Raw genomic sequence first — 56,432 nt, 5'->3', positions numbered from 1 at the left:
AGCACCACCCCGCCCTCATCCGCCACCCAGTTCCCGGGAATGTCCGGAAGTCGACCCTCCGGATAGTCCTCGATCCAGTGCGTCGCGGTCAGCGCGAGCGGCCCGTAGGGAGCCGAGACGCTCTCCACACGCTGCTCGTGCCACTGCTTCCAGGCGTCGGACGCGTCGGTCGTCATGCCATCGGTTCCTTTCTCCTGTGAACGGCTCCTGTGAACGGCTCGTCATGGCCGGCTCTCCCCGGCCGGAGGAGCCAGACCGAGATGGGAGCGGAGGGTGCCGCCCCGGTATCGCGTGCGGAACGCCCCGCGTTCCTGGAGCAGCGGCACCACCCGGTCCACGAACTCCTCCAACCCGTCGGCCGGCAGCTGCGGGACCAGCACGAAGCCGTCGGCGGCCCCCTCGCCGGCGTACCGGTGCAGATCGGCGGCGACCGTGTCGGGCGTGCCGACGAAGGACTGCCGGCCGCTCACCTCGATCACCGTCTCCCGGACGGACAGCCCCTTCTCCCGGGCCAGCGCCCGCCATCGCTCGGCGACCGCGCGGGTGCGGGGGTCCCGGGTGCTCGGGTCGGTCTCGGGCAGCGGGCCGTCGGGGTCGTATCCGGACAGGTCCGTGCCCCAGACCCGCTCCAGCGCGTACAGCGCGTACCGCGGGGTGATCCGCTGCCGTCGGATACCGGCGGCCCGCTCCTGCGCCTCGGCCGCGGTGTCCCCGAGGACGACGGTGACCGGACACATGACCTTCAGGTCCCGTGGCCCGCGGCCGTGGGCCGCGAGCCGCCGTTTGACGTCGGCGTAGCGCGCGCGGGCCGGCTCCGGCGGGCCGTGCCGGACGAGGAGCACGTCGGCCGTGGCCGCGGCCAGCTCCCGGGCCCCCTCGGACTCCCCCGTCTGGATCACCACGGGCCGCCCCTGGGGCGAGCGGGGCAGCCCGAACTCGCCGGCGATGTCGAAGTGCCGGCCGCGGTACGCGAACGGCCGGGGCGCCCCGCCGGGGCTCCAGGAGTCCCACAACCGACGGGCCACGCCGACGAGTTCGGCGGCCCTGCCGTACGGGTCGGGATGCCCCCCGGAGCGCGGGTCCGCGCCGGCGCGGGGGTCCGCCGAGGCCGCCACCCGCCAGCCCGCCCGGCCCGCGCTGAGGTGGTCCAGGGTGGCCAGGCTGCGGGCGAGTTCGTACGGCTCGCCGTGGGCGGCGTCCACGGTGGCGGCGAGCCCGAGGTGCGCGGTGACCCCGGCGAGCGCGTTCAGCACGGCGACCGGCTCCGGTCCGCCGACCGGGTCCAGCTCGTGCAGCCGCCCGCGGTGCTCCGGCAGCCGGGGCTCCTCGTCGAGCAGGAGGAAGTCGAACAGGCCGCGCTCGGCGGTGCGGGCGAGCCGCTCGAACCCGGCGAACGCGAGCCGCGCACCGGCCGGCGCACCGGCCCATACGGCCGTGCCGGGCCCGTCGGCGGCGCCGGCCCCCGGGGGCGCGGCCGCCAGGTGCAGCCGCGTCACGGTCATGACGTTCCCCCGGTCACGGCCGTCACCCCGCGGGCGGTGTACCGGTTGGCGGGCCGGGCCAGGCCGAGGTGCTCGCGCAGGGTGCTGCCCGGGTAGAAGGTGCGGAACCGTCCGCGGTGCTGGAGCAGCGCCACCGTGCCGTTGACCAGCCGCTCCAGATCGCGGCGCGGTTCGACGGGGACGAGGTGGAAGCCGTCGGTGACGCCGTCGGCGTGCCAGGCGGCCATCAGTTCCGCGAGGTCGACCGGGCCGCCCCGGTACAGCGGGCCCTGCACGGTGGGCCGCGGGCCGCCGCCGCCGTGTCCCGGCTCGGCCGCGTGCTCGCCGTCGCCGAGGTCGACCAGCAGGCTCACCAGGACCCGCAGCGTGTCCGGGTCCCGGCCGAACGCCCTCGCCTCCTCGCGCAGCCGGTCCCGTACGCCGGCGGCCTGGGCGGGCGCGGCGGCGCGCACCAGGGCGACGTCCGCGTACCGGGCGGCGACGGTACGGGCGGGGCCGTCGGTGACGTCGACCATGCGCACCGGGTGGCCCTGCGGCGGCCGGGGCACGGTCGACGGGCCCCGGACCGAGACGGCGGTGCCGGTGAAGTCGACGCGGTGCAGCCGGTCCCGGTCCAGGAACCGTCCGGTGGCCTCCTCCCGGATCTCGGCGCCGTCCTCCCAGCTGTCCCACAGCCTCGCCGCCACGTCGGCGACCTCGCTCGCCTCCTGCCAGAGGGACTCGGCCGGGGCCGCGTGGCGGCGGCCGAACAGCCGGGCCTCGCCCTCGGTGGTGGACACGTCGATCCGCCAGCCGGCCCGGCCCCGGCTGATCCAGTCCAGGGTGGCCACGGCGGCCTGCACCCGGAAGGGCTCGGTGTGGGTGGTGGTGACGGTCGGCACCAGCCCGATCCGCCGGGTCGCGGGCGCCACCCGGCACAGCACGCCGAGCGCCTCGGGCCCGGGCCGGGCGAAGGAGTCGTCCAGCGTCACGAAGTCCAGCCCGCCCCGCTCGGCGAGCCGGGCCAGCTCCACGTAGGCCCCGCCGTCGACCACCCCCGGCAGATCTAGGGCGGCCGCGAGGTGCAGCAGGCTACTCATCCGCGCCCCCCGAACCCACCGCGCCCCGTCCCACGGCCGCCACCCTCACAGCACCTTCGCCAGGAACGCACGGGTCCGGTCCTCGCGGGGGGCGCCCAGCACCTCCTGTGGCGGCCCCTGCTCCACGATCCGCCCGTCGGCCATGAACACCACCGTGTCGGCGACCTCGCGGGCGAACCCGATCTCGTGCGTGACGACGATCATCGTCGTGCCCTGCGCCGCCAGGTCCCGGATGACGTCCAGCACCTCCCCCACCAGCTCGGGATCGAGCGCCGACGTCGGCTCGTCGAACAGCAGCAGCTTCGGCTCCAGCGCCAGTGCCCGCGCGATGGCGACCCGCTGCTGCTGCCCGCCGGACAGCTGCCGCGGATAGGCGCCGGCCTTGTCCCCGAGCCCGACCCGCGCCAGCAGCCGGTGCGCGCTCTCCACCGCCGCCCTCCGGGGCCGCTTCAGCGCGGACACCGGCGCCTCGACGACGTTGTCCAGGACGGTGAGGTGCGGGAAGAGGTGGAAGTTCTGGAAGACGAAGCCGATCCGGGTGCGCTGTCCGAGCACCTCCCGCTCGGGCAGCTCGTGCAGCCTGTTCCCGGCCCGCCGGTAGCCGATCAGCGCGCCGTCCACGCTGATCTCGCCCCGGTCCACCTTCTCCAGGTGGTTGATGGTGCGCAGCAGCGTGGACTTGCCGGAGCCGGAGGGCCCGAGCACGACGGTGACCTCGCCGGCGCGCACCTGGAGGTCGATGCCCCTGAGCACGTCCAGCGAGCCGAAGCTCTTGTGCACCGACCTGATGTCGACCATGACGCTCATCGCGCGAGTTCCTTTTCCAGTGAGCCGCTCAGCAAGGCCAGCACCGCCCGGGCGGTCGCGTCGTTCTGCCGGAAGGCGGGGCCGCCGGTGCGGGGGCGGGTGAAGGCGCCGGGGGTACGGGCGTCGGTGTAGGGGCCGAGGGCGAAGCGCCGGGGATGCGGGCGCCCGGCGCGGTCGAGGATCCGGCCGTCGCCGGGGTCGACCCGGAGCAGTCCCTCGGGGGTCTCGGCGGCGCCGTCGGCGTGCAGTTCGCGCAGCAGGCTGTCGCGGGCGCGCCCGATGGTGGGCTCGGGCAGCCGGGCCTCGACCAGGGCCCGGGCCTCGACGGAGAAGCCCGGCACGGTGGGGCTGGCGGCCCGGAACAGGCCGTCCTCGGCGGTGACGGTCATCCCGGCCCCGACGAACCGGAGCAGTCCGGCCCGGGACAGCGCGAGCATCTGCCGCAGCCGGGGCCCGGGCGGACCGGACGCCAGGTAGCTGAAGAAGCCGTGCCACCAGGATCCGATGTCGCCGAGCCGCACCAGCTGCCCGTACACGGAGAGCAGTCCGAGGAAGACGGCCAGGTCGGCGCTGTGTGCCGGGTCGTGCCGGCGTGCGAGGTCCGCCTCGATGTACTCCCGGAGCCCTTCCTGGAAGTCGTCGTGCGAGGCGTACCGCACGCCCTCCAGCGGGTGGTCGAGCGCGCCGAGGTCGAGCCGGTCGGCCGGATCCGGTACGGCGGCCGCGACCAGTGCCCGCGTCTCGGCGGGGTCGCCGGCCGCCGCGTACTTCTCCTCGAAGTCGGTCCAGGCCATCGCCGTACGCCCGGGGTGGGCGGTGAACAGCCGGTGGTAGTGGGCGAAGCCCAGCTCCTTCTCGACCAGCGGCCACACATCGCGCCGGAAGTCGAAGCCCTGGGGCCGGGCCAGCAGCTCCGTCACCTCGGCGGGGCCGAGGAAGCGGGGCAGCGGGGGCCGGTCGCCGGTCCAGTCGTAGCCGATCTTCGAGTGGTACGGCACCCCGCGCCGGGAGCCGACGTACAGCACCGGCTCCCGTCCCGAGGGGAGGTAGGTGTCGCCCTCGTACCGCCCGCCGCGCCCCTCGGTGAGCAGCACCATCAGGTCGACGAAGGCCAGCCCGAAGCCGCGGACGAGGACGGGTGCGCCGGGTTCGAGCGCGGAGAGGTCGCTGTCGGCGGTGAAGTCGGGCGGCAGGTGCACCAGGCCGTGCTCGCGGGCGTACGCGGACAACCCGGTCTGCTCGGTGTCGAGTTCGGCGTCCTGGTGGCCGACGGCGAGGATCACCAGGTCGGCCGTGAGCGGGTGCGGGCGGCCCTCCAGCCAGACCTGCTGGCGGCCCTCGCGCGGCCCGCCGACCCGCAGGGCGCGGTGCGGGTGGTGGTGGACGGTGACGTTCGGGGGCAGGTCGGCGAGGGCCCGGTCGTACACCCAGCGCAGATAGCGGCCCTGGAGCTGCCGGTCGGGGAAGGTACGGCCGTCCAGCCCGGCCCACTCGTGCAGGGTGGGGCCCTCGCGCACCGGGCCATCCATGGTCACCGTGTCGTCGGTGAACATGGTGACGTCCTCGGCCTGCGAGTTCATCCACAGCAGCGGGGACTGCGCCTGCCGCCAGATGCGTCCGCCGCCCGGCGGGTGGGGGTCGACCAGGTGGATGTCGAGGCCCGGACCGGTGTACAGGGCCGGCGCGTTGGCGGCGAGGCGTTCCAGGATGCCGGTCCCCCGCGGCCCGGCTCCGACGATCACCAGCTGCTGCCTCATCGGGCGTTCTCCGTGCCGCGGGCGTAGCGCTTCTCGACGTAGTACTGGCCGATGCCCAGCAGCGAGGTGACCACGGCGTACCAGAGGGTGGCGACCATCAGCAGCGGGATCACCTGGTAGGTGCGGTGGTAGATCAACTGGGCGGAGAACAGCAGGTCGTTGACGGCGATGACGCTGACGATCGAGGTGCCCTTGAGGGTGCCGATCAGCATGTTGCCGGCGGGCGGCACGATGGCGCGCATCGCCTGCGGCAGCACGATCCGCCGCCAGCGCCGCCAGGGGCTCAGGCCGAGCGCCTGGGCGGCCTCGATCTGGCCGCGGTCGACGGAGAGGATGCCGCCGCGGACGACCTCGGCGGCGTAGGCGGCCTCGTGCAGGGTGAGGCCGACGATCGCGACGGCGACCGGGCTGAGCAGGTCGACGGTCCGCACCCCGAACAGCCGCGGGTACAGCGCCCCGATGTTGAACCAGAGCAGCAGCTGCACCAGGATCGGGATGGACCGGAACAGCCAGACGTACCCCCAGCTGACCGCCCGCAGCACGGGGTTGGCGGACAGCCGGAACGCGGCGAGCAGGGTGCCGAGGGCGAAGCCGAGGACCATCACCACCGCGGTCAGCCACAGGGTGAGCCACAGTCCGCGCAGGACGGAGTCGGAGGTGAAGTAGTCGGCGACGACGTCCCACTGGAACGCCCGGTTGCGTAGGACGGAGTTGACGGCGAACCCGAGCAGTACGAGGACGACGGCAGCTGCCGCCCACTGGCCGTACCGGCGCTGCGGGACGATCCGGGGGGCGTCGGCCGGCTCGGGTGTGTCCGGGGCGGTGGCGACTTTGGCGAGGGTGTCGGATGACATGCGAAGGCTCCGTGACGCGATGGTCGAACACGGGTGGTGCCTTCACACGGACGCGCCCGGCGGCGCGTTACGGCCGAGCCCCTCAGCAGGACCGTGCACCGAGAGTACGGGGGCGTTTCGGTCCGCTGTCAAGGCTGTCCAGAGTGTGAGCCGTACATCTCAACTCGGTTGACGGGAAACCGGATGCCTGTTCCACTTGGCCCATGCATCCACAGCAGTGGCTGGTCACCCGCTCCCACATCGACTTCGGTCGCGTGTGGTCCTGTTCCTGTTGAGCTGACCCCCTGCACGGCCCTGCCCCACGGGCAGGCGCATTCGCGCTCTCCCTCTTTTTCCTCGCCTTCACACGCGCACCCCTCCCCTCGCGCTCGCGCTCTGCACGCCTTCTGCCGCCAGGAGATCGCCATCCCATGCGTACGCACCTTTTGATACCTTTTGTCACGATTACCTCGGCCGCTCTGCTCCTCACCGCCTGCGGCTCCGGCGACACGGGCACCACCTCGGTGGCGGCCAAGCCCCTGGAAGTGCCCACCACCGACGTCGTCTCGGCCGTGCGCAAGGACGACTCCGCGGCGAAGCTGCTGCCCGCCGGCACGAGGAGCCTCACCGTCGCGGTCAGCGTCGGCGGCACCCCACCCGGCACCACCTACGTCGACGACGGCAAGACCCTGACCGGCCAGGACGTCGACTTCACCCGGGCCGTCGCCCGGGTCCTCGGCATCGAACTGAAGGTGGAGCAGGCGAGCTTCGAGGCGATCCTGCCCGCCCTGGACAGCGGCAAGTACGACTTCGGCGCGAGCAACTTCGGCGTCACCGACGAGCGCCGCAAGACCATCGACTTCGTCACCTACATCAACGACGGCCAGGGCTTCGCCACCCGCAAGGACAGCAAGCTGTCGAAGATCACGGAACTGGCGCAGCTGTGCGGCCTGAAGGTCGCGACCAGCGCGGGCACGACGTTCGAGGCCACGCTGGAGGAGAACAAGCACGTGTGCGCCGACGCGGGCAAGAAGGCGTACCAGGTGCAGACGTACGCCGAGTCGAGCGCCATCTGGTCCTCGGTCCAGCAGGGCCGCAGCGACGTCGTGATGTCCACGATCAACGGGCTGCGTTACGACGTCGCGCACCAGGAGGGTCTGAAGTTCCTCAACGAATTCCACCGCCTGGACGTCGGTTTCGCCTTCAAGAAGGGCTCGGAACTGACGCCGGCGTTCCAGGCGGCGGTGAACAAACTGCTGTCCGACGGCACCTACGACCGGATTCTCAAGAAGTGGGGCACGACCGGTTCGGCCATCAAGACGTCGCGGATCAGTCCGCCGGAACTCAAGGACTGAATCAACCGTCGCAGGGGCAGCAGCAATCGCAGCCGTCGCAGCCCCCGGGGCAGGAACAGTCGCACCACTCACAGCAGCCGTTGCGCCTCTTCCGGGACCACGGTCCCTCGTATTCCTCGGCGCAGCACATCCTGCACGTGCAGAACAGCGCGAAGAACATCCCGCAGCCCGCCCAGAAACCACGTCTGCCCTTGGCGGGCTCGGGCCCGGAACCGCCCCCGGACCCGCCGCCGAAACCGCCGCCCCCACCGGCGGGTCCGCCACCGGCGTACGGATGGCCGCCCCCCGGATAGGGGGCGGCGGGGCCGTACGCGTGCCCTCCGGCGTACGGCCCCTGCGGCGCCCCGTGCTGATGGGAGGCGCACAGCGGTGCCGTGCCGAAGGCGCGGTCGACCGAGCGGCGCAGCTCGTGGACGAGGAGGAGGTGGACGAGTCCGCCGTCGCGGAACTCGGCCTCCCGCAGGGCGAGCCGGATGCCGTGCAGGGCGTCGTCGGCGAGCCGGCGGGCCTCGGTGAGGGGCGTGCCGGTGGCGGTGAGGGGGTTCCAGGCACCCGACAGGGCGTCGGCGTGCCGGTCCTCCACGGCGTCCAGGAGGTGGGCGAGCCGGCCGAAGAGCCGGCCGGCCTCCGCCAGGGGCTCGGCGTTGCCCGGCCGCCCGGCCAGCACCGCGGTGTGCGCGAAGGCCGCGGCGGTCGCGGTCTCGGTCGGCTCGGTGACCGTCAGGATCGGCGTGCCGGGACCGGCCACGGTCTCCAGGCCGAGCTGCCGGTCGACGGCGTCGACCAGGACACCGGTGTCGAAGCCGACCGCCGCCCCGCTGTGCTCCCCGGCCCGGCCCCAGCTCGCGGCGACCCGGCGCGCGGCGGCGGCGACCGGCCTGCGGGCCAGCAGTCCGTCCCGGTCGGCGACGTGGTCGCGCACCTTCGCGGCGGCGAGCACCAGCGAGACGGCCGCGGCGAGCCGCGCGCCCTCACCCTGGGCGACGGACGCGGTGCGCATGCCACGCAGCGCACACGGGCCGGCCGTCCGGCGGCCACCGTCCACCGAGCCGGTCTGAGCCTCTGTCAGAACCGATATGAGGAGTCCGTCATAGTTCGTCACGACACGTGCGAACTGACCGTGGTCCCGGCGCAGGGCCAGACACAGCCCGCACAGGTGTGCCGTCCAGTCGGCTCTCAGCTGCTCACCGAGCCGGTGGGCACACGGCCTGACGATTCCGAACACAACATCCCCCGTACTGTGATACGACGTTGGCGTTCACCCGTACGCACCGCGCGTCACCCGTCCGCCGCAGACAATCATATTTCACTCTCAGTCAGCAGCCGTATGAGTCTCGCCCCTTGGGGCACAAGGACTCTCGACGGATCTGCTGTGCACCAGTACCGTCACAAACCCCCCGCGCGGCGTCTATCCACTTGGCGAGGCGTCCGCATCATGGATGACCATAGGGATGCGGAAAGCAAGAAAGACCGCTGTGAGAGGAGGCGTCCATGGGATCGGTACGCAAGGCGAGTGCGTGGCTCGGCCTCGTCGACGACAACGATGACGAGCGCTACTACGACGACGACTACTCCGAGGGCACCGAGTCCGGGGACGCCTGGGTCACCGACCCGCGGGTGAAGGTGGCCACGGACACCGCCGAGGAGAAGGGACGCCGGATCGGCACGGTCACCCCGGACAGCTTCCGGGACGCCCGCGCCATCGGCGAGCTGTTCCGGGAGGGTGTCCCGGTCATCATGAACCTCACCAACATGGAGCCCGGCGACGCCAAGCGGGTCGTGGACTTCGCGGCGGGGCTCATCTTCGGTCTGCGCGGCTCGATCGACCGGGTCTCGAACCGGGTGTTCCTGCTCACCCCGGCCGACACGGAGATCATCAGCGGTGAGGCGTCCGCCCACCGCTCGGACGGCTTCTTCAACCAGAGCTGAGGCAGGGCCGCGCACCGGCCCCGCCCCGCACCGGGCCTCACCGGAAGGCGTCGAGCCCGGTGAGCGCCTTGCCCAGCACGAGCTGGTGCATCTCGACGGTGCCCTCGTAGGTGAGCACCGATTCCAGGTTGGTCGCGTGCCGCATCACCGGGTACTCCAGGGAGATCCCGTTGGCACCGAGGATCGTCCGCGCCGTACGGCAGATCTCGATCGCCTCGCGGACGTTGTTGAGCTTGCCGAAGCTGACCTGCTCGGGACGCAGGCGGCCGGCGTCCATCCGCCGCCCCAGGTGGTGGGCGAGCAGAATCCCCTTGTGCAGCTCCACCGCCATGTCGGCGAGCTTGGCCTGGGTGAGCTGGAAGCCGCCGATGGGCCGCCCGAACTGCTCCCGTGACTTCGCGTAGTCGAGGGCCGCCTCGAAGCTGCTGCGCGCCGCGCCCATCGCACCCCAGACGATGCCGTAGCGGGCGTGCGAGAGACAGCTGAGCGGTCCGCGCAGCCCGGTGACCTCCGGCAGCACGGCCGTGGCGGGCAGGCGTACGTCGTCCAGGACGAGTTCGCTGGTGACGGAGGCGCGCAGGGACCACTTGTGTTTGATCTCCGGCGCGGAGAAGCCGGGGGTGTCGGTGGGGACGACGAAGCCGCGGATGCCCTCCTCGGTCTGCGCCCAGACGACGGCCACCCCGGCGACCGAACCGTTGGTGATCCACATCTTGCGGCCGTTGAGCACCCAGTCGTCGCCGTCGCGCTTGGCGTGGGTGCGCATGGCGGCGGGGTCGGAGCCGTGGTCGGGCTCGGTCAGCCCGAAGCAGCCGATGACCTCGCCGGCGGCCATGCGCGGCAGCCACTGGAGCTTCTGCTCCTCGCTGCCGAACCGGTGGATGGCGTACATCGCCAGGGAGCCCTGCACCGAGACCAGCGAGCGGATGCCGGAGTCGGCCGCCTCCAGCTCCAGGCAGGCCAGGCCGTACTGCACGGCGCTCGCGCCGGCGCAGCCGTACCCGGTGAGCGACATGCCGAGCGCGCCGATCGCCCCCAGTTCACGCGCGAGGTCCCGGATGCCGGGCAGCTCGCCCTTCTCGTACCAGTCGGCGATGTGGGGCAGCACACGATCGGCGGCCCAGCTGCGGACGGTGTCCCGGACCGCCAGGTCCTCCGGCTCCAGCAGGTCGTCGATCCCCAGCGGGTCGGCGGCATCGAACGGGGGCAGCTTCGCGGACGCGGACATGGAACACCCTCCGGGACACGGGACGTCGATAAAACTAGCAGCGCTAGTTACGGCTTCCCGGCCGACGTTACGGTGCCGGGTCCCGCACGTCCAGAGGAGGTCAGGCGGAGACCCGCGGCTTCCCGGCCGCCGCCTCCGCCTCCCGCGGCGCCGGCAGCCCCACCTCGGCCCCGGCCGGCTCCTCCCCGCACTGCATGATCCGCGGCAGCCGCAGCGCCATCACCGCGCCCAGCAGCAACAGCCCCGCACTCACCAGCAGGGTCACGTGCAGTCCGTGCACGAAGGAGTCCCGCGCCGCCCGGCGCAGTGCGTCCCCGGCGGTTCCGCCGAGCCGGCCGGCGACCTCGTAGGCCTCGCCGAGCGAGTGGCCCGCCGCGTCCGACGCGCCCCGCGGCACGCCCGGCACCGAGCGCAGTCCCGGCGTGTAGGCCGCGTTCATCACGCTGCCCAGCAGCGCGATGCCGATACCGGCGCCGAGCTGGTACGACGTCTCGCCGATCGCCGCCGCGCCGCCGGCCTGCTCGGCCGGGGCCTCGCTCAGCATCGACTCGTAGGCGCCGAACAGCGTGGTCTCCAGACCGAAGCCCAGCAGCACGAAGCCGGACAGCAGCAGCGTCGGGTTGTCGGTGCCGCCCATGGCCGTGAGCGTCAGCACCGCGGCGGCCGTCAGGCAGAAGCCGAAGCACACCATCCGGCGCGGCCCGAACCGGCGCAGCATACGGGCGCCCGCCAGGCCCGCCGCCATGGCCGCGAGGGTCAGGGGCAGCAGCCGCAGGCCGGTCTCCAGCGGGGACAGGCCGAGCACCAGTTGCAGGTACTGGGCGGCGATCAGCTCCAGGCCGACCAGCGCCAGCATGGCGAGCACGATGCAGCCCACCGAGGTGCTGAACGCGGGCCGCCGGAACGTGCGCAGGTCCACCAGCGGATGCGGGTGCCGGCGCTGGCGCCGGACGAAGAGGAAGAGGAGGGCCGCGCCGACCAGCAGCGGCAGCACGGTGAAGGGGCTCATCCCCGTCTCGCCGCCGCCGAGCCGCTTCACCCCGAGGACCACGCCGAACAGCCCGGCCGCCGCCATCAGCGCGCCGGTCACGTCCCAGGGGCCTTCGCCGTCGCCCCGGGACTCGGGCAGCAGGGCCCGGCCCACCGGCAGGCTGACCAGCATCAGCGGGATGTTGACCAGGAAGACCGCGCCCCACCAGAAGTGCTCCAGCAGGAATCCGCCGAGCAGCGGTCCGACCGCCGCGCCGACCGCGGCGACCGCGCTCCAGATGCCGATGGCGAGGGCGCGCTCGCGCCGGTCCGGGAAGACCTGGCGGAGGATCGACAGGGTCGCGGGCATGATCATGGCGCCGCCGACGCCGAGCAGCGCGCGGGCCAGGATGAGCGTCTCGGCGGTCTGCGCGAACGCGGCCACGGCGGAGGCGACGCCGAAGAGGCCGTAGCCGAGCAGCAGGACGCGTCTGCGGCCGACCCGGTCGCCGAGGGTGCCGAAGAGAATCAGCAGCGAGGCGCAGACCAGCGGATAGACGTCGACGATCCAGAGCAGTTCCACGGCGCCCGGCTTGAGGTCCTCGGTGACGGCGGGGACCGCCACGTGCAGCACGGTCGCGTCGAGGGCGACGAGCAGCAGGCTGGCGCAGAGGACGACGAGGACGATCCACCGGTTGGCACCGGCCCCGGCCGCCCGACGGTGCTGCCGGACGGCAGCCGTGGTCGTCCCGGACATGTACGTACCTCCCAGATGATCCCTCGCGTGGGGCGGACCGACGGGGTGGGGACTCCCTGTCGTACGGCCGGAGAGGAGCGGTGTCTCCGGCCCGCGCGAACCCACGCGGGTGACTCGCCAGCGTACGCGAGTTCACCCCGGGGACACGTGGCGGACCTCTCACACGTTCGACGGAACCCGTGTGGCGTACGCCACGTCACCCCCTCTTGACCCCCACCCGGCGGCCGGTCCGGCGTGGCGGGCGGTCGATAATCGAGCCCGTGACCGATCTTGCGACGCGCGTGGACACCCCCCGCGCCCCTCTTCTGCGCCGAGCGGCGCCGGCCCTGCTGGGCTATGCGGCGGTCCGCGCCCTGGGGCTGCTGGTGCTGGCGGTGTGGAGCGCCGCGCGCGGCAGGAGCGCGTACACCCTGCTGACCGCCCGCTGGGACTCCCTCTGGTACACGCGGGTCGCCGAGCTGGGCTACGGCTACGAGGTGCGGCTGCCGAACGGGGACGTCCACTCCAATCTCGCGTTCTTCCCGCTGCTGCCGTGGCTGGAGCGGCTGGGGCACGCGCTCACGCCGCTGTCGTACGCGGACGCCGGGTTCGTGGTGAGCCTGCTGGCCTCGGCGGCCGCCGCGGCCGGGATCTTCGCGGTCGCGGACCGGGTGTACGGGCCGCGGGTCGGGCTGTGCGCGGTGCTGCTGTGGGCGGTGCTGCCGGTCGGGATCGTGCAGTCGATGGCGTACAGCGAGTCGCTGTTCACCGCGCTGGCGGCCTGGTCGCTGTACGCGGTGCTGACCGGGCGGTGGGTGAGCGCGGGCGCGCTGGCGGCGCTGGCGGGGCTGACCCGGCCGGTGGGGCTCGCGGTGGTCGCCGCGGTGTGGACGGCGGGCGTGGTCTCGTTCGTGCGAGAGCGCGGCACGCTGCACACGCCGGGCGCACACCACCGTGAACGCACCCCTGTCCGGCGCCGTGCGCTCGGCATGCTGCTCGCTCCGCTCGGTGCCGCCGGGTACGTCCTCTGGGTCGGCCACCGCACCGGCCGGGGCCCGCTCGGCTATCTGGACGTCCAGGCCGGGTGGCGCAACGGGTTCGACGGCGGCTACGCCTTCGCCCGCTTCGTGGCCGACAAGTTCACGTCATTTCCGTCCGCCCTCGCCGGCCTCGGCCTGATCGCCGGGGTGGCCCTGCTGATCTGGCTGTACGTCACCGGGGTCCGCGGGCGCCAGCCGGTCGCCCTGCTGGTGTACACGGGGGTCGTGCTCGCTCTCGCCCTGTGCGCGTCAAGCTACTTCGGCTCCAAGCCGCGGCTGCTGATGCCCGCCTTCCCGGTGCTGCTGCCGCTCGCCGGTGCCCTGGCCCGGCTGCGCGCCTCCCGATCGGCGCTGGTCATCGCCGGGTTGGCGGTCGTGGCGGCGGTCTACGGGGCGTTCTGGCTGAACGGCTCCGGCCCACCGTGATCCACTCGGCCGGCCGATGACACCCCGGAAAATTCCGCGCCAGGACCGGGTTAACGCATTCATAAGCGCTATATAAACAACACCCGGCATGATCAAAGGAATTGGCCCGATCGGTCTCCTCGGATTGCGGAATCCCGGGAATTCGGGCCGCCCTTGAGACGTTTCCCACATCACATCGTCATCACAAAGCCGCTGTTTCGACCGGGAACACCGCTCACTCGCTGTAACGTCGATTGGGTGCGTACCGAACGAAACCTCACCCGGCGTCTGGACCGGGTGTTCGCCAGACTGGACCGTGAGCCGGAACGACCGGCCCACATCGATGTGCCGAGGATGAGCCGGCACCGGGTCGTCCTGTTCTCGGCGACCCTGGCTTTCTACCTGGCGATCGTGTGGGCCGTGGTGACCACCTCCTGGCTGGTCCGGCTGGACTGGCAGGTCATGTTCTTCCGGCCGTACCAGCAGTGGCCGGAGATCCACGCGTTCCTCGACTACTACGTGGTGCTGGGCCAGCGCGGCCCCACCGCCGTGATGGTCGCGGCCTGGCTCGGCTGGCGCTCCTGGCGGCAGCACACCCTCCGCCCGCTGCTCACCCTGGCCGCCTCGCTGCTGCTGCTGAACATCACGGTCGGCGCCGCCAAGATCGGCATGGGCCGGCTCGGTCCGCACTACGCCACCGTGATCGGCTCGAACGAGATGGGCCTGGGCGGCGATATATTCCCCAGCGGCCACACCGCCAACGCGGTGGTGACCTGGGGAATCCTGGCGTACCTGGCCTCCAGCCCGAGAGCGCGCCGCTGGCTGTCGGCCCTCTCCGCGGTCACCTCGCTCGGCGTCGGCCTCACCACCGTCTACCTCGGTACGCACTGGCTGAGCGACGTGCTGCTGGGCTGGGCCGCGGGCCTGCTGATCCTGCTCGCGCTGCCCTGGTTCGAGCCGCTGGTCACCAGGGCGGAGATGTGGCTCTTCGACCTGCGCGACCGCTGGCGCACACGCCGTGGTCTGCCCGCGCCCGAACCGGCCGTCCCGGTCCGGCCGGTGCTGCTCAAGACCCGCGGCGCGCCGGCCGGGCAGCCGGTGCCGGCCCGCGAGCCGGTCTCCCCGACCCGGGCCTCCCGGGGCCTGGCGCACCTGGCGCCGGGACCGCACACGACCCGTTCGGAGCGGACCCCGGTCACCCCGGCGGGCAGCCGCCGCCCGCCGCACGCCGACCGCCTCGCGCACACCGACCGCCTCCCGCGCGGCACGTCCCAGTCGGCCCGCCCCCTGACCGGCGGCTGACGAAGGAAACGGCAGCGGGTCCCGGTACGCACCACCACCCCGCGCCACGGCGAAGGCCCCGCTCCAGTAAGAGGAGCGGGGCCTTCGCCGTACGCGCGTCCGGGCCGCGCGGGGGGGGTCAGCCTTTCCAGGCGCGGGCCACCCGGCCGTCCCGCACCTCGAAGTTCAGCCGTCCGGCCCGGTACTCCATGGTGATGATCGCGTCCGGCGGCAGGGACCGCACCGTCGACCAGCCGCGCTGCCGAGCGAGCCGCTGGGCGTGCGCGGCGTCGAGGCCGACGTACCCGTCCGGACTGTCCTGGGGCTCCGCTGGCGGAGTGGGAATCGGTGCCATGCGGCCACGCTAGTCCCGCACGTCCGGGTAAGAGAAGGGTCAGTCCCCCGTCACACTTCTGTCACAGCCTGCGGGCCCGCGCTTTGCTCGAACTCCGTCACACGTACGGGGGTTTCCGTTCGTCTTACCGGGGTAATCGAACAGAATTCTCGCGTGTCGGAGAGGCGTTCCGAATTCGCCGGGGTAAAGCGCCGCGATCGGTGTTGGGGGCGGACCCGGACGCGATTCGCCGGGCAATCCGTCGCGTCGGCGCACCGGCTGACGGCACATAGGAATTTCACCGATTCAGCACATAATCGCCGGCTACCCCTGCCCGGGCTCACGGCGCCCGGAACGCGGACAGCCGCCGTCCCCGCCGGGACGGCGACTGTCGGACGCGCCGGGTCCGGCGCTCAGATCGCGAGGCGCTGGCCGGGCACGATCAGATCGGGGTCGTCGCCGATGACGGCCTTGTTGGCGGCGTAGATCCGCTGCCAGGTGGTTCCGTGCCGGGCGGCGATGATGCTCAGGGTGTCGCCCTCGCGGACGGTGTAGTCACCGTGCGAGGCCGCGCGCCCGGGGGTGGCCGCCGGGCGTTCCGGCGCCTTCGCCGGGGCGGACCGCACGGGGGCTGACCGCGTCGTCGCGCCGCCGCGGGAGGCCGCCGTTCCGGAGGAGCCGCCGTGGGCGGCCGCCGGGGCGCCGCCGGAGGCCCCGGCCCGGGCCGAGCAGACCGGCCAGGCACCCCAGCCCTGGGCGCCCTGGACCTTGGTGGCGACGGCGATCTGCGCGCTCCTGGAGGCCTGGTCGGCCGTCGGGGCGTAGGCGGTGCCGCCGTACGCGCGCCAGGTCGAGGCGGAGAACTGGAGTCCGCCGTAGTAGCCGTTGCCGGTGTTGATGTGCCAGTTGCCGCCGCTCTCGCACTGGGCGATGCGGTCCCACACCCCGTTGTCCGCTGCGGTGGCGTCACCGGTCGCGGCCAGCAGCCCCAGCGGGGCCAGCAGCGCGGCTCCGGCGAGCGCGGCCGCCGTACGGCCCCTGCGGGCGCCGTCGGGACGCGCACTCTCGGGACGGGCGGTGTTGCGGGTGGTATCGGCACAATCGGACATGTAGTTCCCTCTCCACGAACCCGGGCTCCCCCGAGGCGGGGCGCGCGTCGCCGCGTAGGGCCGCGGTTCGGCGCGTCCGCCCCGTCCGTCGTGACCGGTGTCGGCGATGCGACTCTGCCTGATGCCGGCCGGCGGACGTTCCCGAGCGGTGCTCGTTGCACACGGCGGAGGAATGTAAGGAGGTCGAGCGGCCCGGATCAACCAACTCCCCGTCGGTCCAGGCCAGTTGGGTGTTACCGCAGGTATCGGCGATTTCCGGTCACCCACTACATCCGCTGATTTCCCGATTTGTCGACCACCACCCCAGGCAAACCGTGACCCACATCACCCGTACAAGTTCCTTGACCATGCGCGAAGTTGACGGAACAGGTTCGGTTCATTACGCAAAGTAACGCTGTGCGGTGGAAGGTTCGAACCGGTCCCCCTCGGGGCGTGACCCCCACCACAGGACGCCCGTTGTCTTCTTCATGAGCCCTGAGCCCCGGGGCTCATCGGCCGGGAGCCACCCGGCCGACCCCAGCACCGCATCCCGAGGGAGCCACCCGTGCCGCGCATGCTCGACGTCAGCGACGCCGTACGCGCCGAGATCGGCGACGAAGAAGCCGACCGGCTGCTCGCCGGAGAGAACGCCCCGGGCAGTTACGACTGCACGTCCTGTCGCACCCCGGGCGACTCCGAGCAGGAGCGCACCAGCACCGTCCTGTTCGTCGGCGACGAGACCGCCGTCCTCGCCTTCGCCCACGCCAGCTGCCTGCCCTCGCAGGTCGTCCAGGTGACGGAGGAACAGCTGCAGGGCGCCGTCCGGTCCATCGGCGCCGGCGCCGGCGACCTGGCCGGCGGCGAGCCGCACAGGGCCGTGCCCGAGCAGGCCGTGCTCGGTGTGACCAGCGGACTCGTCCTGATCGACAACGAGTTGCACCCGGCGCTGGTCGTCGAGCCGACCTCGCCGATCGCCCGCCCGGGCACCACCACGGCCGGCGACGACTTCCTCCCGCTCCTCATCGAGCAGGGCTTCATGCCGGTGACCGAGCTGGCGTCCGTCCCCCCGGTGCTGCACGGCTGGTCCGTCCTGCTGGCCATGGGCCAGCTGCACGCGGTGCTGCAGCCCTCGGCGAACGGGGGGCAGCCGGTGGCCTGGTGGCAGGCGCACCAGCCGCTGCAGGTGACCGACAGCTGGCGGGCCGCCGCCAACAAGCACCAGCAGGTGCTGATGTTCGCGGCGCCGGTGGGGTCGATCGGCCGTCAGCCCCGGGAGGACCTGCTGCGGGACGCGCTGGACAAGGCCGCCGCGAACGGGAAGTTGGTCGCCGTGGCGCTGCCGCTCGCCGGTACGTGACAGGCGCACCCCGGGCGGCGGCTGCGGTTCGTGACCCTCAGGGGTTGCCGGACCGCATCCCTTTGACGTTCCCGTCGTTTGGACATACGTGCACGCATACGACACTCCTCCCCGCCGGTCCTTCTCGTCCGTGCCGTCCGCCCGGGCGGCGCACGAGCCCGCCGGTGGACCGTCGGCCACGCCGATCTACGACTCGCTCTACGCGGAGTGGGTCAAGACCTTCCGCACGCTGCCGGGCGACCGCAGCGGCGAGGAGGAGCTGAGGTTCAGCGCCTTCGGGGACCTCACGGACGCCTCGGGCACGTACGGCGGCCACCGGCCGGGGTCGTTCAGCAGCTCGTACAGCGCCTACAGCGCGGGGGCCTACAGCGCCCGGCAGCAGTCGCAGTGGCAGCGGGTCGGCACGCTCGGCCGGCAGCACGAGACCGGCATGCAGTACGTCCCGGCCGCGGCCCTGCCGCCCGGACAGCGCCGGGGCGCGTGACAGGCACCCGGACGTGAAGGGCGGCCCCCGGACACCGGGGGCCGCCCTTCACGGCGTACCGCCGTTACTTCTTCTTCGCGCCGCGCTTCTCGCGCACCCGCACCGAGATGTGGATCGGGGTGCCCTCGAAGCCGAACTCCTCGCGCAGCCGGCGCTCGATGAACCGCCGGTAGCCCGCCTCGATGAAGCCGGAGGCGAAGAGCACGAACCGCGGGGGCTTGGTGCCGGCCTGGGTGCCGAACAGGATGCGCGGCTGCTTGCCGCCCCGGACGGGGTGCGGGTGGGCCGAGACCAGCTCGCCGAGGAAGGCGTTCAGGCGGCCCGTGGGGACGCGGGTCTCCCAGCCGGCCAGCGCGGTCTCGATCGCCGGGACCAGCTTCTCCATGTGCCGGCCGGTGCGCGCCGAGACGTTGACCCGGGGTGCCCAGGCGACCTGGCCCAGCTCGGTCTCGATCTCCCGCTCCAGGTAGTAGCGGCGCTCCTCGTCGAGGGTGTCCCACTTGTTGAAGGCGAGGACCAGCGCGCGGCCCGCCTCGACCGCCATGGTGACGATCCGCTGGTCCTGCACGGAGATGTTCTCGGAGGCGTCGATCAGGACGACGGCGACCTCGGCCTTCTCCACGGCGGCGGCCGTGCGCAGGGAGGCGTAGTAGTCGGCGCCCTGCTGGAGGTGGACGCGCTTGCGGATGCCCGCGGTGTCCACGAACTTCCACGTCTTGCCGCCGAGTTCGATCATCTCGTCGACCGGGTCGCGGGTGGTGCCCGCCAGCTCGTTGACGACGACGCGCTCCTCGCCGGCCACCTTGTTCAGCAGCGAGGACTTGCCGACGTTCGGGCGGCCGATCAGGGCGATGCGGCGGGGGCCGCCGATCGCGGTGCCGAAGGACTGCTCGGGGGCGTCCGGCAGGACCTCCAGGACGGCGTCGAGCATGTCGCCGGTGCCGCGGCCGTGCAGGGCCGAGACCGGGTGGGGCTCGCCGAGGCCGAGGTTCCACAGGTAGGCCGCGTCGGCCTCGCCGCTCGGGCCGTCGACCTTGTTGGCGCAGAGCACGACCGGCTTGCCGGCCTTGCGCAGCAGCCGGACGACCGCCTCGTCGGTGTCGGTGGCGCCGACCTTGGCGTCGACGACGAAGACGACCGCGTCGGCCGCCTCGATCGCGTACTCGGCCTGCGCGGCCACGGAGGCGTCGATGCCGAGGACGTCCTGCTCCCAGCCGCCGGTGTCGACGACCTTGAAGCGGCGGCCGGCCCACTCGGCCTCGTAGGTGACGCGGTCGCGGGTGACGCCCGGACGGTCCTCCACGACCGCCTCACGGCGGCCGATCATCCGGTTCACCAGGGTCGACTTGCCGACATTGGGGCGGCCGACGACGGCGAGCACGGGCAGCGGACCGTGGCCCGCCGCCTCGATGGCGCCCTCGACGTCCTCGATGTCGAAGCCCTCTTCCGCGGCGAGCTCCATGAACTCCGCGTACTCGGCGTCGCCGAGAGCCCCGTGGTCGTACTCGTGCTCAGCCGAGTCGCCGGGCTGGATGTCGTCGTTCATGAAGTCCGTACCTCGTCGTTCATTCGTGGTGATCGGTGGAAAAGCCCCGCATGGGCTGATCCACTACTCAAGTGTCGCTCTCGCGCCCGGTCAGGCGCCTGGCGTTTTCCAGGTGGCTGGTGAGCTGCTTGCGGATGCGCTCGGTCGCCTCGTCCAGCGCCTTGCGCGTCCGCCGCCCGGAACCGTCGCCCGCCTCGAACGGGTCGCCGAAGACGACGTCGATCCGGGAGCGCAGCGGGGGCAGCGCCTTGGTCAACCGTCCGGGCCGCTCGGAGCTTCCCAGGACGGCCACGGGCACGATCGGTGCCCCGCTGCGCACCGCGAAGTAGGCGAGCCCGGCGCGCAGCGAGGCGAAGTCGCCCTCGCCCCGGGTGCCCTCCGGGAAGATGCCCAGTACTCCCCCGGCTTCCAGCACGCCGAGGGCCCGGCCGATCGCGGTGCGGTCGGCGGCCGTGCGGTCCACCTTCAGCTGGCCGATGCCGGTCAGAAAGGCGTCCAGCGGGCCGACGAAGGCTTCCTTCTTGATCAGGAAGTGGGTGGGCCGGGGCGCCACCCCCATCACCATCGGTCCGTCGATGTTGTGGGAGTGGTTCACGGCGAGGATCACCGGGCCGGTGGCCGGCACCTTCCAGGCGCCGAGCACGCGCGGCTTCCACAGGCCGTACATCAGGCCGACGCCGATGCGCCGCCCGACCTCGGCACCGCGCTCCGAGGGCACGGACGGCTCGGTCACTTCCCGGCTCGCTTCTCCTCGACCAGGGTGACGACGCACTCGATGACCTGGGCGAGAGTCAGCTCGGTGGTGTCCACCTCGACCGCGTCGTCGGCCTTGGCGAGCGGCGAGGTCTTGCGGCTGGAGTCGGCCGCGTCCCGCTTGATCAGGGCCTCGCGGGTGGCGTGGAGGTCGGCGCCCTTCAGCTCGCCGCTGCGGCGGGCCGCACGGGCCTCCGGGGAAGCGGTGAGGAAGATCTTCAGGTCGGCGTCCGGGAGGACGGTCGTACCGATGTCCCGGCCCTCGACCACGATGCCCCGCTCCGCGGCGGCGGCCAGCGACCGCTGCAGCTCGGTGATCCGGGCGCGCACCTCGGGCACCGCGCTGACCGCGCTGACCTTGGAGGTGACCTCCTGGGTGCGGATCGGACCGGCGACGTCGACGCCGTCGACCGAGATGGTCGGGGCGGCCGGGTCGGTGCCGGAGACGATCTCCGGCTTGCCGGCGACGGCGGCGATGGCGGTCGGGTCCTCCAGGTCGATGCCGTTGGTCACCATCCACCAGGTGATCGCCCGGTACTGGGCACCGGTGTCCAGGTAGCTGAGGCCGAGCTGCGCGGCCACGGCCTTCGACGTGCTCGACTTGCCCGTGCCGGAGGGACCGTCGATCGCGACGATCACGGGCTTGGCGGTCGGGGCGGCGCCGTTTTCCACGGGGGGACACCTTCCTGGTGCGGTGCGGTCGGGAGGCGGGGAGCGAGAGCGCCCCGCACAAGGTTACTGGGTGCGGGTCACTCGTCCGGACGCGTGCGGCCCCGCTACTGCCGCAGCGCCCAGCCGCGCTCCCGCAGCGCGGCGGTCAGCGGCCCCGCCGCCTTCGGCTCCACGCTCAGCTGGACCAGGCCGGCCTGCTGCCCCGTGGCGTGCTCGATCCGGACGTCCTCGATGTTGACCCCGGCCCGGCCCGCGTCCGCGAAGATCCGGGCGAGCTGGCCGGGCTGGTCGTCGATGAGGACGACGACGGTCTCGTACGCGCGCGGGGCGCTGCCGTGCTTGCCGGGTACCCGCACCTGGCCCGCGTTCCCGCGGCGCAGCACGTCCTCGATGCCGGCGGTGCCCTCGCTGCGCTTCTCCTCGTCGGAGGACTGCAGGGCGCGCAGCGCCCGGACCGTCTCGTCCAGGTCGGCGGCGACGTCGGAGAGCAGGTCGGCGACCGGCCCCGGGTTCGCGGACAGGATGTCGATCCACATGCGCGGGTCGGAGGCGGCGATCCGGGTCACGTCCCGGATGCCCTGCCCGCACAGCCGTACGGCCGCCTCCTCGGCGTGCTCCAGGCGTGCGGCGACCATGCTGGACACCAGGTGGGGCATGTGGGAGACGAGGGCGACGGCGCGGTCGTGGGCGTCGGCGTCCATGACGACCGGGACGGCCCGGCAGTGCGAGACCAGTTCGAGGGCGAGGTTCAGCACCTCGGTGTCGGTGTCCCGGGTCGGGGTGAGCACCCAGGGGCGCCCCTCGAAGAGGTCGCCGGTGGCGGCCAGCGGCCCGGACTTCTCCCGGCCGGACATGGGGTGGCTGCCGATGTACGCGGTGAGGTCCAGGCCGAGCGCCTCCAGCTCGCGGCGGGGGCCGCCCTTGACGCTGGCGACGTCCAGGTAGCCGCGGGCCACGCCCCGGCGCATGGCGTCGGCGACCACCCGGGCCACGTGCGCGGGCGGGGCGGCCACAACCGCCAGGTCGACCGGGCCGTCGGGGGCCTCGTCGGTGCCGGCACCCAGCGCGGCGGCGGTGCGGGCCTGCTCGGGGTCGTGGTCGGCGAGGTGGACGGTGACCCCGCGCTGGACGAGGGCCAGGGCGGCGGAGGTGCCGATCAGGCCGGTTCCGATGACGAGTGCGGTTCTCACTGGGCGATGTCCTTGCGCAGGGCGGCCGCGGCGCCGAGGTAGACGTGGTGGATGTCGGTGCGCGGCGTGTCCGACTCGATGTGCGCGAGGATCCGTACGACCCGGGGCATGGCGCCCTCGATGTCCAGCTCCTGGGCGCAGATCAGGGGGACGTCGAGGATGCCGAGCTTGCGGGCGGCGGCGGCCGGGAAGTCGCTGTGCAGGTCGGGGGTGGCCGTGAACCAGATGCTGATCAGGTCGTCGGCGGTCAGCCCGTTGCGCTCCAGGACGGCGGTGAGCAGGGCCCCGACCCGCTCCTCCATGTGGCCGGCCTCGTCCCGCTCCAGTTGGACGGCCCCCCGGACCGCTCGTACCGCCACGGCGCTGCTCCTCGCTGACTCGCGTGTCTGGTTCTTGGTCCGTCCAGCCTAGTCAGCCCGCGCGGGGCCAGCGTGCGCCGGTCGCCCGCTGAGACGATGCGAACGTTCCGGTATCCACCGATATGCACGTCTGTTACGGAGGTCTGACATGCCCCAGCCAGCGACACGGCGGACAGTTCTCGCCACGGGCGCCGGTGCGCTCGCCCTGGGATGCGTGGGATGCGGCGGCGAGGACGGAGGCGGCACCACGGCGTCGGCCTCGTCGGCGCCGGCATCGGCATCGGTGTCCCCGGCCGGAGAGGAGGCGGCGCGCAGCGACGGGAAGGCGCTGGCGCGGACGAGCGACATCCCGGAGGGCGGCGGCAAGGTGTTCAAGAAGGAGAAGGTGGTGGTCACCCAGCCGAAGAAGGGCGATTTCAAGGCCTTCTCGGCGATCTGTACGCACCAGGGCTGCGCGGTGAACGCGGTGACGGACGGCACCATCGACTGCCCCTGCCACGGCAGCAGGTTCCGGATCGGCGACGGCTCGGTGGCCCAGGGTCCGGCGAACAGGCCGCTGCCCGCCCGCTCGATCACGGTGGAGGGAAATTCGATCCGCCTGACCTGAGGGGGCCGCGTACGCTCCAGGGATGCAGCCGCAGGACCTGGTACGCGACCACACGATCTACGCCTGCGTCATGGGCTCCCGCGCCTTCGGCCTGGCGACGGACGCCAGCGACACCGACCGGCGCGGGGTGTTCCTCGCGCCGACCGCGCTGTTCTGGCGGTTCGACAAGCCGCCGACGCACGTGGACGGGCCGGGCGAGGAGCAGTTCTCCTGGGAACTGGAACGGTTCTGCGAGCTGGCGCTGCGCGGCAACCCGAACATCCTGGAGTGCCTGCACTCCCCGCTGGTGGAGCACCTGGACGACACCGGCCGCGAGCTGCTGTCCCTGCGCGACGCCTTCCTGTCCCGGCGGACCTACGACACCTTCACCCGGTACGCCCTCGGCCAGCGCAAGAAGCTGGACGCCGACATCCGCACTACGGGCGCCCCGCGCTGGAAGCACGCGATGCACCTGCTGCGCCTGCTGATGAGCGCCCGGGACCTGCTGCGCACCGGCGAGCTGCGGATCGACGTCGGCGAGTGGCGCGGGCCCCTGCTGGCGGTGAAGCGCGGCGAGGTGCCGTGGGCGCGGGTCGAGGCCTGGATGGGCCGGCTGGCGGCCGAGTGCGAGGAGGCCCTGCGGGGCAGCCCGCTGCCGCCGGAGCCGGACCAGGCACGCGTGGCCGGCTTCCTGTACCGGGTGCGCCGGGCCTCGGCCGGCGCCTCAGCCGGCCAGGCGGAGCCGGACCACCAGGTCGTGCAGGGCGTCGTGGGCGCCGGACGCTTCGGGCAGGGCTGAACCCGCCTGCGCCTCGTCCAGCACGGCGTGCAGCCGCTCCACGTCGGCCTCGGCGCGCGCGTGGTCGATGTCGGCCCTGCCGTGCTCCCTCTCCCGCTTGGCGGCTATCAGCTCGGGCAGGTAGCCGGGCCCGCCGATCCGCTCCAGGAGCGTGGGCAGGTGGGCCTGGACCTCGCCGCTGCGCATGAGGTGGATGCCGGTGAGCAGCACGCGGAAGGTGTAGAGCAGCGGCTTGAGTTCGCCGGTCTTCTCGAACAGCCGCCACTGGGTCACCGCGAACCCGCGGTAGTGGTGGGCGTGGTGGCTGGTGAGGACACCGGGGGCCAGGGCGGCCAGCTCCCGGTGCGCCTCGGAGGTGTGCACGACCAGGGGCGAGAGCAACTGCTCCAGCACGTAGCCGTTGCGGCGGAGCATCAGCCGGACGAACTTGCGCAGGTCGTGGGTGACGAGGTCCAGCTCGACGCCGTAGCGGACCCAGGCCCGCGAGCGGGTCTCCTCCGGCTCGTGCAGTCCGACGAGCTCGGCGGCGGGGAGCAGATGGACGCCCCGCAGGTCCACGTCGGAGTCCTGCGAGGGGAAGCCGTACAGGTGGGCTCCGGAGACGGTGGCGAACAGCAGCGGGTTGGGCTGTTCCGCGACCACCGGGGTCAGGTCGATGTCGAGGTCGTCGATCATGGACCTAAGCGTCCCAGAGCGTCCCGAGGGCCAACAGGTCGCCTCGGTACTCGATCCGCCCGGCCCAGTCGGCGGGCCAGACGTCCGGGCCCAGCCAGGCGCCCGCGAAGGCGCCCGTGAGGCAGGCGATGGAGTCGGAGTCGCCGGCGGTGCAGGCGGCCCGGCGCAGCGCGGTCACCGGCTCGTCGGGGAAGAGCAGGAAGCACAGCAGCCCGGTGGCGAGGGCCTCCTCGGCGATCCAGCCCTCGCCGGTGGCCAGGCACGGGTCGTTCTCCGGGGAGACGGTCCGCACGGCCTCCTGGAGGCGGCCGAGGATCTCCAGGCACTCGTCCCAGCCGCGCGCGATGAAGTGCTCGGGGCCGGGGTCCTGGGAGCGGGTCCACAGGTCGCCGAGCCAGGTGTGGTCGTAGCGGGTGCGGTGGTCCAGGGCGTACGAGCGCAGCTGTCCGACGAGCCCGGCCGGGTCGGTGCCCCGGGCGAGCAGGTGGACGGCGTGGGCGGTCAGGTCGGAGGCGGCCAGCGCGGTGGGGTGGCCGTGGGTGAGCGCGGCCTGCAACTGGGCGGCGCCGGAGCGCTGTTCGTCGCTCAGTCCCGGGGCGAGGCCGACGGGTGCGACCCGCATGTTGGCGCCGCAGCCCTTGGAGCCGATCCGGCTGGCGTCCTGCCAGGCCCGGCCCTCGTCGGCCAGCAGGCCGCAGGCGGTCAGGCAGGTGTTGCCCGGGGCGCGGTTGTTCTCCGGCGAGCGGTACCAGTCCACGAACTCCTCGCGCAGGGGCGGCTCCAGCCGCTCCGGGGTGAGGGGCCCGCGCTCCATGGCCGTGCGCAGGGCCCGCCCGAGGGCGAGGGTCATCTGGGTGTCATCGGTCACGAAGGCCTTCCCGGGCAGCTCCATCTGCCGCCAGGGTCCGCACTTGGCGAGGATCGAGGGCACGTCGTTGAACTCGGTCGGGAAGCCCAGGGCGTCCCCGAGGGCGAGGCCGAGGAGTGCTCCGGTCGCCGGCTGCTTGGGCATATGCGCCATCCCCCTTTATCGTCACTGTGACCATAAAGGGGGATGGCGATCACCGCAAGGGCCTTTTTAGAGATCGACTTCCTTCATCAGCATGCCGACCTCGGTGTTCGACAGCCGGCGCAGCCAGCCGGACTTCTGGTCGCCGAGGGTGATCGGGCCGAAGGCGGTGCGCACCAGCTTCTCCACCGGGAAGCCCGCCTCCGCCAGCATGCGGCGGACGATGTGCTTGCGGCCCTCGTGCAGGGTCACCTCGACCAGGTAGTTCTTGCCGGTCTGCTCGACCACCCGGAAGTGGTCCGCGCGCGCGTAGCCGTCCTCCAGCTGGATGCCGTCCTTCAGGCGCTTGCCGAGGTCGCGCGGGATCGGGCCCACGATGGCCGCGAGGTACGTCTTCTTCACGCCGTACTTGGGGTGGGTCAGCCGGTGCGCCAGCTCGCCGTGGTTGGTGAGCAGGATGACACCCTCGGTCTCGGTGTCCAGCCGCCCGACGTGGAAGAGCCGGGTCTCGCGGTTGGTGACGTAGTCACCGAGGCACTGCCGGCCCTCCGGGTCCTCCATGGTGGACACCACGCCCGCGGGCTTGTTCAGCGAGAAGAACTGGTACGACTGGGTCGCGACCGTCAGGCCGTCGACCTTGACCTCGTCCTTCTCCGGGTCGACGCGCTTGCCCTGCTCGGTGACGATCTCGCCGTTCACCTCGACCCTGGCCTGGTCGATCAGCTCCTCGCAGGCCCGCCGGGAGCCGTAGCCCGCGCGCGCGAGCACCTTCTGCAGCCGCTCGCCCTCCTGCTCGGCGCCGGGGAAGGTCTTGGGCAGCTTGACGTCCTTCTTGCCCGCGTACCGCTCGCGGTTGCGCTCCTCGACCCGCGTCTCGTACTCGCGGGAGCGCGCGGGGGCCGTACGGCCGCCCTGCTGGGGCTGCCTCGGGCCGCCCTTGGCGCCGCCCCGCGCGGCACCGCCGCGCCCGGACTTGGGGCCGTCCTTGGTGGCTCCGGGGCCCACGTCGTAGCGGCGCTCCTCGGGGCGGGGCTTGCGGGGCCGTCCCTGTCCCTGCTTCTGGTCCCTGTCGTTGCCGGCACCGCGGTAGTTACCGCGCCCGCCGCTCTTGCCGCTGCCGCTGCTTCGCATCAAGGTTTCCGTCTTAGTCGTCTGCGTCCTGACCGCCGGGCGCGTCGGGCGCGTCCGGGTCGAACGACGGGACTCCCTCCTGGGTCTCGGCCTCGATCGCCTCCGCCTCGGGGAGGAAGGGCGCGAGCTCCGGAAGCTCGTCCAGGCCGCGCAGGCCCATCCGCTCCAGGAAGTAGTTCGTCGTCCTGTACAGGATCGCACCTGTTTCGGGTTCCGCGCCCGCCTCCTCGACCAGACCGCGCTGCAGCAGGGTGCGCATCACGCCGTCGCAGTTCACTCCGCGCACGGCGGAGACGCGGCTGCGGCTGACCGGCTGGCGGTAGGCGACGACCGCGAGGGTCTCCAGTGCCGCCTGGGTGAGCCGGGCGGTCTGGCCGTCCAGGACCAGCCGCTCGACGGCCGGCGCGTAGCCGGCGCGGGTGTAGAAGCGCCAGCCGCCGGCCACGAAACGCAGCTCGAAGCCCCGGCCCTGCACGGTGTACTCGTCGGCCAGCTCGCGCAGGGCGTCCGCGATCTGCCGCCGGGGCCGCTCCAGGATCCTCGCCAGGTGCTCCTCGGTCGCGGGCTCGTCCACGACCATGAGCATCGCCTCCAGGGCGGGCTTGAGGTCGAGGTCGGCGGTCTCGCTCATGCCCTCTTCTCCTTCTTCTCCTCCGCGGGCGCCTCCGGCGGCCGGTCGAACTCGTCCGTGACCAGCGGTGTCCCGTCCCCGTCCCCGCCGGTCCAGCGCACCAGCAGATCGCCGAGGGCGGTCTCCTGGTCCAGGGCGACGGCCTTCTCGCGGTACAGCTCCAGCAGCGCCAGGAACCTGGCCACGACGGTGAGGGTGTCGTCGGTGTCCTCGACCAGCACCCGGAAGCTGGCCTCGCCCAGCTCCCGCAGCCGGGCGACCACGATCCCGGCCTGCTCCTGCACGCTGACCAGCGGGGCGTGGATGTGGTCGACGTAGACCTGCGGCTTGGGCCTGGGCTGCATCGCCTTGACCGCGAGCCTGGCGAAGCCCTCGGGGCCGATGCTGATGACGACCTCGGGCAGCAGCTCGGCGTGCTCGGGTTCGAGGCCGACGGTGCGGGGGTAGCGCCGGGCCTCCTCGTCGAGCCGCTCGTTGAAGATGTCGGCGATCTGCTTGTAGGCGCGGTACTGGAGCAGCCGCGCGAACAGCAGGTCCCGGGCCTCCAGGAGGGCCAGGTCGGCCTCGTCCTCCACCTCGGCGGCGGGCAGCAGCCGGGCGGCCTTGAGGTCGAGCAGGGTGGCCGCGACGACGAGGAACTCGGTGGTCTGGTCCAGGTCCCAGTCGGGTCCCATGGCCCGGATGTGCGCCATGAACTCGTCGGTGACCTTCGACAGGGCGACCTCGGTGACGTCCAGCTTGTGCCGGGAGATCAGCTGCAGGAGCAGGTCGAAGGGGCCCTCGAAGTTCGACAGGCGGACCTTGAAGACACCGTCGGAGGGCTCCTGCGGATCCTGGGGCTGGGGCTCTTGGGGCTCTTGGAGCTGCTGGGGCTCCCGGGGCGCTTCGACCCCCGGCTCGCCCCGCGGAGCGCCGGGCTCGGTCGGTTCGGACTCGGGAGCCTCGGCGGGTTCCGGTTCGGAAACCTCGGCGGGTACCGGCTGGGGAGCCTCGGCGGGTACGGCGGCCGGCTCGGCCGGTGCGGCGCCCGGGCCTCGCCCCAGCGCACGCCGACGGCCGGCAGGTGCGCCGGGGGCAGGGGCTCCGTTCCAGGTCATAGCCCCCGCAGGCTACCGCTACCGCCCGCGCAGCCGGCGTACGAGGATGCTCGCGTCCCCGCGGGACTCCAGGTCGGCCAGGACCACGGCCACCGCCTCGCGGACGATCCGCCCGCGGTCCACCGCGAGCCCGTGCTCGCCGCGGAGCACGAGACGCGCGTGCTCCAGGTCCATCAGTTCCTCGGCCGAGACGTACACGGTGATCTTCTCGTCGTGCCGCTCGCGCCCGCTGGGCCGCCGGGTCGCCGACCGCCCGCGCTTGCGCGGCTGCGCGGCGGCAGAACCTTCCTGCGCCGCCTGCCGGCGCGCCGGGCGGGTGCGGGACTCGCCGGCGTCGGCCGGCTCGGCCTCCGCGGCCACGTGCTCCGCGCCCTCTCCGTCACCGCTCTGGACGGGCACCGACTGCGGTGCGTCCTCGGCGGCGGCCATGTCGTCGCTCTCCCCCGCGGGAGCCGGCACCCGGGCCTCACCGTTGGTCCCGCGCCGGGGCGTGGACGGCTGCAGCGCCATCCCCCCTGTCGTGCGGAACAGTTCGTCGGCCCCGGGCAGACTCACTCGGCGTGACACCGGGCGAGCACCTCCCTGGCGAGCTGGCGGTAGGCGGCGGCACCGACGGAGTTGGAGGCGTAGGTGGTGATCGGCTCACCGGCGACCGTGGTCTCCGGGAAGCGGACCGTGCGTCCGATGACCGTGTGGTAGACGTGGTCGTCGAACGCCTCGACGACCCGCGCGAGCACCTCACGGCTGTGCACGGTGCGCGAGTCGTACATCGTGGCGAGGATGCCGTCGAGCTCCAGCTCGGGGTTGAGGCGCTCCTGGACCTTCTCGATGGTCTCGGTCAGCAGCGCCACACCGCGCAGGGCGAAGAACTCGCACTCCAGCGGCACGATCACCTTGTGAGCGGCCGTCAGGGCGTTGACGGTGAGCAGGCCGAGCGAGGGCTGACAGTCGATCACGATGTAGTCGTAGTCGGGCAGCAGGGGCTTCAGCGCCCGCTGGAGCGTCGACTCGCGCGCGACCTCGGAGACCAGTTGGACCTCGGCGGCCGACAGGTCGATGTTGGAGGGCAGCAGGTCCATGTTCGGGACCGCCGTCTTCAGCAGGACCTCGTCCGCGGACATGCCCCGCTCCATGAGCAGGTTGTAGACGGTGAGGTCGAGCTCCATGGGGTTGACGCCGAGACCGACCGACAGCGCGCCCTGCGGGTCGAAGTCCACGAGCAGCACACGCCGGCCGTACTCCGCGAGCGCGGCACCCAGGTTGATGGTCGACGTCGTCTTGCCGACGCCGCCCTTCTGGTTGCACATCGCGATGATCTTCGCGGGGCCGTGGTCGGTCAGCGGGCCCGGGATCGGGAAGTACGGCAGCGGGCGGCCGGTCGGTCCGATGCGCTCACGGCGCTGGCGGGCCGCGTCGGGCGCGAGCGTGGCCGCGTACTCGGGATCGGGCTCGTACTCGGCGTCGGGGTCGTAGAAGTGCCCCTCGGGCAGTTCGTCGTAGTCGGCGAAGTGGTTGTGGGGCGCGCCACTTCCGTCGCCGGCCATGGCGTTCACGTGATGGCCATCCATGCTCTGGTGTGCTGTCCGGGCCACGTGCGGACCGGAACTCTGGTGGGCTGCGAAGGTGCGCACAGCGACGGAGCCGACAGCCTCGGATCCCGCGGGGCCCTGGCCCCGTGCAGGCATTCCTGGTTGACCACCCCCGGGAGAAAATGTCGACTCATTCACAAGTCGTCTTACCTCCTTGGTGACCAGGAAACTTCTAGACAAGGTCAGCGTGGCACCATGCCGACGGTTGGCGACTCTATGGCGTGTCGGCGGTCCGCAGCAACACAATCCGCCGGACCCGGCAGGATGTGTCGGCAATGAAACATCTCGCTGTCAAGGGCGTACGGCCGTCGCACAGCAGGTTTCACCGGTGTGCGAATCGGTCGAAGGGTTACGTTCGAGGCGAGTTGACCGAGAGCCGCAAAGTGACCATACACACATCCGGCCGGACCTTGTCGGGCAAGGTCCGGCCGGGTGCTCGCAGTTGACGAGTCGTGTTGACGAATCGCCTTTTGGGTCAGCCGAGCAGCGAGTCCAGCTCGACGTGCTCCAGGCCGTGGGCCTCGGCGACCTCCTTGTAAACGACCTTGCCGTCATGGGTGTTGAGACCCTTGGCGAGCGCGGCGTCCCGGCGCAGCGCCTCCGCCCAGCCGTTGTTGGCGAGCGAGACGATGTACGGCAGCGTGGCGTTGGTGAGGGCGTTGGTGGAGGTGTTCGGCACCGCGCCCGGCATGTTGGCGACGCAGTAGAAGACCGAGTTGTGCACGCGGAAGGTCGGCTCGGCGTGCGTGGTCGGGCGGGAGTCCTCGAAGCAGCCGCCCTGGTCGATCGCGATGTCGACAAGGACACTTCCCGGCTTCATCCGGGAGACCATCTCGTTGGTGACCAGCTTCGGGGCCTTGGCGCCCGGGATGAGGACCGCGCCGATGACGAGGTCGGCGTCGAGGACGGCCTTCTCCAGCTCGAAGGAGTTGGACATGATCGCCTTGACCTTCGTACCGAAGATCCGGTCGGCCTCGCGCAGCTTGTTGATGTCACGGTCGAGCAGGGTCACCTCGAAGCCCATGCCGACGGCGATCTGGGTGGCGTTCCAGCCGGACACACCGCCGCCGATGACGACGGCCTTGGCCGGGGTCACGCCCGGGACGCCGCCCGGCAGCACGCCACGGCCGCCGGCCGCGCGCATCAGGTGGTAGGCGCCGACCTGCGGGGCCAGCCGGCCGGCGACCTCGGACATCGGGGCGAGCAGCGGCAGGGCGCGGCTCGGCAGCTCGACGGTCTCGTAGGCGATGGCCGTGGTGCCGGACTCCAGCAGCGCGTCCGTGCACTCCTTGGACGCGGCCAGGTGCAGGTAGGTGAAGAGCGTCTGGTCCTTGCGCAGACGGTGGTACTCCTCCGCGATCGGCTCCTTGACCTTCAGCAGCAGATCGGCGGTGGCCCAGACCTCGTCCGCGGTGTCCAGGATGGCGGCACCGGCGGAGACGTACTCCTCGTCCGTGATCGAGGAGCCGAGGCCGGCGCCCCGCTCGATGACGACCTGGTGGCCGTTGCGCACCAGCTCGTGCACGCCGGCGGGGGTGATGGCCACCCGGAACTCGTTGTTCTTGACCTCGCGGGGGATGCCGACCTTCACGTCGATCACGGTCCTTGGCTCAGAGGGTATGGGGGTGCAATACAGACGTACCCAGACATGCGGGGGCATACCGGGAGACACCGCAGGAGAACGTGCGGCAGAGCCAGTCTAATGAAGGTGTTCCGGCTGTCTAGCCTTTCATTGCATCAATCTTCGCTGGATGCGGTACGGATTTCGCAGGCGTTAGCGGCTTGTTCCGGCCGTGCGTCGTCCTCCGAGGGCTTCTCACCCAGCATGCGCTCCGCGGCGGCGCGGTGCAGACGGGCCGCCGCCGGGTCGCCGAGCCGGTCCAACGTGTCGGCGAGCCGCAGCTGCACCGCGGCCTGCAACCGGACGTCCTCGGCGCGCCGCGCCCACTCCACCGCCTCCTGGCAGGTGCGCAGCGACTCCTCGGGCCGCCCCGCGTACTCCTGCACCCGGGCGATCTCGCTCAACGCCCGCGCGCTGGCGGCGACATCACCGCTCCTGCGGTAGCCGGCGAGGGCCGCCCGCCAGTTCCTGAGCGCCTCGCCGTAGCGCCCGGCGTAGGTGTGGGCGGTGCCGATACGGCCGTACAGCCGGGCGGCCTCCGGGCGCTCCCCCCGGGCCAGCCGGTCGGCCAGCGCCCGCCCGAACCAGTCGGCGGCCCGGTCGTGGTCCCCCAGCTCCTGGTAGGCGCCGCCTACGGATTCCATCGCGCGGCCGGTCGCGTACGGGTCGTTCGCCTCGCGTCCGGCGTCCAGCGCGGCCCGGTAGCGGGCCAGCGCCTCCCGGGTGCGGCCGGTCTGCGCGTCCAGATCGCCCAGGTTCAGCAGGGCCGCGGCCTTCTCCCGGGGCAGCCCGCGCCGCTCGGCGACGTCCAGGACCAGGCCGTGCACGCCGTACAGGTCGGGCGCGGCGGCCTGCGTGCCGACATGTGCCGCCAGCGCCCTGACCAGCTGGGACATCAGCCGGCGGGCGAGGGTGTCCAGCTCGCCGTCGGCCACCGCGAGGCGTGCGGAGGCCAGCAGGGCGGGCCGCCGGATGCGCAGCCACTCGGCGGCGGCCCGCGGGTTCGGGAAGCGCAGCGCGGGCGGCAGGCCGCTCAGCTTCTCCCGGGCCTGCGGGCTGTCCGTCTCGGTGATCGCCCGGCAGGCCTGGAGCAGCCGGACCGTCCGCTCCAGCATCCGGGCCCGGGCCAGCTGGAGCTCGGCGGGCCGCTCCTGGCTCTCGGCAAGGGCGCGCAGCAGCGGGTGCAGACAGCCGGGGACCTCGTACTGGGGCAGCGGGGAGGCCACCGCGCGCAGCAGGCCGAGGGCGACCAGGTCGTCCAGGGTGGTGCGGGCCGCGTCGACCGAGCAGCCGGCCAGCGCCGAGGCGGTGTGCGGGTCGGCCAGGCCGGCCGGGGCGAGGCACAGCAGCCGCAGGGTCCGGGCGGCCGGCCCGGGCAGCTGCTCGTACACGAGCCGGAAGACGCGGGAGAGCGGGGTGGCGTCCGTGCCGCCGTCGGTCTCCGTGTGCAGCCGTTTGGCCAGGTCGGAGACGGCGGCCTGGGGACGGGCGGCGAGCCAGCCGCCGGCCAGCACCAGTGCGGCCGGGTGGCCCTGGCAGGCCTCCACCAGGCTCTCCGCGCAGCGCGGGTCCACGGTGATGCGGACCGAACCGGTGAACCCGGTGAGCAGTTCCAGCGCGGACTTGGTGTCGAGACCGCCGAGCGTGCAGGGGCGGACGTCCGCGATACCGGTGAGCGGGCCCTGGGAGACGGCCACCACCAGGCAGTCCGGGGCGTCCGGAAGCAGTGCGTCGACCTGTTCGGCGCCGGCCGCGTCGTCCAGCAGGACCAGCATCCGCCGGCCGGCGAGGGCCGCGCGCAGGGCCGCCGTCAGGTCCTCCTCGGCGGCTCCGGCGGGGGCGGGCAGGCCCAGCGCGGCCAGCAGGTCGCGGGCGGCCTGTTCGACGGGGACCGGCGTGCCGCCGGGCTCGCTCAGCCGGGCCCGCAGCACCCCGTCGGGGTAACGGTCGGCGACCAGCCGGACGAGTTCCTCGGCGAGGCGGGTCCGGCCGGAGCCGGGGCGGCCGGCGATGAGGAGCACGCGCGCGCGGGGGGCCTTGCGGCCGGAGAGGGTGTCCAGCCCCGCGCGTTCGATGTCGGCGCGCAGCTCCTTCAACTCCCGGGTACGGCCCAGGAAACGGTCCGTCGCGGCCGGGTGTGCGGACAGCTCCGCACCGTCTGGGTCCACCGCCTGATCCGTCACGGGCCACACTCCCGTCCCACCGCACGCGCAAGCCCGCCGGTGTCTTCCGGTACGGGCGTTGAAGAGCCTAGTTCACGCTCTGCGACGTTCCGGGAGGAGCGCGGCGGACGGATCGCCCGATCGGATCAGGCGATCGTCACACCAGTGGCCCGAACGGGTGCGGGGCCGGGAGCCGCGCCCCGTCTCAGGACGCGAAGGGGCGCGCGGGCCACGGCGCGTCGGCGGGCCGGAGCGCGTCCAGGCCGTCCCCGGCCCGCGCCGCCACCAGGGACAGGACCCCGACGACCAGGCAGTTGTTGTGCACGTCCCCGGCCAGCACCCGGCGCACCAGCTCCTCGACCGGCACGCGCGCGTGCTCCATGTCGGTCTCCTCGTGCTCCGCCGCGAAGCGCTCGCCCTCCGCGTCGGACAGGCCGCGGGCCAGGAAGATCCGTACGGCCTCGTCGCAGCCGCCGGGGGTGGTGTACACGTCGGTCAGCACCCGCCAGTCCTCGGCCTTGACGTGCGCCTCCTCGTACAGCTCGCGCTGGGCGGCGTGCAGCGGGTTCTCGCCGGGCACGTCCAGCAGGCCGGCCGGGATCTCCCACAGCTTGTGCCGCACCGGGTGCCGGTACTGGTTGATCAGCAGGACCCGGTCCTCCTCGTCCAGGGCGAGGACGGCCACGGATCCGGGGTGGACCTGGTAGTCGCGGCGGACCACCGAGCCGTCGGGCATGACCACGTCGTCCGTGCGGACGGAGGTCTTGTTGCCCGTGAACGGGGTCTCCGTCGCCCGGATCTCCCACTCCTCGGGGGTGTCCTTGATCGTCATGCCCTGTCCTCCCACACACGTTCCGCGAGACCGGCAGAAAGAAGCCGGGGTGCTCACCTTTGAAGGTATGCACCCCGGCCACCGTACAACTGGTGTGTTACTTCGAAATCTTCCGCTCGACCGCGGCCTTCACCAGGCCGGCGAAGAGCGGGTTCGCGCGGGTCGGCCGCGAGCGCAGCTCGGGGTGCGCCTGCGTGGCGACCAGGTACGGGTGGACGTCCCGCGGGTACTCCACGTACTCCACGAGCTTGCCGTCGGGCGAGGTGCCGGAGAAGACGATCCCGGCCTTCTTCTCCAGCTCCGCGCGGTAGGCGTTGTTGACCTCGTAGCGGTGGCGGTGCCGCTCCTCGACGTACTCCTTGCCGTCGTAGACCTCGCGGACGATGGAGCCCTCGGCGAGCTTGGCCGGGTACATGCCCAGCCGCATCGTGCCGCCCATGTCGCCCTCGCCGGCGACGATGTCGAGCTGCTCGGCCATGGTGGAGATCACCGGGTGGGCGGTGGCGGGGTCGAACTCGGTGGAGTTGGCGTCCGGGATGTCGGCCAGGTTGCGGGCGGCCTCGATCACGATGCACTGCAGGCCCAGGCACAGACCCAGCAGCGGGATCTTGTTCTCCCGCGCGTAGCGGATCGCGCCGACCTTGCCCAGGACACCGCGGTCGCCGAAGCCGCCGGGGATGCAGATGCCGTCCACGTCCGCGAGCTGGGCCTTGGCGCCGGCCGGGGTCTTGCAGTCGTCGGAGGTCACCCACTTGATCTTCACGCGGGCGCGGTTGGCGAACCCGCCGGCGCGCAGGGCCTCGGTGACCGAGAGGTAGGCGTCGGGCAGGTCGATGTACTTGCCGACCAGGGCCAGGGTGACCTCGTGGTCGGGGTTGTGGACGCGGTCCAGCAGGTCGTCCCAGGTCGTCCAGTCCACGTCCCGGAACGGCAGGTCGAGCTTGCGGACCACGTAGGCGTCCAGGCCCTCGGCGTGCACGACCTTGGGGATGTCGTAGATCGAGCGGGCGTCGGGGCAGGCGACCACGGCGGCCTCGTCGACGTCGCACATCAGGGAGATCTTCCGCTTGATCGCGGTCGGGACCTCGCGGTCGCAGCGCAGCACGATCGCGTCCGGCTGGATACCGATGTTGCGCAGAGCGGCCACCGAGTGCTGGGTCGGCTTGGTCTTCAGCTCGCCCGAGGGGCCGATGTAGGGCAGCAGCGAGATGTGGACCACGAAGACGTTGTCCCGGCCGACCTCGTGGCGGACCTGGCGGACGGTCTCCAGGAACGGCAGCGACTCGATGTCGCCCACCGTGCCGCCGACCTCGGTGATGACCACGTCGACCTCGTCGGTGGCCATGCGGCGGATGCGGTGCTTGATCTCGTTGGTGATGTGCGGGATGACCTGCACCGTGTCGCCCAGGTACTCGCCGCGCCGCTCCTTGGCGATCACGGTCGAGTAGACCTGGCCGGTGGTGACGTTGGCGGTGCCGTCCAGGTCACGGTCGAGGAACCGCTCGTAGTGGCCGATGTCCAGGTCGGTCTCGGCGCCGTCGTTGGTGACGAACACCTCACCGTGCTGGAAGGGGTTCATCGTGCCCGGGTCGACGTTCAGGTACGGGTCGAGCTTCTGCATCACGACCCGCAGGCCCCGCGCCTTGAGCAGCATGCCCAGGCTGGAGGCGGTCAGACCCTTGCCGAGCGAGGAGGCGACACCCCCGGTGACGAAGATGTGCTTGGTCGTCGTGGTTTTGGGCGGCATGGCCAAGAGGGGGCTCCCGTGGTCGCGGTCTGGGGGTGCGGTCCGGCGTCCCTCCCGGCGCTGCCGGGGGTGCCGTCGCTGCGGTTCGGGGGTTTTTTTCCCACCGGTCCACGGGCTACCAGCGTATCAGCGCCTGGCCGGGATGGCTTCCGGCCACGCTCCGCACCCAACCGCCCACCCGCTGCCGCCACACATGTCACTCGTGTCATACCGGACGTGCTTCGGACACACCGTTCTCACCCGGTGCTCACTCGTTCGGCCCACACGGGTTGCCCGGAGCGGCACGCAGATCATCTACGTGCGTCGTATCCTGCTCGGACATTCGCTGCCGAGCCCGGCCGGAAACGACGGCACACCCCCGCCAACATCACCCGGAACAACGAGAGCGCGGCAGTTCGTTGAGCAAAGACTGTCGTATTGCCCCAGGGCTCGGCGGGCTGCTTTGCTTCACCGCTCAACGACGCATAACAACGACCCCTTGACCGCACTAGCGACAGCCCCCTGCGCGGGGGTGTGACGTGGCCGTTCGACTGGAGTTGCACGTGGCCGGGCGCATCGAAGACTACGCACTCATCGGAGACATGCAGACCGCGGCGCTGGTCTGCCGGGATGGCACGGTGGACTGGCTGTGCCTGCCCCGCTTCGACTCGCATGCCATCTTCGCCGGCCTGCTGGGCACCGAGGAGCACGGCTTCTGGCGGCTCGGCCCGGCGCACGCCGCCGACGCCAAGCCGCCCACGGCCGCCCGGCGCAGCTACCGCGGCGACTCGCTGATCCTGGAATCCGAGTGGGACACCCCGCGCGGCACCGTCCGTGTGACCGATTTCATGCCCCCGCGTGACGGCGCCCCGCAGCTGATCCGGATCGTCGAGGGGGTCACCGGCCGGGTGCCGATGCGCTCGGCCCTCAGGATGCGGTTCTCCTACGGCCGGGTGGTGCCGTGGGTGCACAAGCACGAGGGCCGCACGGTGGCCGTCGCGGGACCGGACTCGGTGTGGTTCGACACCGAGGCGGAGACCTACGGCAAGGCGCTCACCACGTACGCCGACTTCACGGTGGCCCCGGGTGACCGGATCGCGTTCACGATCTCGTGGCAGCCCTCGCACAAGGAGCCGCCGCCGCTGCCGGAGCCCGAGACCTCGCTGGAGGCGACGGAGGACTTCTGGCGCGAGTGGGTCGAGCACTGTACGTACCACGGGCCGTACCGCGAGGCGGTGATCCGCTCGCTGATCACCCTGAAGGCGCTGACGTACGCCCCGACCGGCGGCATCGTCGCCGCCCCCACCACCTCCCTGCCGGAGGACATCGGCGGCGTGCGCAACTGGGACTACCGCTACACCTGGCTGCGGGACGCGGCGATCACCCTGTCCTCGCTGCTGCGCACCGGTTACCGCGAGGAGGCCCGCGCCTGGCGCGAGTGGCTGCTGCGCGCGGTCGCCGGCGACCCGGAGAACCTGCAGATCATGTACGGCATCGCGGGCGAGCGCGAGCTGGGCGAGGCGGAGCTGGACTGGCTGCCGGGCTACGAGAAGTCCGCCCCGGTCCGGGTCGGCAACGGCGCCGCGCACCAGCTCCAGCTGGACGTGTACGGCGAGGTCACCGAGGCCCTGCACCTGGGCCACATGACGGGCCTGGCCCGCAACGACTACGCCTCGCTGCTCCAGCTGAAGCTGATCCGCTACCTGGAGGACCACTGGCAGGAGCCGGACGAGGGCATCTGGGAGGTGCGCGGCCCGCGCCGGCACTTCGTGCACTCCAAGGTGATGGCCTGGGTCGCGGTGGACCGCACGATCAAGCTGATCGAGTCCGGCGACGCGGACGGCCCACTGGAGCGCTGGCGCGAGCTGCGCGACGACATCCACCGGGACGTGTGCGAGAAGGGCTACGACAAGGAGCGCAACACCTTCACCCAGTCCTACGGCTCGCAGGAGCTGGACGCCTCGCTGCTGCTCATCCCGCAGATGGGCTTCCTGCCGCCGGACGACAAGCGGGTGATCGGCACGATCGAGGCGATCCAGCGCGAGCTGTCCACCACGGACGGGTTCATCCTGCGCTACCCGACGGAGGGCGACCACGCCGGCGTCGACGGCCTGCCGGGCGACGAGGGAGCCTTCCTGGCCTGCTCGTTCTGGATGGCGGACGACCTGGCGATGATCGGCCGGGTGGACGAGGCCCGCAAGCTGTTCGAGAAGCTCCTCGCGCTGCGCAACGACCTCGGTCTGCTCGCCGAGGAGTGGGACCCGCGGCTGAAGCGCCAGGTGGGCAACTTCCCGCAGGCGTTCAGCCACGTGCCACTGATCGACACGGCCCTGCGTCTGACGGCGTCGGGGGCGTACGGCGGCTGACCGGGCCGGTGCGGCCGGGCCCGCCTAGGCTGGGAGCCGGGAAGGGGCCCCTTCCCGGAAGGGGCTGCCATGGCTTCCCTCTCCAAGGCGGGTACGGCGCTCGCCGCGCTGCGCGAGGACCTGGTCGGCGACGTGTTCGCGCCGGGGGACCCGGGCTACGACGAGGCCCGGACGGTCTTCAACGCGATGATCGACCGCCGGCCGGCCGTGATCGCCCAGTGCGCGGACGCCACCGACGTGGTGCGGGCCGTGCGCTTCGGCAGGGAGCTGGACCTGCACATCGCGGTACGCGGCGGCGGCCACGGCGTGGCCGGTACCGCGCTGGGTGACGGCGCGCTCGTGGTGGACCTGCGCCGGATGCACCGGGTCACCGTCGACCCGGCGGCCGAGGCGGTACGCATCGAGGGCGGCGCCACGATGAGCCGGCTCGACCGGGCCACCCAGCCGTACGGTCTGGCCACGACCGGCGGGCGGGCCTCCACGACCGGCGTCGGCGGGTTCGTCCTCGGCGGCGGTACCGGCTGGCTGGACCGCGCCTTCGGCCTGGCCGTCGACAACCTCATCGCCGTGGAGCTGGTGACCGCAGACGCCGAGCGGGTGCACGCCAGCGCCGACGAGAACCCCGAGCTGTTCTGGGCGCTGCACGGCGGGGGCGGCAACTTCGGCGTGGCCACCGCGCTGACCCTGGAGCTGCACGAGCTGCCGGAGTTCTCCGTCGTCCTGCTGGTGTTCCTGCCGCAGCACGGGCCGGAGGTGCTCCGGACCTTCCGCGAGATCATGCTGACCGGCCCGGACGCGGTGGGGGGTGCGGTGCTGTACCTCACCGGTCCGCCCGAGGAGTTCACGCCGCCCGAGCTGGTGGGCCGGCCGGTGTGCGCGGCGCTGCTGACCTACACGGGCGGCGAGGACGGGCTGCGGGGCCTCGCCGAGCCGCTGCTCGCGCTGCCGCACGAGGTGGAGCTGGCCGGTGACATGCCCTACGTCGATGTGCAGTGCATGCTCGACGATCCGCCGGGCATGCGGAACCACTGGTCGGCGGAGTGTCTGTCGGGGCTGCCGGACGAGGCGGTGGACGTCTTCTGCGCCCGCGCGGACGGCATGCCGGTGCCGACCGGCACCCGGCACATCCTGTTCCCGCAGGGCGGGGCGATCGCCGCCGGTCCGCACGAGTACCCGGTGCCGTACCGGGACGCCCCCTGGGCCGCGCACCCCTTCGCGCTCTGGGAGGACCCGGCCGACGACGAACGGGCCCGCGCCTGGGTGCAGGACGTGTGCGCCGATCTGAAGCCGTGGCGCACCGGGGACGTTCACCTCAACTACATCGGCGACGAGGGCCCCGAGCGGGTCCGCGCGGGCCTGGGCGCCGGGAACACCCTGCGCCTGGAGAAGGTGAAGCGGCGGTACGACCCCGACAACGTGTTCCGCTTCAACCACAACATCCGGCCGGTGTAGCCGGCAGCCGTCCTGCGACCGCTGTCCTGAGGACGTCGTCGCAGGTAGCGTCCGCTGCATGGACAGCCGTACGGACCACCGATTCGACACCCAGGGCGCGGGCATCACCGTGCAGCGGGCGCTGGAGCTGCCCGGACTGCGCAGCGGGCTGCCCGAGGTCCTGGCGGGCGCCGACCGGCTCGGCCGTACCGTGCGCTGGGTGCACGCGGGCGAGGTGCCGAACATCGCCTCGCTGCTCAAGGGCGGCGAGCTGCTGCTCACCACCGGCTACGGCCTCGGCACCCGGCCGGCCGAGCAGCGGGCGTTCGTCCGGACCCTGGCCGAGCGGGGGATCGCCGCCCTGGTGGTGGAGCTGGGTCCGCGCTTCGCCCGGCTGCCGGCCGCCCTGGTGGACACGGCCCGGGCGGCCGGTCTGCCACTGGTCCAGCTGCACCGCGAGGTGCCCTTCGTGACGGTGACCGAGGAGATCCACACCGAGATCGTCAACGGCCACTACGCGCTGCTCCAGCGCGCGGAGGAGGTGCACCGGCGCTGCACCGAGGCGTTGCTGGGCGGCGGCGGGGTGCCGCAGGTGCTGGGCATCCTGGCGGACTTCGGGGACAACCCGGTGTTCCTGGAGACGGCCGACGGACGGCTGCTGTACGCCGCCGGGGCCGGGCCGCAGGGCGCGGACCCGCTCCAGGTGTGGGAGGGGCTGCGCGGTCCGCACAAGGAGGCGCCGCCGCCCGCCGGTTCGGTGCTGGTGGACGTGCCGGGCGGCGGGCCCGGTACGGCGGGTTCGGTGCGGGCCCGCCTGGTGCTGCTGCCGGTGCGCTCCCCGCTGTCCCCGGTGCACCGGATCGCCGCCGAGCGGGCCGCGGGCATCCTGGCCGTGGTGCTGATGCAGGCCCGGCAGGAGGAGGAGCTGGCGGCGCGCGGGCGCGGTGACTTCCTCACCGATCTCGCCGAGGGCCGGATCGCGGCGGAGGACGCCCCGGCGCAGGCCCGGGTCCTCGGCTTCAAGCCCGGCGGCAGCCCGCTGCTGCCGGTGGTGATGCGGATCGGGGACACCCTCTCCCCCGGCGGGGGCTGGGCGGTGCTGGCCCGGGCGGTCTCCGAGGAGCTGGCCGCAGTGGGCGTGCCGGTGCTGCTCGGGGTGCGGCCGGTGGAGGGCCGGGTGCTGGTGCTGCTGGGGCTGCGTTCGGAGTCGGAGCGGGCGGCGGTCGCGGACCGGGTGGCGGCGGCGCTGCGGGCGGGGGTGGAGCGGGCCGGGATGCGCCGGCCGGGTTCGCCGCCGCCGGTGGTGGTCGTCGGGGTGGCGGGCGGCTGGGCGGCGGCCTCGGCGGGGCTCCGGCACGCGGCGGAGACGGCGACGGCGGCCCAGGGCCTGACCGACCGGCCCTGGTACGACGCCCGGCGCCTGGACATCGACCTGCTGCTGTGGCGGCTGCGCGACCACCCGGACCTGGCGGCCTTCGTGGACCGCGCGATCGGCCCGCTGCGCGATCACGACCACCGCTCCAAGCCGCCGCTGCTGCCGACCCTGGAGACCTATCTGGCGCACGCCGGCCGCAAGGCGGAGACGGCCCGCGAGCTGCACCTCAACCGGCAGACCCTGTACAACCGGCTCGCCCGCATCGGGGAGTTGCTGGGCACCGACCTCGACGACCCGCAGACCGTGCTGGCGTTGAGCCTGGCACTCCGGGCGCGCAGGCACGTTCCCTAAACCAGCGGCCTCGGCTGGGTCAACTCGTCGTACACGCTCAGCACTTGGGCGACGGTCTCGTCCTCGGTGGGCCAGGTGGCGGCCTGCCGTGCCCCGTGCTCCCGCAGCAGTGCGCACCGCTCCGGGTCGGCGAGCAGCCGTACGACGGTGTGGGCGAGGGCTTCCGGATCGCCGTAGGGGATGAGTTCGGCGGCGTCGCCGACGAGGTCCGGGATGCCGCCGACGCGGGTGGCGACGAGCGGCACGCGCGCGTGCAGGGCCTCCTGGGCGAGCACGGACCGTGACTCCCACCTGCTGGTCAGGAGTGCCAGATCGGCGGCGGCGAGCAGCTCGGCCACGTCGTCCCGGTGCCCGATGAGCCGCACCGGAAGTTCCTCGTCCTCGATCCGCCGTTGCAGCACCGGCCGCAGCGGCCCCTCCCCCGCGACGACCACGAGCGGTGCCGGGTCCAGGTCCCGCCAGGTGCGGGCCGCGTCGAGCAGGACGTCGTAGCCGCGGTGACGGTCCAGGGAGCCGACCGCGATGAGCAACGGGCGCCCGGTGGCGCCGAGTTCGGCGCGGATCTTGGGCCGCAGCCGGTCGGGGTCGTCCGGGTCGAAGGCGTCGGCGTCGGGGTCGAGGAGGGCGCCGGGGCGGGGCCGGGCCGGGAGGGCGACGGCCGCGAGCCGGGCGTCCCGCGCGCCGGTCCGCCGGGCCCGGTCGACCAGGTCGGAGCTGGTGCCGAGGACCACGGCCGCGGTCTTCACCACCCGTCGCTCCAGCATCCGCAGCAGATGGGCCCGCGGCCCCTCCGCGTGGGCCCGGTTGTGCCAGGTGACCACCAGCGGGGTGGTGCGCCCGCTGAGCGCGAGCACGGCCCGGAAGGAGGCGTGCAGACCGTGCGCGTGCACCAGGTCGGCGTTGGCGCAGGCCGTGCGGAGCGCGGCCACGGAGACCGGGTCGCTGCTGCGCGGCACGTGCACGTGGTCGGCGCCGGTCCCGGTGAAGTCGTAGGCGCGGTCCGCCTCGGCGGGGGCGCACACCGTGACGCGCACGCCCCTCGCCACGAGCCCCTCGGCCAGGGAGCGCACGTGCGCGCTGCTGCCGGCGTTCCCTCCGCCGAGCACCTGCACGGTGCGCAGCGGCGACTGGCCGTGCGGTGCGTTGCTGCTCACGGGGGTCACGGGGGCCGGGGCTCCTGGTTCACGGCGGGGGCGGTCACGAGGGAACGTACAGAAGGTAGCGGGCTCCGGGGGACGGAAGGACGCACACCGCGCACCTCCCGCGCGGACCGTCCGGACCCCCTGCCCACCCCGTGTTCCCTGCCAAGCATGCCAGCCCGTACGGCCGTTCAGGGCCATTCGGGAGGGCGCACCGTGCGGCGGGCCGGGGCAATGCGCCGGAGCACTTCACCCACACGGGTGAGGAAACCCCCGCCGCGACCGAACGCCGTGCGAGGGCGTCCTACGAGGTCAGCCGCCCTCGGTACCCATGTCCCCACGGTCCCCCGGCCCCCGTCCCGGGCATGACGACCGGCCTGACGGCGCACGCGAGCAACCTCTGTGCGCCGGTTGCCCACCCCGACCGCCACCCCGGCGCGAAACCGGGAACGCGCGCCCCCCAGGTGCCCGGGCACCGCCGGGCAGCCGCCCCGCCGGGGTCCTAGGCGTCCGCCCTGGCCGTCGCCAGGAGTTCCTCGGCGTGGGCGCGTGCCGTCTCGGAGTCCTCCTGGCCCGCCAGCATGCGGGACAGCTCGCGGATGCGCTCCTCGCCCTCCAGGACCTTCACGCCGGACCGCGTGACGGAGCCGTCGTTGGTCTTCTCCACCAGCAGCTGGCGGTCGGCGAACGCGGCGACCTGGGGCAGGTGGGTGACCACGACGACCTGCGCGGTCTTGGCGAGCTTGGCCAGGCGCCGCCCGATCTCGACGGCCGCCTTGCCGCCGACACCGGCGTCGACCTCGTCGAAGAGGTACGTCGGCACCGGGTCGGTGCCCGCGAAGACGACCTCCACGGCCAGCATGACGCGGGACAGCTCACCGCCGGAGGCGCCCTTGGCGATGGGGCGCGGCGGGGCGCCCGGGTGCGGGGCGAGCAGCAGCTCGACCTCGTCCGCGCCCGAGGGGCCGTAGGCGACCGTCCGGCCGCCCACCTCGACGCCCTCCGGGTCCTCGGTCTGCCGGATGTCGAAGGACACGCGCGCGTGGGGCATCGCCAGCGAGGCCAGCTCGGCGGTGACCGCGGCGGCGAACCGCTCGGCGGCCTCCGTCCGGGCGTCGGTCAGGGCCTGCGCCAGGCCGCCCAGTTCGGTGCGCAGGGCGTCCCGCTCGGCGGTCAGCTCCTCGATCCGCTCGTCGTCGCCGTCCAGCTCGGTCAGGCGCGCGGCGCTCTGCTCGGCCCAGGCCAGGACCGCGTTCACGTCCTCGCCGTACTTGCGCGTCAGCGCGGTCAGCGCGGCCCGGCGCTCCTCCACCGCGGCCAGCCGCAGCGGGTCGGCGTCGAGATCGTCGGCGTACCCCGCCAGCTCGCCGGCCACGTCGCCGAGCAGGATGCCGATCTCGCCGATCCGGTCGGCGAGCGCGGCCAGCGCCGGATCGTGCGCCCGCACGGCCTCCAGGGCCCGGTGGGCGCCCGCGACGAGGGTCGAGGCGTCGATGCCCTCGGGGTCCTCGGGATTGCCCGCGAGAGCGGCGTGCGCGGCCGTCGCGGCGGACGCCAGCGCCTCGGCGTGCCCGAGCCGCTCGGCCTCCTCGGCCAGCTCCGCGTCCTCGCCGGCCCGGGGCTCCACGGCCGCGATCTCGTCGAGCCCGTACCGCAGCATGTCGGCTTCCTGCGCCCGCTCCCGCGCGCGCGTGGTGATCTCCTCCAGCTCGGCGGAGACGGCCCGCAGCCGCCGGTACGCCTCGGAGTACTTGGCGAGCGGCACGGCGACGGCGTCGCCCGCGTACCGGTCCAGCGCCTGCCGCTGCCGGGACAGCTTCAGCAGCCCCTGCTGGTCGGTCTGCCCGTGCACGGCCACCAGGTCGTCGGCCAGCTCGGCGAGCAGCCCGACGGGCACGCTGCGCCCGCCCAGGTGCGCCCGGGAGCGGCCCTCGGCGGAAACGGTACGGCTGATCAGCAGGGCGCCGTCGTCCAGCTCGGCCCCGGCCTCCTCGGCCCGTACGACGGCGGCGGCGCCGGCGGGTACGGCGACCCGCCCCTCCACGACCGCCTTCTCCGCCCCGATCCGCACGAGCGCCGGGTCCGCCCTGCCGCCGAGCAGCAGCCCCAGGCTGGTGACCACCATGGTCTTGCCCGCACCCGTCTCACCGGTGACGGCGGTGAACCCCGGCGACAGCTCGACGACAGCATCGTCGATGACCCCGAGCGACCGTATCCGCATCTCCTCCAACACGGAACAGACCATACGAGGTCCGGGGCGGGGAGTGCACATGGCCCGCCCTTGTCACTCCGAGGAGTGGTGCGGCGCCCCCCGCCATCCGGTCGTCGGCAGCGCGAACTTCGCGACCAGCCGGTCCGTGAACGAGGAATGGTGCAGCCGGGCCAGCCGCACCGGCACAGCCCCCCGCCGCACCTCCACCCGCGCCCCCGGCGGCAGCTCCACGGTCCGCCGCCCGTCGCACCACAGCACCCCCGGCGGGATGTGCGGCAGCACCTCGACCGCGAGCACCGAGTCCGGCGAGGTCACCAGCGGCTTCGCGAACAGCGCGTGCGCGCTGATCGGCACCATCAGCAGCGCCTCCACCTCCGGCCACACCACCGGTCCCCCGGCGGAGAAGGCGTACGCGGTGGATCCGGTGGGCGTGGACAGGACGACCCCGTCGCACCCGAACCCCGTCACCGGCCGCCCGTCGATCTCCAGCACGACCTCGAGCAGCTTCTCGGCGCCGGCCTTCTGCACGGCCGCCTCGTTCAGCGCCCAGTCGGTGTGCACGATGTCCCCGTTGCGGTGCACGACGACGTCGACGGTCATCCGCTCCTCGACCTCGTAGGACCGGGCCACCACCCGGTCCACGACCCGGTCGAGGTCGTCCCGCTCGGCCTCCGCGAGGAATCCGACGCGCCCGAGGTTGACACCGAGCATCGGCACCCCGGAGGCCCGGGCGAACTCGGCACCGCGCAGCAGCGTGCCGTCGCCGCCGAGCACGATCAGCAGCTCGCACCCGTCCAGGCACTGCGGTGTCGCCTCCTTGACGAGGGCCACCTCGTCGGGGAGCGGCAGGTCGCGCGCCTCCTCCTCCAGCACCCGCACCCCGATGCCATGCCGCAGCAGGCCCTTGACGACGAGTTCCGCGCTGCGGATCGCCGCGGGCCGCCCGGTGTGGGCGAGCAGGAAAACAGTACGCGCCAGGTTCTGTGTCAACGCGGCCCCTCCGCCACTGCACGGTCGACGTCGGCCGGGTCCACCTGGGGTGCCCCCGCCCGCAGCCAGAGAAAGTACTCGACGTTCCCCGAGGGGCCGGGCAGCGGACTGGCGGTGACACCCTGCACCCCGAGCCCCAGCTCCCAGGCCTTCTCGGCCACTCCTCGCACGGCCTCCGCCCGCAGCTGCGGACTCCGTACGACACCCCCGCTGCCGAGCCGCTCCTTCCCCACCTCGAACTGCGGCTTGACCATCATCACCAGATCGGCGTCCGGCGCCACGCACCGCTTCAGGGCGGGCAGCACCAGCCCGAGCGGGATGAAGGACAGATCGCCCACGACAAGATCCACAGGTTCCCCATCGATCGCCTCAAGCGTCAACTCGCGTACGTTCGTACGGTCCTTGACGGTGACGCGTTCATCGTTTTGGAGAGACCAGGCGAGCTGGCCGTAGCCGACGTCCACCGCGACGACGTGGGCGGCGCCCGCGCGCAGCAGGACGTCGGTGAAGCCGCCGGTGGACGCGCCGGCGTCCAGCGCGCGCCGGCCCTCGACCACGAGACCCCGCGGCACGAAGGCCTCCAGCGCGCCGGCGAGCTTGTGCCCGCCCCGGGAGACGTAGTCCGGGTCGCTGTCGTCGGCCTGGACGACGATCGCCGCCGCGGTCTCCACCTGCGTGGCCGGCTTGGTCGCCACGGTCCTGCCGACGGTGACCCGGCCGGCGGTGATCAGCTGGCTGGCGTGCTCGCGCGAGCGGGCGAGCTTCCGGCGGACCAGCTCCGCGTCGAGACGGCGGCGTGCGACTCCTGCCACGTTCGGTTCAGCTCCTGCTCTGGTGGTACGACGGTGGGGGCGCCGGAGGTCCCGGGCGGGCGTCGAGCGCGGTGAGCGCGTCGCGCAGCCCCCGGTGTACATCCTCGTACACCTCGAGGTGTCCGTCGGTGGCGAGGTGGTCGGCGTCGGCCAGCCGGTCCAGCTGCGCGTCGACCTCGGCGTTGCCGGTGGGGGTGCGGGGGACGTTCAGGGGGGCGGGCGCCGCGGGGTCGGACGCGGGCGCCGCCTCGGTGCCGATCTCGGCCTCGGGCACGGACTCGCTCATGCCCAGACGCTACCCCGAACCGCTGGGGTACCGTCGGGGCGATGGCCACGATCGAGGAGTGCCGCCGGGCACTGGGCAAGCTTTCGGACAACATGCAGGGCGCCGGGGGCGAGGTCCGCGCGGCCGCCGCGCTGGACCGCTCGGTGAGCTGCCACATCACCGACCTGGACGTCACCTTCGCCGGCCGGCTGACCGGCGGGCGGATCGAGGTGGACGACACTCTTCCCGGCCCTCCCCCCGAACGGGCGCAGATCAGGCTCGCCATGGCCGGCGACGACCTGGTCGCCCTGGTGAACGGCGAGCTGAACTTCGCGACCGCCTGGGGTTCGGGCCGGGTCAGGCTGGAGGCGAGCCTGCTGGACCTGTTCCGGCTCAGGAAGCTGCTGTGATCCGTGCCTTCCGCGCGGCCGGCACCACCAGCGGGGTCCCCGTCTCCGGGTCGTCGATGACCTGGCAGCGCAGCCCGAAGACCTCCTCCACCAGCTCGGCCGTGACGATGTCGTTCGGGGCGCCCTCGGCGATCACCGTGCCGCCGCGCAGGGCGATGAGGTGGGTGGCGTAGCGGGCGGCGTGGTTGAGGTCGTGCAGCACCGCCACCAGCGTCCGCCCCTGCTCCTCGTGCAGCTCGGCGCACAGGTCGAGGACGTCGATCTGGTGCTGGATGTCCAGGTAGGTGGTCGGCTCGTCCAGGAGCAGCAGCGGGGTCTGCTGGGCGAGCGCCATGGCGATCCACACCCGCTGCCGCTGCCCGCCGGACAGCTCGTCGACGTACCGTTCGGCCAGCTCCGCCACGCCGGTCTGCCGCATCGACTCGCTCACGACCCGCTCGTCCTCCGCCGACCACTGGCGCAGCAGGCCCTGGTGCGGGTAGCGGCCCCGCCCGACGAGGTCGGCGACCGTGATGCCGTCGGGCGCGATGGACGACTGCGGCAGCAGGCCGAGGGTCCGCGCGACCTTCTTCGCGGGCATCGACTGGATGGCCTGCCCGTCCAGCAGCACCCGGCCCCGGCTGGGCTTGAGCATCCGCGACAGGGCCCGCAGCAGCGTCGACTTGCCGCACGCGTTCGGCCCGACGATCACCGTGAAGGAGTTGTCCGGGATCTCCACCGACAGCTGCTCGGCGATGACCCGCTGGTCGTAGGCGAGGGTGACGTCGTCGGCGGACAGGCGGTTCACAGTGCTCCTAGGGGTGTTCGGGTGCGCGGCGCTCGTGTCCGGGCCCTGTGCGCGCTTCATATCCGGCCCGCCCGGCGCTCGGTGACCAGCAGCCACAGCAGGTAGGCGCCGCCGAGGACGCCGGTGACCACGCCGACGGGCAGCTGGTCGGCGCCGAAGGCGCGCTGGGAGGCCCAGTCGGCGGCCACCAGCAGGGTCGCCCCCATGCACAGCGAGGGCACCAGGTTCGGCCCCGGCGAGCGGGTGAGGCGGCGGGCGAGCTGCGGCGCGGTCAGCGCGACGAAGCTGACCGGGCCCGCGGCGGCCGTGGCGGCGGCGGTGAGCAGCACGGCGGAGACCATCAGCACGAGCCGGACGCGCTGCACGCGCACGCCGAGCGCGTGGGAGACGTCGTCACCCATCTCCATCATCCGCAGGCCGCGCGCGTTGGCGAGGACCAGCGGGACGAGGACGGCGCACAGCCCGAGCAGCGGCCAGACCTGATCCCAGTCCCGGCCGGCCAGCGAGCCGGTCATCCATACCACCGCGCGGGTGGCGTCGACCAGGTCGGCCTTGGTGAGCAGGTAGCCGTTGACCGCCGTCATGACCGCGTTGACGCCGATGCCGACCAGCACCAGCCGGTAGCCGTGCACGCCCTGCTTCCAGGCGAGGGCGTACAGGGCGAGACCGGTCGCCAGGCCGCCCACCAGCGCGCCCAGGGTGACCTGGGCGGCGCTGCCGGACAGCAGCACGATCACGACCAACGCGCCGGCCGTCGAGGCCTGGGACAGGCCCAGCAGGTCCGGGCTGCCGAGCGGGTTGCGGGAGACGGACTGGAACAGCGCGCCGCCGAGGCCCAGCGAGGCACCGACCAGCAGGCCGACGAGGACCCGGGGCAGCCGCAGTTCGTTGACGATGAAGTCCTGGTAGGCGGTGCCGTTCCCGGCGAGCGTGCGCAGCACGTCGGCCGCCGGGATCTTCGCGTCGCCGGTGCCGATCAGGGCGACACCGGCGGCGCCGGCGGCGGCCAGCAGCAGCGCGACGACGATCAGGGCACGCGGCTCCAGACGCAGGGAGAGCCCGCCGGGAGTGCGTACGGCACGGCTCCTGGGGTGTGTCTTCACAGCTGGGCCGTCCTCCGCCGTCGTACGAGAAAGATGAAGACCGGGCCGCCGATGATCGCGGTGACGATGCCGACCTGGAGCTCGGCGGGGCGGGCCACGACCCGGCCGACGACGTCGGCGCCGAGCAGCAGCACGGGCGCCAGGACCATGGCGTAGGGCAGGATCCAGCGCAGGTCGGGCCCGGTGAAGGAGCGCACGACGTGCGGGACCATCAGGCCGACGAAGACGATCGGACCGCAGGCGGCGGTCGCGGCACCGCACAGCAGCACGGCGGCCAGCATGGCCAGGGCGCGGGTGCGGTCGAGGTGGGCGCCGAGGGCGCGGGCGGTGTCGTCGCCCATCTCCACGGCGTTGAGCGGCCGGGCCAGCACGAGCGCGAGCACCATGCCGACCGCGAGGAACGGCAGCACCTGCCTGATGGTCGGGTAGCCGGCCGAGGCCAGTGAACCCACCGTCCAGAAACGCATCTTGGCCAGGGCCGCGCCGTCCATGATCATCACGGCTTGGAGGTAGCCGTACAGGGCCGCGCTGATGGCCGTGCCGGCCAGCGCGAGGCGTACCGGGGTGGCGCCCCGGCTGCCGCCGAGGAACCACACCAGCGCGCCGACCGCCGAGGCGCCCAGGAACGCGAACCACACATAGCCGGTGAGGCTGGTGACACCGGCGTAGGTGACGGCCGTGACGACCGCCGCGGAGGCGCCCGCGTTGATGCCGAGCAGCCCGGGGTCGGCCAGCGGATTGCGGGTCAGCGCCTGGAGCACCGCGCCGGACAGCCCGAGCGCGGCACCGACCAGCAGGCCGAGGACCGTGCGCGCGAGCCGCTCGTCCACGACCACGTCGCCGTACGTCCCCGTCTCGTGGAACAGGCCGTGCCAGACCTGGTCCAGGGGCAGCGCCTTGGCCCCGACGGCGATGCTCGCCAAGGCGACGAGCACCAGGAGCAGGACCGAGAGCAGGAGCCCAAGCGCCCGCGCCGCCCGGCGGGTTGGGGGCGCGGGGGCGGTCTCCGCGCGCGGTTCCGGAGGACTGTCGACCAACACGAGGTTAGGTTAGCCTACCCTCGCATCGCATCTCGATCCCCGGTTCTCCGGCTCCCGCCCGCGCCCCGCTGGGGCGCCGTCAGATTCCCAGCCGGGCCAGCGCCTTCTCCCCGTCCAGCGCGCAGGAACCGTCCCCCGCCGCCGTCCAGGCCGCCGCGCACAGCGCCCGCAGCCCGTCCAGCGCCTCGCCGTCGCCGGTCAGCTCCAGCCGCTCGGCCCCGGCGGTCGCCGTCCACCCGCCGCACCGGAAACCGTCATCCTTGCGGGTGATCTCCGGCTGGCCGGTGAGCAGCCCGCGCAGATCAGCGTCCACGTACGTCGGCCGGTGCTGCGGCGGCGCGGCCAGCAGCTGCGCCCCGTCGGTGACACCGGTCAGCACCAGCAGCGAGTCCACCCCGCCGTTGAACGCGCCCTCGATGTCCGTGTCCAGCCGGTCCCCCACCACCAGCGGCCGCTCGGCACCGGTCCGCAGGATCGTCTCCCGGTGCATCGGCGGCAGCGGCTTGCCCGCGACCTGCGGCTCCGCGCCCGTCGCGATCCGCACCACCTCCACGGCCGCCCCGTTGCCCGGCGCGATGCCCCGCCCGCTCGGAATCGTCAGATCGGTGTTGGACGCGAACCACGGCACCCCGCGCCGCACCGCGTACGACGCCTCCGCGAACCGCCCCCAGGACAGATCCGGTCCGCCGTAGCCCTGCACGACCGCCGCCGGGTCGTCGTCCGCCGACTCCACCGGCACCAGGCCGCGCTCGCGCAGCGCCACCCGCAGCCCCTCGCCGCCGACCACCAGCACCCGCGCCCCCGCCGGCACCTGCTCGCTGATCAGCCGCGCCACGGCCTGCGCGGAGGTGATGACGTCGTCCGCGCCCGTCGGTATGCCCAGCTCCGTCAGATGCCCGGCCACCGCGTCCGGGGTCCGCAGCGCGTTGTTGGTCACGTACGCGAGACGCATCCCACCCGACCGGGCCACCGCCAGCGAGTCGACCGCGTGCGCGATCGCGCTCCCGCCCGCGTACACCACCCCGTCCAGATCGAGCAGCGCCGTGTCGTACGCCTCGCTCAGGGGCTGCCCACTGCCCTCGGGCCTCGTCCTGACGCCCTGGCTCATGTCCACATCGCTCCTCGTTCACTCGCCTTTCCCCCGATCATCCCGCACGCCACCGACACACGTACGATGCCGGGATGAACACAGCAGGTCACTGGGAGGCGACACCGCGTCGAGGCTTGGAACTGACCCCGTTCCGAGGCCTCCGTTACGACCCCGACCGGGTCGGCAGCCTCGCCTCCGTCACCTCTCCGCCCTACGACGTCGTCGTACGCCCCGACGGCCTGCACCACCTCCAGTCGGCGGATCCGTACAACATCGTCCGGCTGATCCTGCCCCAGGCCGGCAGCCCCAGCGCCCGCACCGAGCAGGCCGCCGACACCCTGCGCCGCTGGCTGGACGAGGGCGTCCTCACCGCCGACCCCGAGCCGGGCCTGTACGTGTACGAGCAGCAGGACGGCAACGGCATGCTCCAGCGCGGGGTCATCGGCACCCTGCGGGTCTCGGAGCCCGCCGAGGGCGTGGTGCTGCCGCACGAGGACGTCATGCCGCCCGTCGTCGCCGACCGCGCGGCCCTGATGCGCGCCACGCGCGCGAACCTCGAACCGCTGCTGCTGACCTACCGGGGCGACGGCACGGCCGCCGAGGTCGTCGAACGCACGGCGGACCGCCCGCCCCTGCTGGCCACCACCACCGAGGACGGCTACCACCACCGCCTGTGGTCCGTGACCGACCCCGACGACCTGGCCCGCATCCAGACCGACCTGGCCGGCCGCCAGGCCCTGATCGCCGACGGCCACCACCGCTGGGCCACCTACCGCCGGCTGCGCACGGAACACCCCTCCCCCAGCCCCTGGGACTACGGCCTGGTCCTCCTGGTCGACACCGCGCGCTACCCGCTGCGCGTCCGCGCCATCCACCGGCTGCTGCACGGCCTGCCGGTCGCGGACGCGCTGACGGCGGTGGACGGCCTGTTCCGGGTACGGCGCCTGGACGTGCCCCTGCCACAGGCCCTGGAGACCCTCGCGGACGCCTCCTGCGCGGGCAACTCCTTCCTGCTGGCCGGTGACGGCGCCTTCCACCTGCTCGACCGCCCCGACCCGGAGCTGCTGGCCCGCACGATCCCGGCGGACCGCCCCGCGGCCTGGCGCTCCCTGGACGCCACCGTCCTGCACGCCACGCTCCTCGAACACGTCTGGCGCATCCCCGAGGACTCCCCCGCCCACATCGCCTACATCCACGACACGGCCGCGACGGTCGAGAAGGCGGAACGCGACGGCAGTACGGGCGTCCTGATGCACCCGGTCCGCGAGGAGGTCGTGCTCGACCTGGCCCGGCAAGGCGTGCGGATGCCCCGCAAGTCGACCTCGTTCGGCCCCAAGCCGGCCTCGGGACTGGTGCTGCGGGCACTGGAGATCTGAGCGGGCGACGGCCGGCACGACGCGAAAGAGGGCAGGCCCCGGGGGCCTGCCCTCTTTCCAGTGATCAGGTGTCCAGTGGACCAGGACCGACGTCAGTCCTCGTCACGGTCCTCCGCGGAGGCACCGCCGGACTCGCCGGACCGGTCCGCCTCGCCGGACTCCGCCGCCTCGCCGGACGCGTCGGACACGTCGGCCTCGTCGGCCTCGTCGGCCTCGTCCTCGGCCAGGGCGTCGACGAACTCCACGCCGTCCAGCTCGGCGAGCCGGTCGGAGGCGTCCGTGCTGCCGTCCCGGTCCGCCTCGACGGCCTTCGCGAACCACTCCCGCGCCTCGCGCTCCCGGCCGGCGGCCAGCAGGGCGTCGGCGTAGGCGTAGCGCAGGCGCGCGGTCCAGGGCTGGACCGAGTTGGAGGCCAGCTCCGGGCTCTGCAGGGTCACGATGGCCGCGTCCAGCTGCCCCATGTCCCGCCGGGCACCGGCGGCGACGAGCCGCATCTCGACCTGGCCGGCCTTGTCCAGCTTGTGCACCTCGGGGGCGCCGGCCATGTCCAGCGCCTTCTCCGGCCGGCCGAGCCCGCGCTCGCAGTCGGCCATCACCGGCCACAGCTCCACGGTGCCGGTCATCCGCCGGGCGGCCCGGAACTCGGCGAGGGCCTCGCCGTACTTCTGGTTCGCGTACGCGGCGAATCCGGCGGCCTCCCGTACAGCGGCCACGCGGGACGCCAGGCGCAGGGCCACCCTCGAGTAGCCGTAGGCGCCCTCGGGGTCCTCGTCGATCAGCCGGGCGACCATCACCAGGTTCTTGGCGACGTCCTCGGCGAGCGTCTTGGGCAGGCTCTGCAGCTCCTGCCGGACGTCCTTGTCGATCTCGTCACCGGTGACGTCCTCCGGGATCGGCAGCCGCTTGATCGGCTCGCGGTCCCGGTCCCGGTCCTCGCGGCGGAAGCCACCGCCACGGCGGTCGTCCCGGCCGTCACGGCCCCGGAAACCACCCGGCCGCCCGCCACGGTCACCGCGGTCACCGCGGTCGTCCCTGCGGGGCCCGCGGCCACCGCGGTCGTCCCGACGGTCGTCACGGCGGTCGTCGCGACGGAACCCACCGCGGTCACCGCGGTCACGGTCGTCCCGACGGAAACCACCGCGGTCGTCCCGACGGTCGTCACGGCGGTCGTCGCGACGGTCATCACGGCGGTCATCACGGCGGTAGCCCCCGCGCTCGTCGTCGCGGCGGTACGAGGGGCGGTCGCCGCCGCGCTCGTCGTCGCGACGGTAGGAAGGGCGCTCGCCACCGCGGTCGTGGTCACGGCGGCCGTAGCCACCGCGGTCGTCGTCGCGACGGTAGGAGGGACGGTCGCCACCGCGGTCGTCCCGACGGAACCCACCGCGGTCCCCACGGTCGTCACGACGGTCGTCACGGCGGTCGTCGCGACGGTCGTCACGGCGGAACGGCGGGCGGCCACCGCGGTCGCCCTCGCGGCGGAAGCCGCCACCACGGCGGTCGTCGCGGGTGTCGTCCCTGCGGTCGTCACGCCGGTCGTGGTCACGACGGAACCCACCGCGCTCACCACGGTCGCGGTCGTCACGCCGATCGTCGCGGCGGTCGTCACGACGCGGGAAGCCACCGCGGTTGTCGTCGCGCCGGCCGTAGCCACCGCGGTCGTCGTCGCGACGGTAGGAGGGACGGTCGCCACCCCGGTCGTCCCGACGGAACCCGCCGCGGTCCCCACGGTCATCACGACGGTCGTCACGGCGGTCGTCACGCCGGTCGTCGCGACGGAACCCGCCGCGGTCGCCCCGGTCGCGATCGTCCCGCTGGAAACCGGGGCGCGCACCGCGGTCGCCCTCGCGACGGAAGCCGCCACCACGGCGGTCGTCACGACGGTCATCGCGGCGGTCGTCACGCCGGTCGTCACGGCGACCGTAGCTGCCACGGTCGCCACCGCGGCGGTCGTTGTCGCGCCGGTCGTTGTCGCGGCGGAACCCGCCACGGTCACCCCGGTCACCACTGTCCCGTCGCCGCTGGTCGCGCTCCGGTCGGTCGTCGGGAGAGTTGGTGGACATGGTGACTCCTGTCTTCGGTACCGCAAGCATTGTAAAAACAAAAGGACCCCTGGTCCCAGCTGAACGCTGGTGACCAGGGGTCCTCCAAAGATTGTTCGGCGGCGTCCTACTCTCCCACAGGGTCCCCCCTGCAGTACCATCGGCGCTGTGAGGCTTAGCTTCCGGGTTCGGAATGTAACCGGGCGTTTCCCTCACGCTATGACCACCGAAACCCTAATGGTTTCGAGCGAACAAGCACACTCTTCTATTATGCGTTCTGCTCTAAAGCCGGCAACGGTCGTTGCCTCAGAACTAACACAGTGGACGCGAGCAACTGAGGACAAGCCCTCGGCCTATTAGTACCGGTCACCTCCACACGTTACCGTGCTTCCAGATCCGGCCTATCAACCCAGTCGTCTACTGGGAGCCTTACCCCATCAAGTGGGTGGGAGTCCTCATCTCGAAGCAGGCTTCCCGCTTAGATGCTTTCAGCGGTTATCCCTCCCGAACGTAGCCAACCAGCCATGCCCTTGGCAGAACAACTGGCACACCAGAGGTTCGTCCGTCCCGGTCCTCTCGTACTAGGGACAGCCCTTCTCAAGACTCCTACGCGCACAGCGGATAGGGACCGAACTGTCTCACGACGTTCTAAACCCAGCTCGCGTACCGCTTTAATGGGCGAACAGCCCAACCCTTGGGACCGACTCCAGCCCCAGGATGCGACGAGCCGACATCGAGGTGCCAAACCATCCCGTCGATATGGACTCTTGGGGAAGATCAGCCTGTTATCCCCGGGGTACCTTTTATCCGTTGAGCGACGGCGCTTCCACAAGCCACCGCCGGATCACTAGTCCCGACTTTCGTCCCTGCTCGACCCGTCGGTCTCACAGTCAAGCTCCCTTGTGCACTTACACTCAACACCTGATTGCCAACCAGGCTGAGGGAACCTTTGGGCGCCTCCGTTACCCTTTAGGAGGCAACCGCCCCAGTTAAACTACCCATCAGACACTGTCCCTGATCCGGATCACGGACCCAGGTTAGACATCCAGCACGACCAGACTGGTATTTCAACGACGACTCCACA

General features: G+C 72.7%; 51 protein-coding genes and 2 rRNA genes (1 of these 53 running past the window's edge). 14 read left to right on the top strand and 39 right to left on the bottom strand.

Annotated elements, in window-relative coordinates:
• The 6 genes in view from ABZ923_RS23690 to ABZ923_RS23665 are tightly spaced (at most 45 nt apart) and all read right to left on the bottom strand, a layout consistent with a single transcriptional unit that may run on beyond the window.
• On the bottom strand, nt 1–176 hold the start of the coding sequence (locus tag ABZ923_RS23690) for a DUF1684 domain-containing protein (RefSeq protein WP_361475086.1). The gene continues 607 nt to the left of window position 1, outside the view; only the first 176 of its 783 coding nucleotides appear in the window; the start codon lies at nt 174–176; its stop codon lies off the left edge, out of view.
• 45 nt (nt 177–221) lie between these two features.
• Nucleotides 222–1,502, bottom strand: a complete 1,281-nt coding sequence (locus ABZ923_RS23685) for an NtaA/DmoA family FMN-dependent monooxygenase (RefSeq protein WP_361475084.1) — start codon at nt 1,500–1,502, stop codon at nt 222–224.
• Nucleotides 1,499–2,581, bottom strand: a complete 1,083-nt coding sequence (locus tag ABZ923_RS23680) for an LLM class flavin-dependent oxidoreductase (RefSeq protein WP_361475082.1) — start codon at nt 2,579–2,581, stop codon at nt 1,499–1,501. The genes ABZ923_RS23685 and ABZ923_RS23680 overlap by 4 nt, the downstream gene beginning before the upstream one ends.
• Before the next feature lie 45 nt (nt 2,582–2,626).
• Entirely contained in the window at nt 2,627–3,388 is a 762-nt protein-coding gene (locus ABZ923_RS23675; protein WP_361475080.1) for an amino acid ABC transporter ATP-binding protein, read from the bottom strand.
• Nucleotides 3,385–5,145, bottom strand: a complete 1,761-nt coding sequence (locus ABZ923_RS23670; protein WP_361475078.1) for an FAD/NAD(P)-binding protein — start codon at nt 5,143–5,145, stop codon at nt 3,385–3,387. Before ABZ923_RS23670 ends, ABZ923_RS23675 begins: the two co-directional genes overlap by 4 nt.
• Entirely contained in the window at nt 5,142–5,999 is an 858-nt protein-coding gene (locus ABZ923_RS23665) for an amino acid ABC transporter permease (protein WP_361475076.1), read from the bottom strand. Before ABZ923_RS23665 ends, ABZ923_RS23670 begins: the two co-directional genes overlap by 4 nt.
• Before the next feature lie 410 nt (nt 6,000–6,409).
• Here ABZ923_RS23665 and ABZ923_RS23660 point away from each other — a divergent pair, with 410 nt between their 5' ends.
• On the top strand, nt 6,410–7,333 hold the full coding sequence (locus tag ABZ923_RS23660; protein WP_361475074.1) for an ABC transporter substrate-binding protein: 924 nt from the start codon (nt 6,410–6,412) through the stop codon (nt 7,331–7,333).
• A gap of 1 nt (nt 7,334) precedes the next feature.
• Here ABZ923_RS23660 and ABZ923_RS23655 read toward each other — a convergent pair whose 3' ends face one another.
• Entirely contained in the window at nt 7,335–8,558 is a 1,224-nt protein-coding gene (locus tag ABZ923_RS23655; RefSeq protein WP_361475072.1) for a DUF5685 family protein, read from the bottom strand.
• Nucleotides 8,559–8,824: 266 nt separating this feature from the next.
• On the opposite strand from ABZ923_RS23655, the gene ABZ923_RS23650 reads away from it, so the two are divergent.
• Complete coding sequence (locus ABZ923_RS23650; protein WP_361475070.1) at nt 8,825–9,262, top strand: cell division protein SepF; 438 nt, start codon at nt 8,825–8,827, stop codon at nt 9,260–9,262.
• Between the two features lie 37 nt (nt 9,263–9,299).
• Here ABZ923_RS23650 and ABZ923_RS23645 read toward each other — a convergent pair whose 3' ends face one another.
• Both ABZ923_RS23645 and ABZ923_RS23640 read right to left on the bottom strand, forming a co-directional pair.
• A complete protein-coding gene (locus ABZ923_RS23645) occupies nt 9,300–10,490 on the bottom strand; it encodes an acyl-CoA dehydrogenase family protein (RefSeq protein WP_361475068.1) in 1,191 nt (396 codons plus the stop codon).
• 100 nt (nt 10,491–10,590) lie between these two features.
• Nucleotides 10,591–12,216, bottom strand: a complete 1,626-nt coding sequence (locus ABZ923_RS23640) for an MFS transporter (protein WP_361475066.1) — start codon at nt 12,214–12,216, stop codon at nt 10,591–10,593.
• 260 nt (nt 12,217–12,476) lie between these two features.
• On the opposite strand from ABZ923_RS23640, the gene ABZ923_RS23635 reads away from it, so the two are divergent.
• Nucleotides 12,477–13,661: a glycosyltransferase family 39 protein gene (locus ABZ923_RS23635; protein WP_361475064.1), complete on the top strand. Its 1,185-nt coding sequence runs from the start codon at nt 12,477–12,479 to the stop codon at nt 13,659–13,661.
• A gap of 237 nt (nt 13,662–13,898) precedes the next feature.
• Nucleotides 13,899–14,942, top strand: coding sequence for a phosphatase PAP2 family protein (locus ABZ923_RS23630; protein WP_361475062.1), 1,044 nt, complete (start codon nt 13,899–13,901; stop codon nt 14,940–14,942).
• A 118-nt stretch (nt 14,943–15,060) separates the two neighbouring features.
• On the opposite strand, the gene ABZ923_RS23625 is transcribed toward ABZ923_RS23630, so the two are convergent.
• Together ABZ923_RS23625 and ABZ923_RS23620 are read right to left on the bottom strand one after the other, a co-directional pair.
• On the bottom strand, nt 15,061–15,276 hold the full coding sequence (locus ABZ923_RS23625) for an I78 family peptidase inhibitor (protein ID WP_361475060.1): 216 nt from the start codon (nt 15,274–15,276) through the stop codon (nt 15,061–15,063).
• Between the two features lie 392 nt (nt 15,277–15,668).
• The gene (locus tag ABZ923_RS23620) at nt 15,669–16,364 is read right to left on the bottom strand and encodes a transglycosylase family protein (protein WP_361475058.1); all 696 of its coding nucleotides are present in this window, start codon (nt 16,362–16,364) and stop codon (nt 15,669–15,671) included.
• Between the two features lie 544 nt (nt 16,365–16,908).
• On the opposite strand from ABZ923_RS23620, the gene ABZ923_RS23615 reads away from it, so the two are divergent.
• The gene (locus tag ABZ923_RS23615; protein WP_361475056.1) at nt 16,909–17,700 is read left to right on the top strand and encodes a hypothetical protein; all 792 of its coding nucleotides are present in this window, start codon (nt 16,909–16,911) and stop codon (nt 17,698–17,700) included.
• A gap of 88 nt (nt 17,701–17,788) precedes the next feature.
• Nucleotides 17,789–18,184 (top strand): hypothetical protein, encoded by a 396-nt coding sequence (locus tag ABZ923_RS23610; RefSeq protein WP_361475054.1) that lies wholly within the window; start codon nt 17,789–17,791, stop codon nt 18,182–18,184.
• Nucleotides 18,185–18,248: 64 nt separating this feature from the next.
• Here the strand turns inward: ABZ923_RS23610 and der are convergent, their stop codons facing one another.
• The 5 genes from der to aroH all read right to left on the bottom strand — a co-directional run bounded on the left by der (nt 18,249) and on the right by aroH (nt 22,704).
• Entirely contained in the window at nt 18,249–19,730 is a 1,482-nt protein-coding gene (der, locus tag ABZ923_RS23605) for a ribosome biogenesis GTPase Der (RefSeq protein ID WP_361475052.1), read from the bottom strand.
• 67 nt (nt 19,731–19,797) lie between these two features.
• Nucleotides 19,798–20,463: a lysophospholipid acyltransferase family protein gene (locus tag ABZ923_RS23600; protein ID WP_361475050.1), complete on the bottom strand. Its 666-nt coding sequence runs from the start codon at nt 20,461–20,463 to the stop codon at nt 19,798–19,800.
• On the bottom strand, nt 20,460–21,155 hold the full coding sequence (cmk, locus tag ABZ923_RS23595; protein ID WP_361475048.1) for a (d)CMP kinase: 696 nt from the start codon (nt 21,153–21,155) through the stop codon (nt 20,460–20,462). Before cmk ends, ABZ923_RS23600 begins: the two co-directional genes overlap by 4 nt.
• A gap of 104 nt (nt 21,156–21,259) precedes the next feature.
• On the bottom strand, nt 21,260–22,345 hold the full coding sequence (locus tag ABZ923_RS23590; protein WP_361475046.1) for a prephenate dehydrogenase: 1,086 nt from the start codon (nt 22,343–22,345) through the stop codon (nt 21,260–21,262).
• Nucleotides 22,342–22,704, bottom strand: coding sequence for a chorismate mutase (aroH, locus tag ABZ923_RS23585; RefSeq protein ID WP_361475044.1), 363 nt, complete (start codon nt 22,702–22,704; stop codon nt 22,342–22,344). Before aroH ends, ABZ923_RS23590 begins: the two co-directional genes overlap by 4 nt.
• A 148-nt stretch (nt 22,705–22,852) precedes the next feature.
• Here aroH and ABZ923_RS23580 point away from each other — a divergent pair, with 148 nt between their 5' ends.
• Together ABZ923_RS23580 and ABZ923_RS23575 are read left to right on the top strand one after the other, a co-directional pair.
• Nucleotides 22,853–23,311, top strand: a complete 459-nt coding sequence (locus ABZ923_RS23580) for a Rieske (2Fe-2S) protein (RefSeq protein WP_361475042.1) — start codon at nt 22,853–22,855, stop codon at nt 23,309–23,311.
• A 22-nt stretch (nt 23,312–23,333) separates the two neighbouring features.
• A complete protein-coding gene (locus ABZ923_RS23575; RefSeq protein WP_361475040.1) occupies nt 23,334–24,089 on the top strand; it encodes a nucleotidyltransferase domain-containing protein in 756 nt (251 codons plus the stop codon).
• Here the strand turns inward: ABZ923_RS23575 and ABZ923_RS23570 are convergent.
• The 11 genes from ABZ923_RS23570 to ABZ923_RS23520 form a co-directional block, all read right to left on the bottom strand.
• Nucleotides 24,015–24,764, bottom strand: a complete 750-nt coding sequence (locus tag ABZ923_RS23570) for a nucleotidyltransferase domain-containing protein (RefSeq protein WP_361475038.1) — start codon at nt 24,762–24,764, stop codon at nt 24,015–24,017. The two genes, ABZ923_RS23575 and ABZ923_RS23570, sit on opposite strands and share 75 nt — an antisense overlap.
• 4 nt (nt 24,765–24,768) lie before the next feature.
• Complete coding sequence (locus ABZ923_RS23565) at nt 24,769–25,776, bottom strand: ADP-ribosylglycohydrolase family protein (protein WP_361475036.1); 1,008 nt, start codon at nt 25,774–25,776, stop codon at nt 24,769–24,771.
• Nucleotides 25,777–25,842: 66 nt separating this feature from the next.
• Complete coding sequence (locus ABZ923_RS23560) at nt 25,843–26,904, bottom strand: pseudouridine synthase (protein ID WP_361475034.1); 1,062 nt, start codon at nt 26,902–26,904, stop codon at nt 25,843–25,845.
• A gap of 13 nt (nt 26,905–26,917) precedes the next feature.
• A complete protein-coding gene (gene scpB / locus ABZ923_RS23555) occupies nt 26,918–27,535 on the bottom strand; it encodes an SMC-Scp complex subunit ScpB (protein WP_030347371.1) in 618 nt (205 codons plus the stop codon).
• Nucleotides 27,532–28,632, bottom strand: coding sequence for a segregation/condensation protein A (locus tag ABZ923_RS23550; RefSeq protein ID WP_361475032.1), 1,101 nt, complete (start codon nt 28,630–28,632; stop codon nt 27,532–27,534). The genes scpB and ABZ923_RS23550 overlap by 4 nt, the downstream gene beginning before the upstream one ends.
• Nucleotides 28,633–28,650: 18 nt before the next feature.
• Complete coding sequence (locus ABZ923_RS23545) at nt 28,651–29,199, bottom strand: hypothetical protein (RefSeq protein WP_361475030.1); 549 nt, start codon at nt 29,197–29,199, stop codon at nt 28,651–28,653.
• The gene (locus ABZ923_RS23540) at nt 29,184–30,317 is read right to left on the bottom strand and encodes a ParA family protein (RefSeq protein ID WP_078894615.1); all 1,134 of its coding nucleotides are present in this window, start codon (nt 30,315–30,317) and stop codon (nt 29,184–29,186) included. The genes ABZ923_RS23545 and ABZ923_RS23540 overlap by 16 nt, the downstream gene beginning before the upstream one ends.
• Nucleotides 30,318–30,696: 379 nt before the next feature.
• Nucleotides 30,697–31,812, bottom strand: coding sequence for an alanine dehydrogenase (ald, locus tag ABZ923_RS23535; protein ID WP_361475094.1), 1,116 nt, complete (start codon nt 31,810–31,812; stop codon nt 30,697–30,699).
• A 146-nt stretch (nt 31,813–31,958) separates the two neighbouring features.
• Entirely contained in the window at nt 31,959–34,025 is a 2,067-nt protein-coding gene (locus ABZ923_RS23530; protein ID WP_361475028.1) for a tetratricopeptide repeat protein, read from the bottom strand.
• A 184-nt stretch (nt 34,026–34,209) separates the two neighbouring features.
• On the bottom strand, nt 34,210–34,836 hold the full coding sequence (locus tag ABZ923_RS23525; protein ID WP_361475026.1) for an NUDIX hydrolase: 627 nt from the start codon (nt 34,834–34,836) through the stop codon (nt 34,210–34,212).
• A gap of 97 nt (nt 34,837–34,933) precedes the next feature.
• Nucleotides 34,934–36,583: a CTP synthase gene (locus tag ABZ923_RS23520; RefSeq protein ID WP_361475024.1), complete on the bottom strand. Its 1,650-nt coding sequence runs from the start codon at nt 36,581–36,583 to the stop codon at nt 34,934–34,936.
• 542 nt (nt 36,584–37,125) lie between these two features.
• On the opposite strand from ABZ923_RS23520, the gene ABZ923_RS23515 reads away from it, so the two are divergent.
• The 3 genes from ABZ923_RS23515 (at nt 37,126) to ABZ923_RS23505 (ending at nt 42,085) form a co-directional block, all read left to right on the top strand.
• Nucleotides 37,126–38,928: a glycoside hydrolase family 15 protein gene (locus ABZ923_RS23515; protein ID WP_361475092.1), complete on the top strand. Its 1,803-nt coding sequence runs from the start codon at nt 37,126–37,128 to the stop codon at nt 38,926–38,928.
• A gap of 69 nt (nt 38,929–38,997) precedes the next feature.
• Entirely contained in the window at nt 38,998–40,380 is a 1,383-nt protein-coding gene (locus tag ABZ923_RS23510) for an FAD-binding oxidoreductase (RefSeq protein ID WP_361475022.1), read from the top strand.
• Nucleotides 40,381–40,438: 58 nt separating this feature from the next.
• Nucleotides 40,439–42,085, top strand: coding sequence for a PucR family transcriptional regulator (locus ABZ923_RS23505; protein ID WP_361475020.1), 1,647 nt, complete (start codon nt 40,439–40,441; stop codon nt 42,083–42,085).
• Here the strand turns inward: ABZ923_RS23505 and ABZ923_RS23500 are convergent.
• The 5 genes from ABZ923_RS23500 to ABZ923_RS23480 form a co-directional block, all read right to left on the bottom strand.
• The gene (locus tag ABZ923_RS23500; protein WP_361475018.1) at nt 42,082–43,248 is read right to left on the bottom strand and encodes a glycosyltransferase family 4 protein; all 1,167 of its coding nucleotides are present in this window, start codon (nt 43,246–43,248) and stop codon (nt 42,082–42,084) included. The genes ABZ923_RS23505 and ABZ923_RS23500 overlap by 4 nt on opposite strands.
• A 478-nt stretch (nt 43,249–43,726) precedes the next feature.
• Entirely contained in the window at nt 43,727–45,469 is a 1,743-nt protein-coding gene (recN, locus tag ABZ923_RS23495; protein WP_361475016.1) for a DNA repair protein RecN, read from the bottom strand.
• A gap of 39 nt (nt 45,470–45,508) precedes the next feature.
• On the bottom strand, nt 45,509–46,426 hold the full coding sequence (locus ABZ923_RS23490) for an NAD kinase (RefSeq protein WP_208031459.1): 918 nt from the start codon (nt 46,424–46,426) through the stop codon (nt 45,509–45,511).
• Nucleotides 46,423–47,238 (bottom strand): TlyA family RNA methyltransferase, encoded by an 816-nt coding sequence (locus tag ABZ923_RS23485; protein ID WP_361475013.1) that lies wholly within the window; start codon nt 47,236–47,238, stop codon nt 46,423–46,425. The genes ABZ923_RS23490 and ABZ923_RS23485 overlap by 4 nt, the downstream gene beginning before the upstream one ends.
• A gap of 7 nt (nt 47,239–47,245) precedes the next feature.
• Entirely contained in the window at nt 47,246–47,524 is a 279-nt protein-coding gene (locus ABZ923_RS23480) for a hypothetical protein (protein ID WP_361475012.1), read from the bottom strand.
• Nucleotides 47,525–47,565: 41 nt separating this feature from the next.
• Here ABZ923_RS23480 and ABZ923_RS23475 point away from each other — a divergent pair, with 41 nt between their 5' ends.
• Nucleotides 47,566–47,913, top strand: a complete 348-nt coding sequence (locus tag ABZ923_RS23475; protein WP_361475010.1) for a sterol-binding protein — start codon at nt 47,566–47,568, stop codon at nt 47,911–47,913.
• On the opposite strand, the gene ABZ923_RS23470 is transcribed toward ABZ923_RS23475, so the two are convergent.
• The 4 genes from ABZ923_RS23470 to ABZ923_RS23455 form a co-directional block, all read right to left on the bottom strand.
• The gene (locus tag ABZ923_RS23470) at nt 47,897–48,760 is read right to left on the bottom strand and encodes an ABC transporter ATP-binding protein (protein WP_361475008.1); all 864 of its coding nucleotides are present in this window, start codon (nt 48,758–48,760) and stop codon (nt 47,897–47,899) included. The two genes, ABZ923_RS23475 and ABZ923_RS23470, sit on opposite strands and share 17 nt — an antisense overlap.
• Nucleotides 48,757–49,803, bottom strand: coding sequence for an iron chelate uptake ABC transporter family permease subunit (locus tag ABZ923_RS23465; RefSeq protein WP_361475006.1), 1,047 nt, complete (start codon nt 49,801–49,803; stop codon nt 48,757–48,759). Before ABZ923_RS23465 ends, ABZ923_RS23470 begins: the two co-directional genes overlap by 4 nt.
• Nucleotides 49,800–50,843 (bottom strand): iron chelate uptake ABC transporter family permease subunit, encoded by a 1,044-nt coding sequence (locus ABZ923_RS23460; RefSeq protein ID WP_361475004.1) that lies wholly within the window; start codon nt 50,841–50,843, stop codon nt 49,800–49,802. Before ABZ923_RS23460 ends, ABZ923_RS23465 begins: the two co-directional genes overlap by 4 nt.
• 79 nt (nt 50,844–50,922) lie before the next feature.
• Nucleotides 50,923–51,951 (bottom strand): HAD hydrolase-like protein, encoded by a 1,029-nt coding sequence (locus tag ABZ923_RS23455; protein WP_361475002.1) that lies wholly within the window; start codon nt 51,949–51,951, stop codon nt 50,923–50,925.
• Between the two features lie 74 nt (nt 51,952–52,025).
• Here ABZ923_RS23455 and ABZ923_RS23450 point away from each other — a divergent pair, with 74 nt between their 5' ends.
• Entirely contained in the window at nt 52,026–53,309 is a 1,284-nt protein-coding gene (locus tag ABZ923_RS23450; RefSeq protein WP_361475000.1) for a DUF1015 domain-containing protein, read from the top strand.
• A 92-nt stretch (nt 53,310–53,401) separates the two neighbouring features.
• Here ABZ923_RS23450 and ABZ923_RS23445 read toward each other — a convergent pair whose 3' ends face one another.
• A complete protein-coding gene (locus tag ABZ923_RS23445; protein ID WP_361475090.1) occupies nt 53,402–54,208 on the bottom strand; it encodes a hypothetical protein in 807 nt (268 codons plus the stop codon).
• A gap of 396 nt (nt 54,209–54,604) precedes the next feature.
• On the opposite strand from ABZ923_RS23445, the gene ABZ923_RS23440 reads away from it, so the two are divergent.
• On the top strand, nt 54,605–55,432 hold the full coding sequence (locus ABZ923_RS23440; protein ID WP_361475096.1) for a hypothetical protein: 828 nt from the start codon (nt 54,605–54,607) through the stop codon (nt 55,430–55,432).
• A gap of 30 nt (nt 55,433–55,462) precedes the next feature.
• On the opposite strand, the gene rrf is transcribed toward ABZ923_RS23440, so the two are convergent.
• Together rrf and ABZ923_RS23430 are read right to left on the bottom strand one after the other, a co-directional pair.
• A 5S ribosomal RNA gene (gene rrf / locus ABZ923_RS23435) occupies nt 55,463–55,579 on the bottom strand.
• Between the two features lie 105 nt (nt 55,580–55,684).
• Nucleotides 55,685–56,432, bottom strand: a 23S ribosomal RNA gene (locus ABZ923_RS23430); the annotation flags it as partial.

The sequence above is a fragment of the Streptomyces sp. NPDC046881 genome, from assembly GCF_040645015.1.
GTDB lineage: Bacteria > Actinomycetota > Actinomycetes > Streptomycetales > Streptomycetaceae > Streptomyces.
Note: the sequence above shows the minus strand (reverse complement) of the source record. Positions and strands in the feature narration are given on the sequence as shown.

Bases quoted from the DNA above. Each gene is read 5' to 3' on its own strand.
- der (WP_361475052.1), bottom strand. From the start codon at position 19,730: ATGAACGACGACATCCAGCCCGGCGACTCGGCTGAGCACGAGTACGAC.
- ABZ923_RS23680 (WP_361475082.1), bottom strand. From the start codon at position 2,581: ATGAGTAGCCTGCTGCACCTCGCGGCCGCCCTAGATCTGCCGGGGGTG.
- ABZ923_RS23540 (WP_078894615.1), bottom strand. From the start codon at position 30,317: ATGCCTGCACGGGGCCAGGGCCCCGCGGGATCCGAGGCTGTCGGCTCC.
- ABZ923_RS23470 (WP_361475008.1), bottom strand. From the start codon at position 48,760: ATGAAGCGCGCACAGGGCCCGGACACGAGCGCCGCGCACCCGAACACC.
- recN (WP_361475016.1), bottom strand. From the start codon at position 45,469: ATGGTCTGTTCCGTGTTGGAGGAGATGCGGATACGGTCGCTCGGGGTC.
- ABZ923_RS23560 (WP_361475034.1), bottom strand. From the start codon at position 26,904: ATGCGAAGCAGCGGCAGCGGCAAGAGCGGCGGGCGCGGTAACTACCGC.
- ABZ923_RS23670 (WP_361475078.1), bottom strand. From the start codon at position 5,145: ATGAGGCAGCAGCTGGTGATCGTCGGAGCCGGGCCGCGGGGGACCGGC.
- ABZ923_RS23650 (WP_361475070.1), top strand. From the start codon at position 8,825: ATGGGATCGGTACGCAAGGCGAGTGCGTGGCTCGGCCTCGTCGACGAC.
- ABZ923_RS23525 (WP_361475026.1), bottom strand. From the start codon at position 34,836: ATGACGATCAAGGACACCCCCGAGGAGTGGGAGATCCGGGCGACGGAG.
- ABZ923_RS23550 (WP_361475032.1), bottom strand. From the start codon at position 28,632: ATGACCTGGAACGGAGCCCCTGCCCCCGGCGCACCTGCCGGCCGTCGG.
- ABZ923_RS23665 (WP_361475076.1), bottom strand. From the start codon at position 5,999: ATGTCATCCGACACCCTCGCCAAAGTCGCCACCGCCCCGGACACACCC.
- ABZ923_RS23620 (WP_361475058.1), bottom strand. From the start codon at position 16,364: ATGTCCGATTGTGCCGATACCACCCGCAACACCGCCCGTCCCGAGAGT.
- ABZ923_RS23580 (WP_361475042.1), top strand. From the start codon at position 22,853: ATGCCCCAGCCAGCGACACGGCGGACAGTTCTCGCCACGGGCGCCGGT.
- ABZ923_RS23565 (WP_361475036.1), bottom strand. From the start codon at position 25,776: ATGCCCAAGCAGCCGGCGACCGGAGCACTCCTCGGCCTCGCCCTCGGG.
- ABZ923_RS23450 (WP_361475000.1), top strand. From the start codon at position 52,026: ATGAACACAGCAGGTCACTGGGAGGCGACACCGCGTCGAGGCTTGGAA.
- ABZ923_RS23520 (WP_361475024.1), bottom strand. From the start codon at position 36,583: ATGCCGCCCAAAACCACGACGACCAAGCACATCTTCGTCACCGGGGGT.
- ABZ923_RS23575 (WP_361475040.1), top strand. From the start codon at position 23,334: ATGCAGCCGCAGGACCTGGTACGCGACCACACGATCTACGCCTGCGTC.
- ABZ923_RS23475 (WP_361475010.1), top strand. From the start codon at position 47,566: ATGGCCACGATCGAGGAGTGCCGCCGGGCACTGGGCAAGCTTTCGGAC.
- ABZ923_RS23455 (WP_361475002.1), bottom strand. From the start codon at position 51,951: ATGAGCCAGGGCGTCAGGACGAGGCCCGAGGGCAGTGGGCAGCCCCTG.
- ABZ923_RS23645 (WP_361475068.1), bottom strand. From the start codon at position 10,490: ATGTCCGCGTCCGCGAAGCTGCCCCCGTTCGATGCCGCCGACCCGCTG.
- ABZ923_RS23510 (WP_361475022.1), top strand. From the start codon at position 38,998: ATGGCTTCCCTCTCCAAGGCGGGTACGGCGCTCGCCGCGCTGCGCGAG.
- ABZ923_RS23640 (WP_361475066.1), bottom strand. From the start codon at position 12,216: ATGTCCGGGACGACCACGGCTGCCGTCCGGCAGCACCGTCGGGCGGCC.
- ABZ923_RS23480 (WP_361475012.1), bottom strand. From the start codon at position 47,524: ATGAGCGAGTCCGTGCCCGAGGCCGAGATCGGCACCGAGGCGGCGCCC.
- ABZ923_RS23685 (WP_361475084.1), bottom strand. From the start codon at position 1,502: ATGACCGTGACGCGGCTGCACCTGGCGGCCGCGCCCCCGGGGGCCGGC.
- scpB (WP_030347371.1), bottom strand. From the start codon at position 27,535: ATGAGCGAGACCGCCGACCTCGACCTCAAGCCCGCCCTGGAGGCGATG.
- ABZ923_RS23660 (WP_361475074.1), top strand. From the start codon at position 6,410: ATGCGTACGCACCTTTTGATACCTTTTGTCACGATTACCTCGGCCGCT.
- ABZ923_RS23625 (WP_361475060.1), bottom strand. From the start codon at position 15,276: ATGGCACCGATTCCCACTCCGCCAGCGGAGCCCCAGGACAGTCCGGAC.
- ABZ923_RS23570 (WP_361475038.1), bottom strand. From the start codon at position 24,764: ATGATCGACGACCTCGACATCGACCTGACCCCGGTGGTCGCGGAACAG.
- ABZ923_RS23505 (WP_361475020.1), top strand. From the start codon at position 40,439: ATGGACAGCCGTACGGACCACCGATTCGACACCCAGGGCGCGGGCATC.
- ABZ923_RS23675 (WP_361475080.1), bottom strand. From the start codon at position 3,388: ATGAGCGTCATGGTCGACATCAGGTCGGTGCACAAGAGCTTCGGCTCG.